The organism is Psychrosphaera sp. (genome assembly GCF_982872775.1).
The window spans coordinates 1-57671 of sequence record NZ_CEYNSH010000011.1 but is presented as its reverse complement, the minus strand read 5'-3'; the positions used below and the strand labels follow the sequence as shown (position 1 = coordinate 57671).

42 protein-coding genes (1 of these 42 running past the window's edge) are annotated in these 57671 nt (G+C 41.2%); 10 read left to right on the top strand and 32 right to left on the bottom strand.

What is annotated here, in order from left to right; all coding sequences use genetic code 11:
- From AC4E96_RS05110 to AC4E96_RS05075, 8 genes are all read right to left on the bottom strand, one after another.
- Positions 1 to 164, bottom strand: the 5' end (the start) of a protein-coding gene (locus tag AC4E96_RS05110; RefSeq protein WP_490255085.1) for an alkaline phosphatase PhoX. It extends 1789 nt beyond the left edge of the window; 164 of the gene's 1953 nt are visible here — the first part of the coding sequence; its start codon is at positions 162 to 164; the stop codon falls past the left edge of the window.
- A 239-nt stretch (positions 165 to 403) separates the two neighbouring features.
- A complete protein-coding gene (locus AC4E96_RS05105; protein WP_490255084.1) occupies positions 404 to 2599 on the bottom strand; it encodes a putative bifunctional diguanylate cyclase/phosphodiesterase in 2196 nt (731 codons plus the stop codon).
- A 69-nt stretch (positions 2600 to 2668) separates the two neighbouring features.
- The gene (locus AC4E96_RS05100) at positions 2669 to 4888 is read right to left on the bottom strand and encodes a S9 family peptidase (protein ID WP_490255083.1); all 2220 of its coding nucleotides are present in this window, start codon (positions 4886 to 4888) and stop codon (positions 2669 to 2671) included.
- Between the two features lie 78 nt (positions 4889 to 4966).
- Positions 4967 to 5374 carry a hypothetical protein gene (locus AC4E96_RS05095; RefSeq protein WP_490255082.1) on the bottom strand — a complete coding sequence of 136 codons (408 nt, stop codon included), beginning with the start codon at positions 5372 to 5374 and terminating at the stop codon, positions 4967 to 4969.
- A gap of 248 nt (positions 5375 to 5622) precedes the next feature.
- Entirely contained in the window at positions 5623 to 6273 is a 651-nt protein-coding gene (locus AC4E96_RS05090; protein ID WP_488032360.1) for a response regulator, read from the bottom strand.
- 19 nt (positions 6274 to 6292) lie between these two features.
- A complete protein-coding gene (locus AC4E96_RS05085) occupies positions 6293 to 8311 on the bottom strand; it encodes a PAS domain-containing sensor histidine kinase (RefSeq protein WP_490255081.1) in 2019 nt (672 codons plus the stop codon).
- An 89-nt stretch (positions 8312 to 8400) separates the two neighbouring features.
- On the bottom strand, positions 8401 to 9315 hold the full coding sequence (locus tag AC4E96_RS05080; RefSeq protein WP_488032362.1) for a GGDEF domain-containing response regulator: 915 nt from the start codon (positions 9313 to 9315) through the stop codon (positions 8401 to 8403).
- Positions 9315 to 13295 (bottom strand): response regulator, encoded by a 3981-nt coding sequence (locus AC4E96_RS05075; protein ID WP_490255080.1) that lies wholly within the window; start codon positions 13293 to 13295, stop codon positions 9315 to 9317. The genes AC4E96_RS05080 and AC4E96_RS05075 overlap by 1 nt, the downstream gene beginning before the upstream one ends.
- A 323-nt stretch (positions 13296 to 13618) precedes the next feature.
- Between AC4E96_RS05075 and AC4E96_RS05070 the strand changes: the two genes are divergently transcribed.
- Genes AC4E96_RS05070 through AC4E96_RS05060 form a run of 3 tightly spaced genes read left to right on the top strand, consistent with a single transcriptional unit; the run spans position 13619 to position 17715 of the window.
- Positions 13619 to 16303 (top strand): PAS domain-containing protein, encoded by a 2685-nt coding sequence (locus AC4E96_RS05070; RefSeq protein WP_490255079.1) that lies wholly within the window; start codon positions 13619 to 13621, stop codon positions 16301 to 16303.
- 45 nt (positions 16304 to 16348) lie between these two features.
- The gene (locus tag AC4E96_RS05065; RefSeq protein WP_490255078.1) at positions 16349 to 16765 is read left to right on the top strand and encodes a response regulator; all 417 of its coding nucleotides are present in this window, start codon (positions 16349 to 16351) and stop codon (positions 16763 to 16765) included.
- Complete coding sequence (locus AC4E96_RS05060; RefSeq protein ID WP_490255077.1) at positions 16762 to 17715, top strand: GGDEF domain-containing response regulator; 954 nt, start codon at positions 16762 to 16764, stop codon at positions 17713 to 17715. Before AC4E96_RS05065 ends, AC4E96_RS05060 begins: the two co-directional genes overlap by 4 nt.
- Positions 17716 to 17848: 133 nt before the next feature.
- Here AC4E96_RS05060 and AC4E96_RS05055 read toward each other — a convergent pair whose 3' ends face one another.
- From AC4E96_RS05055 to AC4E96_RS05015, 9 genes are all read right to left on the bottom strand, one after another.
- Complete coding sequence (locus AC4E96_RS05055; RefSeq protein ID WP_490255076.1) at positions 17849 to 19114, bottom strand: ammonium transporter; 1266 nt, start codon at positions 19112 to 19114, stop codon at positions 17849 to 17851.
- A gap of 9 nt (positions 19115 to 19123) precedes the next feature.
- Positions 19124 to 19462 carry a P-II family nitrogen regulator gene (gene glnK / locus AC4E96_RS05050; RefSeq protein ID WP_488032368.1) on the bottom strand — a complete coding sequence of 113 codons (339 nt, stop codon included), beginning with the start codon at positions 19460 to 19462 and terminating at the stop codon, positions 19124 to 19126.
- 216 nt (positions 19463 to 19678) lie between these two features.
- Positions 19679 to 20716, bottom strand: coding sequence for an ABC transporter ATP-binding protein (locus tag AC4E96_RS05045; protein WP_488032369.1), 1038 nt, complete (start codon positions 20714 to 20716; stop codon positions 19679 to 19681).
- 28 nt (positions 20717 to 20744) lie between these two features.
- Positions 20745 to 22394 (bottom strand): ABC transporter permease, encoded by a 1650-nt coding sequence (locus AC4E96_RS05040; RefSeq protein ID WP_490255075.1) that lies wholly within the window; start codon positions 22392 to 22394, stop codon positions 20745 to 20747.
- Positions 22395 to 22411: 17 nt separating this feature from the next.
- Complete coding sequence (locus AC4E96_RS05035; RefSeq protein ID WP_490255074.1) at positions 22412 to 23425, bottom strand: extracellular solute-binding protein; 1014 nt, start codon at positions 23423 to 23425, stop codon at positions 22412 to 22414.
- Positions 23426 to 23628: 203 nt separating this feature from the next.
- On the bottom strand, positions 23629 to 23904 hold the full coding sequence (locus AC4E96_RS05030) for an HU family DNA-binding protein (protein WP_488032372.1): 276 nt from the start codon (positions 23902 to 23904) through the stop codon (positions 23629 to 23631).
- A 133-nt stretch (positions 23905 to 24037) separates the two neighbouring features.
- Positions 24038 to 25399 (bottom strand): NADP-specific glutamate dehydrogenase, encoded by a 1362-nt coding sequence (gdhA, locus tag AC4E96_RS05025; protein WP_490255073.1) that lies wholly within the window; start codon positions 25397 to 25399, stop codon positions 24038 to 24040.
- Positions 25383 to 26792 carry a Na+/H+ antiporter NhaA gene (gene nhaA, locus AC4E96_RS05020; protein WP_490255072.1) on the bottom strand — a complete coding sequence of 470 codons (1410 nt, stop codon included), beginning with the start codon at positions 26790 to 26792 and terminating at the stop codon, positions 25383 to 25385. The genes gdhA and nhaA overlap by 17 nt, the downstream gene beginning before the upstream one ends.
- Positions 26782 to 27225, bottom strand: a complete 444-nt coding sequence (locus AC4E96_RS05015; protein ID WP_490255071.1) for a hypothetical protein — start codon at positions 27223 to 27225, stop codon at positions 26782 to 26784. Before AC4E96_RS05015 ends, nhaA begins: the two co-directional genes overlap by 11 nt.
- 325 nt (positions 27226 to 27550) lie before the next feature.
- Between AC4E96_RS05015 and AC4E96_RS05010 the strand changes: the two genes are divergently transcribed.
- Genes AC4E96_RS05010 through AC4E96_RS05000 form a run of 3 tightly spaced genes read left to right on the top strand, consistent with a single transcriptional unit; the run spans position 27551 to position 30870 of the window.
- Positions 27551 to 29182 (top strand): diacylglycerol kinase family protein, encoded by a 1632-nt coding sequence (locus AC4E96_RS05010; RefSeq protein ID WP_490255070.1) that lies wholly within the window; start codon positions 27551 to 27553, stop codon positions 29180 to 29182.
- A gap of 33 nt (positions 29183 to 29215) precedes the next feature.
- Complete coding sequence (locus AC4E96_RS05005) at positions 29216 to 30109, top strand: phospholipase A (RefSeq protein ID WP_490255069.1); 894 nt, start codon at positions 29216 to 29218, stop codon at positions 30107 to 30109.
- Between the two features lie 14 nt (positions 30110 to 30123).
- Entirely contained in the window at positions 30124 to 30870 is a 747-nt protein-coding gene (locus AC4E96_RS05000) for a PRC-barrel domain-containing protein (protein ID WP_488032378.1), read from the top strand.
- A gap of 19 nt (positions 30871 to 30889) precedes the next feature.
- Here AC4E96_RS05000 and AC4E96_RS04995 read toward each other — a convergent pair whose 3' ends face one another.
- The 5 genes from AC4E96_RS04995 to AC4E96_RS04975 form a co-directional block, all read right to left on the bottom strand.
- Positions 30890 to 32230 (bottom strand): sigma-54 interaction domain-containing protein, encoded by a 1341-nt coding sequence (locus AC4E96_RS04995; protein ID WP_488032379.1) that lies wholly within the window; start codon positions 32228 to 32230, stop codon positions 30890 to 30892.
- Positions 32231 to 32361: 131 nt separating this feature from the next.
- Positions 32362 to 34653: an ABC transporter substrate-binding protein gene (locus AC4E96_RS04990; protein WP_490255068.1), complete on the bottom strand. Its 2292-nt coding sequence runs from the start codon at positions 34651 to 34653 to the stop codon at positions 32362 to 32364.
- 122 nt (positions 34654 to 34775) lie between these two features.
- Positions 34776 to 36935, bottom strand: a complete 2160-nt coding sequence (locus AC4E96_RS04985; protein WP_488032382.1) for a GumC family protein — start codon at positions 36933 to 36935, stop codon at positions 34776 to 34778.
- A gap of 2 nt (positions 36936 to 36937) precedes the next feature.
- Positions 36938 to 37504, bottom strand: a complete 567-nt coding sequence (locus AC4E96_RS04980) for a polysaccharide biosynthesis/export family protein (RefSeq protein ID WP_490255067.1) — start codon at positions 37502 to 37504, stop codon at positions 36938 to 36940.
- Positions 37504 to 38640, bottom strand: a complete 1137-nt coding sequence (locus tag AC4E96_RS04975; protein WP_488032384.1) for a hypothetical protein — start codon at positions 38638 to 38640, stop codon at positions 37504 to 37506. Before AC4E96_RS04975 ends, AC4E96_RS04980 begins: the two co-directional genes overlap by 1 nt.
- A 271-nt stretch (positions 38641 to 38911) precedes the next feature.
- Between AC4E96_RS04975 and AC4E96_RS04970 the strand changes: the two genes are divergently transcribed.
- Positions 38912 to 39841: a serine/threonine protein kinase gene (locus tag AC4E96_RS04970; protein WP_490255066.1), complete on the top strand. Its 930-nt coding sequence runs from the start codon at positions 38912 to 38914 to the stop codon at positions 39839 to 39841.
- 61 nt (positions 39842 to 39902) lie between these two features.
- Here AC4E96_RS04970 and AC4E96_RS04965 read toward each other — a convergent pair whose 3' ends face one another.
- Entirely contained in the window at positions 39903 to 41276 is a 1374-nt protein-coding gene (locus tag AC4E96_RS04965) for a Na+/H+ antiporter family protein (RefSeq protein ID WP_490255065.1), read from the bottom strand.
- A 217-nt stretch (positions 41277 to 41493) separates the two neighbouring features.
- Here AC4E96_RS04965 and AC4E96_RS04960 point away from each other — a divergent pair, with 217 nt between their 5' ends.
- Positions 41494 to 43764, top strand: coding sequence for a CHRD domain-containing protein (locus AC4E96_RS04960; protein WP_488032387.1), 2271 nt, complete (start codon positions 41494 to 41496; stop codon positions 43762 to 43764).
- Positions 43765 to 43971: 207 nt separating this feature from the next.
- Here the strand turns inward: AC4E96_RS04960 and AC4E96_RS04955 are convergent, their stop codons facing one another.
- The 9 genes from AC4E96_RS04955 to AC4E96_RS04915 all read right to left on the bottom strand — a co-directional run bounded on the left by AC4E96_RS04955 (position 43972) and on the right by AC4E96_RS04915 (position 56109).
- Complete coding sequence (locus AC4E96_RS04955) at positions 43972 to 45411, bottom strand: sugar porter family MFS transporter (RefSeq protein ID WP_488032388.1); 1440 nt, start codon at positions 45409 to 45411, stop codon at positions 43972 to 43974.
- A gap of 56 nt (positions 45412 to 45467) precedes the next feature.
- Complete coding sequence (locus tag AC4E96_RS04950) at positions 45468 to 46565, bottom strand: FecR family protein (RefSeq protein WP_490255064.1); 1098 nt, start codon at positions 46563 to 46565, stop codon at positions 45468 to 45470.
- 1 nt (position 46566) lies between these two features.
- The gene (locus AC4E96_RS04945; RefSeq protein ID WP_490255063.1) at positions 46567 to 47115 is read right to left on the bottom strand and encodes an RNA polymerase sigma factor; all 549 of its coding nucleotides are present in this window, start codon (positions 47113 to 47115) and stop codon (positions 46567 to 46569) included.
- 184 nt (positions 47116 to 47299) lie between these two features.
- Positions 47300 to 48334 (bottom strand): oxidoreductase, encoded by a 1035-nt coding sequence (locus tag AC4E96_RS04940; protein ID WP_490255062.1) that lies wholly within the window; start codon positions 48332 to 48334, stop codon positions 47300 to 47302.
- A 9-nt stretch (positions 48335 to 48343) separates the two neighbouring features.
- Entirely contained in the window at positions 48344 to 49156 is an 813-nt protein-coding gene (locus AC4E96_RS04935) for a DUF6445 family protein (RefSeq protein ID WP_490255061.1), read from the bottom strand.
- Positions 49157 to 49194: 38 nt separating this feature from the next.
- Positions 49195 to 49953 (bottom strand): SapC family protein, encoded by a 759-nt coding sequence (locus AC4E96_RS04930; RefSeq protein WP_490255060.1) that lies wholly within the window; start codon positions 49951 to 49953, stop codon positions 49195 to 49197.
- 10 nt (positions 49954 to 49963) lie between these two features.
- Positions 49964 to 51562 (bottom strand): tryptophan halogenase family protein, encoded by a 1599-nt coding sequence (locus AC4E96_RS04925; RefSeq protein ID WP_490255059.1) that lies wholly within the window; start codon positions 51560 to 51562, stop codon positions 49964 to 49966.
- Between the two features lie 180 nt (positions 51563 to 51742).
- Positions 51743 to 54586 (bottom strand): TonB-dependent receptor, encoded by a 2844-nt coding sequence (locus AC4E96_RS04920; RefSeq protein ID WP_490255101.1) that lies wholly within the window; start codon positions 54584 to 54586, stop codon positions 51743 to 51745.
- Positions 54587 to 55203: 617 nt separating this feature from the next.
- Positions 55204 to 56109, bottom strand: coding sequence for a LysR family transcriptional regulator (locus AC4E96_RS04915; protein WP_488032396.1), 906 nt, complete (start codon positions 56107 to 56109; stop codon positions 55204 to 55206).
- 277 nt (positions 56110 to 56386) lie between these two features.
- On the opposite strand from AC4E96_RS04915, the gene AC4E96_RS04910 reads away from it, so the two are divergent.
- Together AC4E96_RS04910 and AC4E96_RS04905 are read left to right on the top strand one after the other, a co-directional pair.
- Positions 56387 to 57424 (top strand): NADP-dependent oxidoreductase, encoded by a 1038-nt coding sequence (locus AC4E96_RS04910; protein WP_490255058.1) that lies wholly within the window; start codon positions 56387 to 56389, stop codon positions 57422 to 57424.
- A gap of 15 nt (positions 57425 to 57439) precedes the next feature.
- On the top strand, positions 57440 to 57671 hold a 232-nt coding region (locus AC4E96_RS04905), incomplete at its 3' end, for a hypothetical protein (protein ID WP_490255057.1).

Here is a 57671-nt window from a genome sequence, read left to right as displayed (position 1 = left end):
TGGCCATCAGTTCCATTCTGTCCATCAGCACCAGCAACACCTTGCTGTCCTTGAGGACCTTGAGCACCGTCTTCTCCGTCTAAGTCGCAGCCTGCTAATGCTAAAGTCAGAGTGACCGCTATTACTGAAAGTTTAAACTGTGGTTTTAAAGTCGACATATTCATCCCTTATAAAGTTTGTTGGTTTGGCTAATCACAGTATCTGACTACAGGGGGACCTCAGATATTCAGCACTAGTGTTAACGCTAAACATGACAAAAATATGGACTACAAATGAACGAACTATGACGTTTTTGATGCACAAAAAAAGCGATTGTCACAATGCTAAATTTTGTCACCTCTAGTTCATAATCAAGCACTAAAGGATAACAGTGCTTTTATAGGCAAACGTGAAACATTTAAAGCTAGTGCCAAGGTTCAGGTTTGTGGAAGTAGTAACCTTGACAGTAATCAATACCTAAGTTCATCAATATTTCGTGCTCTTCTTTTGTTTCTACAAACTCAGCAACCGTTTGCATATCCATTGACTTGGCAAGTTCTACCATGGTTTTTACAAAGGTCTGGTTACGCGGGGAATTAGCGATATCACGAATAAATACACCATCAATTTTTAATTTTTGGACTGGTAACTTTTGAAGGTAACTAAACGAAGATAAGCCACTGCCAAAATCATCCAGCGCAAATTGGCAACCTAGTTTTGTTAATTCACCAATAAAAGAAATCGCCGCTTCTAAGTGCGTAATCGCATAGGTTTCTGTGATTTCTAATGTAATCTGGGCCGGGTTTATTGCTTTGGCTTCCAGTGCGGACTTAACAAAATCCGCCATCGACTCATCGGCAAGGGATAACCCCGACAAGTTAATACAATAATTATCTTTACTATTCTCTGAGTTAATATATTTGAAAGTCTGAGTAATGACCCATTTATCTATTTCCACTGCCAAACTATGCTCTTCCGCAACAGGGATAAACAATCCAGGACTTACCATTTTGCCTTCGCTGTCCGTCATCCGTAACAATACTTCAAAGGTGTCGGATTGTGTTGAAGGTTGTTCAGACTCATTGTTTTGGTGAAGACTTGGGACCAAGCGTTGACGATAAATTTCAAATTTACTTTCTGTTAATGCCCCTCTAACCGCTTTAAAAACTTCCATTTCATTGGCATGTTTTATTAAGGCTGGATCGGCTGACTGGTATTGCTGAACACGATTTCGGCCTTTTTCTTTGGCGAGTTTAATGCTCAGCATTAACGCATTCATAACGTGATCACCATCAATAAAACTATTGTCTAATTCAATCACACCGATACTAGCGGTTAATGAAAACTGTGCTTCGACTCGGCTTAAGTCTAAATTTGCAATTTCTTTTCTCAGCCTTTCAGCAAACTTTGGTACGTCAGCATGTTCAATGAGTGGTGAAAAAACGGCGAACTGATCATTACTAATCCTCGACACTAAACTTTTGCTAGGTGCGATTTCTTTTATCAATTCAGTGGCTAACTTAAGAGTCTCATCCCCCTTACCAAAACCAAGTGCATTGTTAAAAACCTGAAAGCGATCGATATCAACCAAAAATGCACCGCCTGTTTTAGGCTCGAGCAGCGATACAGACTCATCTAGCTGTCGAACAAAGCTCGCTCTATTCATCAAACCAGTTAAAGAGTCATGGGACTCATTAAACTGAATTTTTTTCATCATTTTATATTGTGAAATTAGACGCTGCCGCTTTGAAAAATAACTGACTAACAACACCACTGTAATCGCCAGCCAAATTAGTAGCGAACGTGAATACGTATCGAACAATAATTCATCTGAATACTCTTTGTCCAAACGCACCGCTACTTGCCAACGAGTATCAGGGATAGGCGTTACCACACTAAATTCTGCCACTTCAAGTTCGGACATCTGTAAATTAGTAACAACTTGCTCTTGTAATGCTTTAACAGAAGAAAGTTCTACCTTTCCTACTAAGTCCTGTCTCAGTAGGAAAAGCTCTTGTTGAGGTAATCGATAGTCGCTGAGTAATTCGATAAGTTTGGTTGGCTTAAATGCGACGAAAATATAATTTTCTGAGCCTTCAAGGGGCTCTAATAAGTCGTAATGAATCGACGTGGCACTGCGATGTAAAAACAAGTGCTCCTGAGATTGATGCTCTAAAGTGGAGTTTATTTCTTCTTTACAGTCTTGGAGAAAGTCCCCCGTAATGTGTTTGAAAACTCCGTGACCTTTTTCATCGATAACAGAGAAAAGTCGAACATCCGGAATATCCAATCTCAATTGCTCTAATAAGTTTAGGTACTCTTCTGTCTTACTCGAGGGTCCTTGAGCAACAAGCTCGTTTAACTCATTTTGATAAACCCAAGCAAAATGGCGGATATCTTGTCTCAAACTGTCAATGTGACTTTGATACTCTCGAACCACCTGAAGAGAGACCGACTCCATTAAAGAGGCTTGGTACTCTTTGTGAACTTTTACCGTTAAATAGCTGTGCCAAACAAACACAATTAACAATAAAAAAATACCGAAGATCAATAACCGCCTCGATACTAAAAGTTCTTTGTATAGAAATAATTTTGGCGTAGTAAATGCCGACTCGGCCACAGACTAATCCTTTTAAAGAAAAAAGGGCCGAAAAAGGCCCTAACTTACTGTCATATATAAAAGTTTAGTTTATTTTTTTTGATGTGCCAGAATTTCAAACGCCATTTCCTCGGCACGGTCCATCAAACGTCCATAACGCCCACTGTTTGCAAAGTGTCCCGCACCCATATTCATTCTCATGATTAACAGGTTGTCATCGGTTTTCATCGCACGCATTTTGGCTGTCCACTTTGCTGGCTCCCAATAAGTCACACGAGGATCGTTAAGCCCTCCCGTTACCATCATTGGTGGATATTCGCGCTTTTCAATATTGTCATATGGCGAGTATGAGCGAATTAACTCAAAATACTTTTTGCTCTCGATTGGGTTACCCCACTCTTTCCACTCAGGTGGTGTTAGCGGTAATGATGCATCTAGCATAGTATTGAGAACATCAACAAATGGGACCATTAGCGTTACAGAACGCCACATTTCTGGAGCTTGAAGTGTCACAGCACCCATCATCTCGCCACCAGCACTGCCACCTGCAATAGAAATATTACCGCTGTTTACATAGCCCTCTTTGACCAAGTATTTTGCAACATCAACAAAATCGTTGAATGCGTTATTACGGTTGTCCATTTTGCCATCTAGATACCAGCTGTAACCCATTTCATCGCCGCCACGAGTGTGCGCTATTGCATAGGCAAAACCACGATCTAAGAGGCTAAGTCGTGTCGTAGAAAACGAAGGTGACATTCCAGCTCCATATGCGCCATAAGCATATAAAGAAAGCGGGTGGCTACCATCTTTCTTAAAACCCTTTTTGTAGACAATAGAAATAGGAATCTCTGCTCCATCTCTAGCTGGTGCCATTAAACGAACCGTTTCATATTGGCTCTTGTCGTATCCTGATGGGATCTTTTGTTGCTTGCGCTCTTCTAATTTCTTACTTTTAAAATCAAAATCATAAACAGTTCTAGGCGTTATCATTGACGTGTAACTCACACGAACGTGATCTTGCTCGTAACTAGGATTAGCGCCTAAACCTACGCTATAAACTGATTCTGGGAACGTTATATCAAAACTTTCACCAGATTTTGGAATAACATGCATTGCCTGAAGGCCACGGCGGCTTAACTCTACAACGGTATGGTTAGCAAAAAGTTCATAACCTTGTATGTAAAGGTCTTCGTCGCCTTCTATTACACTTGTCCATTTTGGCGACAACAGGTCGGTCTCAGACATTTTGACCAAGCGGAAATTAACATGTTTATCATTGACTAACGCATAAACTTCGCCATTTGCGTGATCAACATCCGGCTGTAAATTTTGCTCTCTGGCAAATAATTTTGTGCCAGATTTGTTCAGGTCATTGGCATCGAACAACCATACTTCTCTTGCATCAAAATTGCCTGTTTCAACAATTAAGAATTTTTCACTTGTGGACAGATCTGCCGACAAGAAGAAGCCGGTGTCAGATTCGGCAAAAAGTACTTGTTCAGACTCTGAGTTGTCTAACTTCGCTTTGTTTATTGATTCGGTACGCCACGCATTTTTCGCTAACTTACCATAAACTAACGTATTGTTGTCGCCAACAAAGGAGACAGACCCGTTTGAGTCTGAAATTTTTGCCGCTAACTTTTTAGCCGCTTTAATGTCTCTGACAAAAATGTCGTAACGTTCGTCACCTGAGGTATCAACACTGTATGCGACTAACTGGTTATCCGGGCTGATTGAGATATCACCAATAACAAAATAGTCATTGCCCTCTGACAAGGCTTGCTCATCTAAATAAACTTCTGTAGTTCCGCTTTCAAGGTTTTTACGATAATGAGTGCGATAATTATTACCTTCTTTATACTCCCACCAGTACTCATAACCTTTTTTGACATATGGTACAGATGTATCCGTTTCATCTACACGGCCTTTGAACTCTTCAAATAAAGTATTTATTAATTCTCTATTTGGCTCCAAAAACGACTGGTAATAGTTGTTTTCAGCATTGAGATAATCCAGTACCTCTTTGTCGTCAGTATTTGGATAACTTTCATCACGTAGCCAGTTATACGGATCTGAGACCTCAATACCATGATGGGAAAAGGTATGAGGTATTTGCTTTGCCACAGGTGCAGCAATGGGAAGTGCTTTCAGTCTAGGATATTGCATGGACTCTTCTTGTTGGGCTACTGACGATTCGGTTGAATCTTTAGCTAATTGAGTAGTTTGTTGATTTTTTGTCGGTGCGTCGCCACAGGCGGCCAGTGTGAGTACTGATGCACCCACTAACGCAGCATAATTCCATTTCATAGTCATCACCTTTGTAGTTATCCATAAAATATAAGGGTTTAGCACCGAGATGACCACTTAAATTTGTAAAAAGCTATTTCAGTTTCGTTGAATACCCTTCAGCAAATAGCTTAAGTTTTTTATCGCTTCCATTGCAAATTCACTGACCACATCACCGTTTTCGATGAGATCATTAAGGTGACATATTATCTGAGATTTTAGGGTGTCACTCTTCGCCAAATACAATAACGAAATCTCTACTTGCTCGATAACAGACTTGTCGTTTTCTGAACTTAACAAATCCAATAAGACCACAATATGTTCTGGGTAGTACTTTAGGTTACTCGCTGCTAACTTACGCATCGCAGGAGAGTACGCGTTACTCAAAGAAATTAAATTACTTTCGTTGTGTTGCTGATGAGAAGTGTTTACACCTTTATCGACTGTGTCATGTTGTTCTAATCGAACTTCATTTGTGGTCGTACTCTTTAGATCTTTTACGCCCATAGTAAAGCTCCCCGATTGGATTCTTTAATGTTAGGACCAGAGTATACTTTTATAAATACGATTTTTCGGAAGACGAGATAAGGAAAGACCTGAGTACCTTTTAGCTACATATTAGTCGCATAAAAAAAGCCCCTACAAGGTGTAGGGGCCACTACAGGTTGGAGAGTATCTGATTAACTAGCTAACAGTTTAGCGCACAGATAACAAATTAAAATCAGGGGTTTCCCGATAATAAGAGAGAGGATCCCTTAGAGATCAGTAATACCATTTTTGATCGCAAAACGAACCAAAGACGCCAAGTCCCTAATTTGTAGTCGCTCCATAATTTGTGAACGGTGAGACTCTATTGTTTTAACGCTTAGACCAAGATCGTAAGCTATCTGTTTGGTACTTTGACCTTCGGCTAGCATTTTTAGGATTTCTGTTTGCCGTGGGGTCAATACGTTTTTAACGTTAACTTCTTCTTCATCGCCTTGCTTAAGTGTCTCTAATAATTGCTCTGATAGCTTTGGACTTATATAAATTTGACCATCTAAAACCGCTTTCAATGCCAACTCAAGCTCTACTTCAGCAGAGTCTTTTAATAAATAAGCATTGGCACCACGTTCTATGGCGGTTTGTAAGTAATCCGAGGTATTGTGCATCGTTAATAAAATTACCGGCAAACCAGGATAAAGCTTTTTGACTTCAGGTAAAATATCTAGTCCTGAGACGTTTTTCATTGCCACATCCGTCACCAAAACGTCTGGGGTCACCGTATCTATTAATTCAATGACTTCGGAGCCATCGGCTGCTTCACCAACCACATCATACCCAGACAAGTCCTCTAATAAAGCACGCAGGCCTGCACGGACCAAATGATGGTCATCAACCAGTGCGACTCGCTTTATTTCCTGCATAACGTTTACTCCCTATTTCCTAAAATGAGTCTAGCCCAGCTTCAGAATTCCGCAACGGGATTTCTACTTTAATATCAGTACCTAAAAGAGGTTTTGAGAAAATTTTAAATTCTCCACCCGCCAATTCGACTCGCTCTTTCATATTGATCAAACCGACGCTATCACTTTGTGCATGAACATCAAATCCGACCCCGTCATCACTTATTTGGATAATCAGCACATTTTCATCACTGAACAAACTTACTTTGACGTTCTTAGCACGTGCGTGTTTCACAATATTAGTCAAAGATTCTTGAACCACTCTAAACCCGACAATTTCAGCTTGTTTGTCTTGAATTTCGCTAAAATGACTGTCATCTATTTCGTATTGAATATCATCTATTGAAAACAACTTATCCATTTGCCATTTAATAGCCGGCGAGAAACCCAAAGAATCAAGTTGAGCGGGCCTGAGTAACAATGATAGGTTTCGAACTGTATCTAGACTTTGACTGGTGATTTGATGGATATCTGAAATCTTACTTTGAATTTTTTCATCTTCTATTCGCCTAGAAATCCATTTTGTTGCCAGTAATACTGCCGTCAATGATTGGCCAACGTCATCGTGAAGCTCGCCCGCTATTTGCTTTCGCTCAGCTTCAATAAGGTGTAGGGTCTTAGAAGACAGTGCACTTAAACGATAGTTGGCCCGGGCAAGGGCATTTTTAACTCTGAGTACATCGGTCAAATCTCGAATAACAAATTGAACCGACTCTTCACCTTCGTAAATAATTAGGTTTACCGCGATTTCTGCATCAAAATATTCGCCATCGCTTTTTCGAAGCGTAAACGACGTAAAACCATAACTGCTCTTTTTTCCCGAGAGCATATAGCGAATTCTATCTCTTAGTAGGGTCTTATCGTGATCTGAAACAAAGTCAGCTAGTAACATGTCGCTTCTATCTACAGCAACGTCTAATTCAAATAGTTTTTGTGCCGCTCGGTTTAAATATACAACTCGGTTTTTCTTCAATACCATAATGCCCTCAGGTATCGAGTCTACTAACTGATTGGTTTGGTGCTCTTTTTGTCTCAGTTTTATTTCAAGTTTTTTAATGGCCGTGATGTCAAAGAAGTTTCCTGTAACTATTCCTTCCGCTTCAAAATATTCTGCTTGAAGATAAACAAAGTGTTGATTACCAGAGCGGTCTATGATCATTTTTTGAGTTTTTAACGGGTTGGTTCGAAAACCCATTTTTACCGCTTTAAGAACATAATTAAAAACCGCGACGTCCGCTCGTTGTTTTAATTCATCTAGGCTAATAGGAGAGGTAAAGGCTTCATCTAGCCCCAATAAATTGGCGACATTTTCACAAAAGTATAACGTTCGTTGAACGACATCTAGCTCCCAGTAAGCCATACCACTGGCGTGCCGAGTAATTGAAAGGCGGGTATCAGACTCTTGTTGTAATAAATCTTCATTGAGTAAAATAGATTTAGCAACGATTCTTAAAAGGCCCAATGTTTTAGTCCGCTCGGGCAACGGAACAAAAATAAGAGTGCACAGCTTGGCTAAATAAAGGCCGTGTGTTTGCCTCAACCTAACCTTACAAACATACGAACTGTATTGGGGATTCTTACTCAATTTCTCTAGCCACTTTTGAGGCACATCCTCCATATTGTCAGCCCAAAGGTCATGCAAGTGAAGTAACTCTTGATCGCCAACGGGTTGAATACTTAAAGACGCTGCTTTATTGAACTCTTTGATACTGAAGTCGGTTACCGATATCAATAAACACGGGGAAGGGTTGTTGTGGAAGATTTCAGCTTGAATGGCATCAAGCAACTTCGTCGACTCTAGGTCGGCATCTTGATTCTCATATCCAGCGTTCTCAATTACTTTTTCAGCTAAAAAATAAACTCCCGCGCCAACTAGAGCCGTTATAATCCACTGCCCCCATTTTGAACCAGTTGCAAAGTAGAAGGACAAAATCCCAACTGACAATAAAACAGTGATAAGCACCTTCAGTACACGCAGGTTCTGCTCTTTTTGACTCACACAACTTTCCTTATCACCACACCATGATTTGTTTTTATAGTTAATTGACGTGCAATACTACTGATTATTGGAGCTCATACCTCTGAATGTTATAACTGAGGAGGAGTATCGTCATTGTCCCCAAACCAACAGACCACTTGGTTCCGGCCTTCGCTCTTTGCAAAATACAATGCACTATCCGCTTTTCCTATCAGTTCTTGAACACTTTTATCTGAAGCCTCTTGCTGGGCAACACCAATACTCACCGTAATATGAAACGTACAGTCCTTTTTAATATGAATCAACATGGACTCTACAGAAGTCCTTATTCGCTCCGCAATTCTCTTCGCCTCTTCGATACTGGTGTTTGGCAGCATGACAACAAACTCTTCACCTCCAAAACGCCCCACTAAGTCATATGGTCTGACACTTTCTTTTAATATAGAACTAAATAACCTTAAAGCTTGATCGCCACCAGCATGGCCATAGGTGTCATTAACTATTTTGAAGTGGTCAATGTCTAACATTAAAATAGAACACTGCTTTTCTTCGCGATTTTGTCTTATCCATTCTTTGCGCATTTGCTCTACGAGCATGCGCCGATTCCAGATATCAGTCAGCTCATCATAATTTGCCAAAAAACGTAGTTTTTGTGTTTGTTCGACGATTCTACTACCTGCTCTCAGGCGAACACGTAACTCTCCAGGATTAAATGGTTTAGTGAGGTAATCATCGATGCCAGAATCCATAGCTTTAACAAGATCTTCATCCAAGCTCTTATTTGTAAGCATTACTATATAAATCGCTTCGTCAAATCGACTGCGTATTTCTTGGGCCATATCGATACCCGACATATTGGGTAATGACCAATCGGTTAAAACAATAAAATAATCTTGGTGCTGGCTAAGGAAAGACAGGGCCTGTTCGGCAGATTCCACCTCCGAAACTTCATAGCCCCACTGTTTGACTGAGTTACTGATCAACATTCGTGTCACAGGCTCGTCTTCTACCACCAATATATTCATTATTTGTTATGATCCTCAAAGTCCTCAAGCTCGAGCATGAACGCTTTTAGTTTCATTTCTAATGACATCCAAAGTCTATTAAACAAGGAAGCATCAGCATCTTTTGCTACTTTCTCCAACTCCACAAACTCAGGCTGCAGCCGACTGCCAGTTAAGTTCCCTAACATCCCTTTCATGCGGTGCAATTGTTTTGCTATAGCGGCCCAATCACCTTCTGATTGCAAATCCGCTATGTCTTTCATTTCTTGTGGCAAAATATTCATAGTCATGCTCACCATTGCGTGCACCGTTTCCATTTGCCCCGAAGTGACTTTGAGAACATCGTCTAAATCAAACCATCGATAATTATCGGGAGACAGCCTTATATGAGACTTAGTATGTCCTTTGGCTTTCACTGAGACGGTTTGACGTTGGTTGGGTTTCTTATCTTGCAACGGCTTTTTAAAATATGACTCTATGGTTAATAATAGCTTATTTGAATCAATTGGCTTAGTTAGATAATCATCCATCCCAGCCTCTATACAGACTTCACGGTCACCTGTTAAAGCATGAGCCGTTAAACCTATTATTTTTACTCTTTCTTGTTTTTTGTGGCCTTCAAATTTCCTTATAAGTCGAGTTGCTTCGAGTCCATCCATTTCAGGCATTTGCACGTCCATCAACACCACGTCATATTCAGAATTCTTTAGCTCTTCTAATGCTTGTTTACCATTAAAGACCAAAGAGGAGTTATGACCCCTATAGGTTAAAATATCATGAACTAAGCGGCTATTTATTGGATTGTCCTCGGCAACCAATATGTTTAACAAACGTTCTGGCGGCGCCAAATCTACTCCACCAGAATGTTGCAAATCGGGCCGTTCCATCTGAAGTACATTCGTCAGCATATTAAAAACTTCGGACTGCTTGACGGGTTTTAGCAAATAATTATCAATGCCCAATTCATTTAGTTCATGGAGGTCTTCAGAGATATCTGAACTATTGAGCATAAAAATAGTGTGCGGAACTTCTTTGTATTGGCTTTTTAGTTCTCTCATCAAGTCAAACCCAGAAATATTTGGCATGTCTTTGTCTACGATAAGCACATCGATATTGTTTTGTTTCATCTTGGATGATTGATACAACGCAATCGCTTGCTCTGCACTACCTGCAATAATGGCTGTGCATCCCCACGAAGTGATCATATTGTGTAGCCATTTGCGATTTATTGCGTTGTCATCTACTGCCAGTACGGTGATTCCAGAAAAATCTAAGTCGCTGATGATGTGGGCATGCCCTTCTTCTACCTTTAATTTGTTAATATCACCGACCTTAACGGGTATCTCAACAATCATTGTAGTACCGATAGATTCTTCACTTTCAATATTAAGTCGGCCGCCCATTAGGTGTGCTAACTGTTTTACGATTGGCAAGCCGAGCCCCGTTCCACCGAATCGCCTGGTCGTTGAACTATCCGCCTGGCCGAACGGCTCAAATATGGATTCTAATTTAGACTTAGGAATGCCAATTCCTGTATCTTTTATGGTGATTTGTAGAACAAATTCATCTCCTTCCTCTAAGTGATGAAGTGACTGATTAGAGCTCAGTTCAACGATCACTTCACCCGTTTGAGTAAACTTAACTGAATTGCCAACCAGATTAAAAATAATTTGTCCCAAACGCATCGAATCAGCCAAAATACAAGCTGGTAAATTAACGTCTATATTGTATTCCAGCTCAATCATTTTTTGGTGAGCTGTAGGCGCAAACCCTTTTAAAACGTCGCCAACTTTGTTGTCCAGAGAAAAGTGTTCTTCGACTAACTCCAACATACCAGCTTCAATTTTTGAGTGATCGAGAATGTCATTTAATATTCTCAGTAATGACGATGCAGACGTTTTGATAAGCTCTAAATATTCTTGCTGGAGTGGCGTGAGGCTGGTTTGTTGTAACAGGTCTGTGATCCCTAAAACACCATTCATCGGCGTTCTAATTTCATGGCTCATGTTGGCCAAGAACTGGCTTTTTGCCAAACTATTGCGATCCGCTTGCTCTTTCAAAATCTCCATTCTGTCTTGTGCTTCTTGAAGCTCTGTAATGTCAAGATTACCGCCAATCATAGAAATAGGGATACCGTCTTCATCAACCAGCACCGTCCCCGCAGCTTTGATGTATTTAATTTTATTGTTTTTTACAACTAACCTAAATTCATGATACCAGTCTTGCTTTTCTCTAATGGCTTGTAACAGGCTGCGCTCCGCTTCTTCTCTGTCCTCGGGGTGCAATGCTTGTTGCCAATTTTCATATAAGAGTTGGTTGTCAACTAAAGTAAGAGGGACTTTATACATGCGATACATGTTTTCGTCCCAAGTGAGCTGATTGGTTCTCAAATCCCATGTCCAAATCCCAAGACCTGATACCTTGCTAGCCAACTCAAGCACTAACTTCGTTTCCTGGACTTTTCGATGCGCTTCCTTCCTTTTGTTTATTTCAGAAGACAAGTTTTGTGCTTTTAATTTGGTAGACAGAAACATTTGTCCGATACCGGCAATAGCGGCGGTAAACAATAAACCAAATAACAGTAAAATATTTGCGACACTTCCTTCGGACAGTGCACCTATGTAGGTCGAGGTGGTGAGTGTCCACGGACCAGCTACCAACTTTCTATCTCTGGAAATCTGGTCACTTTTGTGGCGTACATTTGGTTGGGTATTCAAAATGTAAAAATCATCGTCGCCACTTTTAACGGACAGCCGCAATGGAATAGTTTGATAGTCGAACGATACATCAGATATTAATTGTTTAACATTTATCAAAGAAGCTAAATAACCCGACCTAAATTTATCGGTCGTATTCTCAGACATACCATCAACAATATTTGTTGTTTCAGAAGTCAAAGTGTAGGGGACGTACAAAATAAAATAGTGCCCTAAATCTCCGACACTTTGTATTTTTGTGATTCCGAATAAGGTTTTGTCTTCTGCCAAGATTGCATTTGTCGATAATTCACTACCATTCACATCAAATTTTTCGAAGATGTATTTATAAGAGTTATCAGGATAAGAGCTAAACTCATCCCAACGCTTATTTCCAAGTGCAATGGCCACCATACTTTTCTGGTTGATTAAATGGTTGCGTATCACTTCTGCGTCTAGTGACTCTAAGCCTTGTTCTTCAATGTTATTTTTTATTTGATTTAAAGAGGCGACATGGCTATGTAATTCGCTATTTAGTTCCCTTGTCAATGATGCCGAAATGAGATCTAGTTGGCGTGTCATTTGTTTGTAGTCATGCTGTGTCATCGCTTGCCAAAGGCTAAAGGTAACAGCCAAAATAAAGATTGCGACGAACGACGAAATAGTCATTGAAGTGATCAAATCACGCCATTGATTTATTACGAACGCAGCAAGACCTAAACTTAGGGCGACAAAGCCAATGCTCGTATGCATGGCCATTTGGGTGTACCGCCCCCAACCATAGCTTGACTCTACACCATTTATGTAGCCAACAATGGCGACTAATGAAAGTGCTAAGGTCACTGCTACTGAAAAAGAATAATAAAATAATAACCTAGGGTGCTTCCTTAATTTGTCACTGACAAAAAGTAGGCTACTTGTAATGATGAAGCAAATGGCAGTATTTGGCGCCATTCGGCCCGGGCTAGAAGTATTCAGATCGATATAATGTTCCATAAACAATTGATCAATATGAAAATTCATACCGAACAAATATTGCAACAACGTAACAAAAGACAAAATAAAGATAGAAGCACCACAGACTTTAGCTAATCCGTATTGCTTTTCTGTTATCGCCCAAACTCCTATTCCGCACCCCAAAAAACCCAAAGCAGTATTAAATTGCATTGGTACAAATTGCTCACTAATTTGAATAATGGCTTCGTTTTTTATCACCCACCCCACCATGACAAGTGTACCGAGCAACATAATAGAAAAAGCCATTGCTGGCGGGAGTAAACGAGAAAGCGACTGGAACTTTTGCATTGTCTTAGAATTATCTCCATTAGAGACGAAAAAGCACTCGTCTCATCGTACTACCTTGTAACTTAAGTTATTAATATAACTTAACTTACATCTGGTAACTTTCAAGAAAATAGGTAAATTTTTTTTCAAAATTACACTCATAAGTGTAGTTCAAAAGTTGTCTTTATATTTTTTTGTCAGTGAGGTTGAGAATCACAATGAAGTCGTTACGCTTTTAAAGGAAATTAAATAGACTAAACCTAAATATTACGCTAAACCTTTATTATTGATAATTTATTTCAATTAGTACTTAGGCAAATCACTTACAAAACGAGTAAACTTGGATGACCCCAAATTCCCTTGCGAGCTTTTTTACAAACCAATACATGCCACACGGCCACTGTTATATGTGGCAACCTCATATTCTTTGGACAAATGTCATCTCGGATTTGCTAATAGCGGCTGCCTATTTTTCCATTCCCTTAGCACTCGTTATCTTTAGCAAGCGAAGACCAGACATTGGTTATAGCCGTGTATTTGCGCTTTTTTCAATGTTTATACTAATGTGCGGTATCACACATGTCTTCGGTATCGTCACTATTTGGCATGGTATTTATGGTTGGCACGGCATCACTAAAGCAATTACAGCTGTCGTATCTATGATGACCGCCTTATATTTGTATCGAATATTGCCAGAATTGGTCTCAATTCCGACGCCAAAGCAAGTAGAAGGAATAAAGCAAGAACTGCAAAGTGTTTCCGAAGAGCGCAATTTATTGAACCTGCAAATCGAGGAGCAAAGACTTGTTCAGTTTATGTTAGACACTATGCCAATTGGCGCCTGCTTGCTTAACAAAAATTTTGAAATTGTCTTATTTAACGAAACCTTTATAAAAGAAACTGGCATCGATAAAAATTTTTTAGTCGAGACTGAATTGAGCGATTTACTCGAGCCTAATAATTTATCAAATGAAACTTTTCTCAATAATATTCAGCACCGAATAAAGTCAGACAAGGGCCAATTCAAATTGCAGTTTGTCGTTTCATTGTTAAACAAAGGAGAAACAAGTTTTCCAGCTGAAGTGACATTAGTGCGAGAGGAGTTTGGTGGTGAACCACACTACGTTCTGACATTTAGCAATTTATCTGAAATAGAAAGTGTTAAAAGGCAACTCCTAGAATCTCACGCAAAATTAGAGCGGGCAATAAATGCTACAGAAGATGGCGTTTGGGAATGGTATTTAAAAGACAATAGTATGACCTGGTCTGAAACCTTTGAAGAACTTATTGGTGTAACAGGTTTGGATCCACAACATATAGATACTTGGAAAGCGCATATTCATCCTGACCATTACAATATGGTTATGGAAGCACTAAATCAGCACTTCCAGTCTAAAGAAAAACTTAGCATCGAGTATTTAGGAAAAAACAAAAAAGGGCAATATGGTTGGTTTAGCATGATAGGCAATACCCTATTTGATATAAAAAACCAACCGATAACGATGTCAGGCTCATTGCGCTATATTCAAGACAGTAAAATTCTAGAGAAAAAGGTGGCTGAAAAAACCGAGCTTCTCAATACCATTTACGAGGGCGCAAACAACGCAATTTGGGTTGTAGCTGTAGAGGACAACCAAGAGTTTAGATTCACCACATTTAACCGCACAGCTGCCGACCGTTTGTCTATGAAAGTGGATGATATCGTCGGTCGTACATTGACTGACTTAAAAAGTGTTATGTCAGAGGAACAGGTATACGAGTTTAGAGAGAATTACCAATCATGCGTAGATATGGGCGATGTGAAAGAGTACGTAGAGTGCCATCCATACAACGGTAAAATGCGTTGGTATCAAACAAACCTCTACCCTATCAAAGATGAAAATGACAAGGTCATCAAAATTGTTGGATCGGCTCTAGATATTACGGCCATTAAGAAAATTGAACTTGAACTTGCCGAAAACAAACAGTTTCTCGAACATATAATCGATGCAAATGTTTCTGCAATCTCTCTTTTTGATCTTACTTCACAGTCTATATTTAGAATTAACCAACGATATACCGATATTCTTGGCTACAAATTAAGTGATATTCAAAGACTGTCCGATCCATTATCGCTTTATCATCCTGATGATGTCGTTGATATTAGTAAACATATCGAATTAGTTATCGAATCGGATACAGGGACACTATTCCCAATTCAGTATAGGATGAAACATAAAGATGGTCATTGGATTTGGTGCCATACCGTAAATACGATTATTAAAAAGGACGAGAATAATATACCTCAGGTCATGTTAACGACCTTTATCGATGTCACTGAACAAATTGAGTTGCTCAATCGGTTACAAGAGTCTAATTCTTACTTAGAGCGCTTTGCTATGGTTGCCTCACATGATTTACAAGAGCCTCTCAGAAAAATCAGTGCATTCTCTGATGCGCTAAGTGAGAGACTTTCAGACACCTTAGAAAAGGACGAAGAAAGCGCTTTTCAATTTGAACGGATCCAAGATGCCGCGAGTCGTATGCGAACCATGATCAAGGATATTATGGGATTATCCCAAATCAACAGTGCGGCACTTCACAAACAAAAAGTGACATTACAAGAGCTTGTCAACTACGCCCAAGAGCAACTTCAACTTTCTATTGAAGAAAACAAAGTTCAGTTTGTTGTTACTGCTGGTGAAACCGAGTTTGTTGTTGATAAATCATTGATTGGTCAGCTTTTACAGAATTTGTTTAACAATGCCATAAAGTTCCGTTCGGACAATCGCCCAGTCATTGAAGTATCCGCACAAAAATCAGCAAATTCTACTACCCTAATAGTGAAGGATAATGGCATTGGTATCGAAGAAAAATACTGTAAACAAATTTTTGAGCCATTTAGGCGATTACACTCAAAAGATAAGTTCTCTGGTAGTGGTATAGGTCTCGCCATATGTAAACAAATTTGTAAAGTGCATGGTGGGACCATTACATGTAAAAGTAAGCTTGAACATGGCAGTACTTTTATTGTCACACTACCTAAATAGCGTGAATAAGTTGAGTAAAGTGAGCACAGTGAGTATCGACAAATAATGAATCACGTAATACTAGTCGAAGATGACCCAGATGATATTTACTTCTTCAGGGAAGTTATAAAAAAGTCTAACTTAGAGGTTCGCCTCACCGTCTTTGAGGACGGTGCGACTCTTTTTGATTACCTAATTAAAAAGCCGAACGAGCAGTACTTGATCCTTTTAGATCTTAATATGCCAAGAATGGGCGGCCTAGAAACACTCAAGAAGTTAAATTCATTTCTTTTTCATCAAAAAAACATCATTATTGTCTACACGACTTCTACCTATGAAAAAAACATTGAAGAAGCTTATGATATGGGTGCTTCGTCTTATGTAATTAAGCCTGATAACCAAAAAGATTTATCGGAACTTTTAAACAACCTTTTACAATACTGGTTAAAGTGGAATCAGATGCCAAGGAACAGCTCACAATGAATGAACAACTCATATATTTACTTGAAGACAGTAAAGACGATGTGTACTTAGTTAAGTCCATGCTATCAGGTAATACCAATATTAGTTATAAGCTCTCCGACTTTGAAACGCTACGAGAGCTAGAAGTTGGTATGCAGAGTATGACACCCGACCTCATCATAGTTGACCTTAATGTGCCCGACTGTGTTGGATTAGAAACCCTAGTCAAAGTGAAGCAATTTGCTCGAAACTTCCCTATTATCGTCCTGACGGGTTATGACGACGAGCTTACAGGTGAACGTGCAATTCAGCTCGGTGCTCAGGATTACATCCCTAAGTCCGACCTAAATAGAAACTTACTCACTAGGTCCCTCCGTTTTTCAAAAGAGCGATTTTTACTTTTAAAAACACTCGAAGAAAATGTTTATCGAGACAGTCTTACTTTACTGAACAACCGTGATTCATTTAATGTAAAGCTCGACGAAATGATTAATGAGTGTCATAGATACAATAGAAATTTTGCATTGTTATTCATTGACCTTGATAACTTTAAGCAAATAAACGATGAATATGGTCATTTAGTTGGCGATCAGATATTAAAGTCAGTTGGCTCACGCTTAAACGTGTTTAATCGCGGCTCGGATTTTGTAGCCCGATACGGTGGTGATGAGTTCGTCTTGATTGCCCCCAATGTAGTTGAAACCGAGCAACTTCTTCAACTTGCCAAAATCAAATTTGATGTAATTTGTGGCGCTTATGCGGTTGAAACCAATCAGCAAGCTGTCAAAAATATTATTGTAGAGGCCAGCGTTGGAGCGGCTATTTTCGATTTGCACGGTAAAACCTCTGAAGAAATCATTAAAGCGGCTGATACTGCTATGTACCACGCCAAAACAATCCAGTCTGGTGTGGCAATCGCGAATAATGGTGAGCCATTGCTTCATCAAAGTGATTCCGAAGCGCTTAAATAATGAAAGTACTGTAAAAATAAAAAAGAGCACTTTTGAAACCCAAAGTGCTCTTTTTATGAATGACCTCTTAAAAGCAGGAGTGCCGAAGGTCAAATAAAGTCATCCAATTACTATTATCTAAATTAATTCGGAATTAGTTTTTCACGAACTCAGGATAAGCTTCAATACCGCACTCAGAGCGGTCAACACCTTCATACTCTTGCTCTTCTGTTACTCTCAAACCAACAACCGCTTTCAGTACTAGCCAAACAATGCCACTGGTCACAAAGACCCAAACAAAGATTGTAGCTGCACCAACGATTTGGCCTAGGAAAGTAGAACCACTGTTTGTTAGAGGAACTAATAATAAACCAAGCAAGCCAACGACACCGTGAACAGAGATAGCACCAACCGGATCGTCAATTTTAAGTTTGTCCAAGCCAATAATGGATAACACTACTAAGATACCACCAGCGGCACCAAACAACGTTGCTTGCAGTGCAGACGGAGTAGATGGTTCTGCGGTAATTGCAACTAGTCCTGCTAGTGCACCGTTTAACGCCATAGTTAAATCAGCTTTTTTGAACAATATTGCACTAAATAATAAGGCTGCAATTGCGCCACCTGCGGCTGCGGCATTAGTATTCAAGAACACCATGGCAACAGCATTCGCGTTAGCGACATCACCTAATTTCAATACTGAACCGCCGTTAAAGCCAAACCAGCCCATCCACAAGATGAATGTACCTAGTGTCGCAAGAGGCATATTGGCACCAGGGAACGCATTCACTTTGCCGTCTTTCCCGTACTTGCCTGCTCTTGGACCCAACAACAAAACACCTGCTAACGCAGCCGCTGCACCGGCCATGTGAACAATGCCAGAACCAGCAAAATCAGAGAAGCCTAAGTCACCAAGGTTATACAAGCCAAAAACATCCGCGCCGTTCCACGTCCATGCGCCTTCCATTGGGTAGATAAAGCCCGTCATGACAACCGCAAAAGCCAAGAAAGTCCATAGCTTCATACGCTCGGCAACCGCACCACTGACAATAGACATTGCTGTTGCGACAAATACAACCTGGAAGAAGAAGTCAGATGCTGAGCTGTATATAGCACCTCCAGTAAAGCCATCTTCACGCTCACCAAACTCATTGATCGTCGCTTCTACGTCGACTGATTCAATACCTGACAAGAATAAACTACCGTCGTACATAATGGCGTAACCGCACACTAAATACATGACACAAGAAATCGCAAACAAAGCGACATTTTTGGTTAATATTTCAGTGGTATTTTTGGAGCGAACCATGCCAGCTTCTAACATGGCAAAACCCGCAGCCATCCACATGACTAAGGCACCACACACTAAAAAATAAAAGGTATCTAACGCATACTGTAAATGAAAAACATTCTGTTCCATGATCAATCCTTAAATGGCTTCGCCGTCAGTTTCACCAGTACGAATACGTACGGCCTGTAAAAGCTCAACAACAAATATCTTGCCGTCGCCAATTTTTCCTGTGTTCGCTGCATCTGCAATGACTTCAACCACACGGTCTACTTTGTCGTCTGAAGTAGCGACTTCTAGTTTTACTTTAGGAAGAAAATCCACTTGATATTCGGCCCCACGATATAACTCCGTGTGCCCTTTTTGACGGCCAAACCCTTTGACCTCGGTGACCGTTAGACCTTCAATACCCACTTCGCTTATCGCTTCGCGGACATCATCAAGCTTAAACGGCTTTATGATTGCGGTGACTAGTTTCATGTTTATTCCCATTCGTTATTATTTTTGATTTTAAAAACGAATGATCTATTGAAAAAACAATACCAGTTAGTCAAGTTGTTGAATTTTATATACTAATTGAAAACGAAGAAGTTATTTAGATTGGGAGTGCACCAAGAGTGTGCACTATAGTGCGTTAGCTTGGTGCGGATGAAGTCGTTCGCACCAAGCTCGTTTATGTCTTTTTAGTTTTCGTCTTTAACTAACTTCAAAAACATTTAAAACCGGTTGTTTTACGCGGATATTGACGCGTTTACCAAGATAAGAACTGTGCGTTCTGATCTTCAATGATTGATTACGCCACTCAAGTTCAATCTCATAAAACTCACCGACGAATCGCTCGTGTGCAACTTCAAAAGGACCATTTTCGTCCACTTTAAGACCAATTTGATGCGGCCGTAAATAGACTTCAGCCGCCCTTCCTACCCAACTTGATATGTCTTTTTCACCTGCATATGGCAAGGTCCCCCATTCACTATTGAGGGTACTACTTGATGTCACAGATGCCCCTAGCCAAACACCAGAACCCAAAAACTCAGCAACGAACCTATTTTTAGGGTAACTAAACAAGTGTTCAGGAGTATCAATTTGAACGACTTGCCCTTGCTGCAATACGGCGATTCGATCACAAAAAGCAAACGCTTCGTCTTGGTTATGCGTCACAAAAACAGCGGTAATTCCGCGAGACTTAAGAATGTCACGCATTTCTTCAATTAGCTCGAATCTAAACTGGGGATCAAGGTTAGAAAATGCTTCATCAAAAAGAAGTAACTCTGGTTTAGTCGCCAATGCTCTAACTATCGCGACGCGCTGTTGCTGTCCCCCTGAGAGCTGATGTGGATAAACATCACGGTACTGCGACATTTTGACTAAGCTCAGCAGCTCAGTCACTATTTGTTCCTGCTCTTCTTTCGTTTCTTTCAAAAGTCCAAAACAAATGTTCTCAGCGACCGTCAAATGCGGAAATAACGCATAATCTTGGAAAATTAGGCCAATGCGACGCTTTTCAGTCGGCACATTACTCGAAGCTGACAACAACGTGCGCCCAGCTAACTCAATCGTGCCAGTTGCATTACTTAACAGCCCTGCAATCGCTTTTAATGCTGTGCTTTTACCACTGCCTGACGGACCAAACAAAGCCACTATTTCACCCGGCTCTACGTTCAAACTGAGCTGTTTAATGACTTCAGAATTTCCATAACCAACGGTCAAATTGTCAATTGATAGCAAGGACACAAATACTTTCCTATTCGAGGTTTAGAGTTTAGTTCGATGACTGATTAATCGAGCGGTTGATGTAAATTAGCGGAATTAGGCCTACTATTACAATGAGTATTGCACCTAGCGCCGCCTGTTCTAATTGTTCATCACTTGCATATTGAAAGACAAAGGTCGGCAACGTCTGAAAATCAATTGGTCTCAATAATAACGCCGCCGGTAATTCCTTCATACTTTCGACAAAAATAAGTAATGCCGCAACAAAGGCACTGCGCTTTATCATAGGCCAATGCAATGAGAAAAACTGACGCAACGGACCATGCCCTAATGTCGCAGCTGCCGCATCATAATGTCGGTTGACCTGGGCAAAACTCGCTTTTATACCATTGTTGGCAATCGCAACAAAACGAACAATATGAGCACTGGCGATGGCAATCACAGTGCCTGTTAAAAATAGCCCAGGCTGCCCCCAACCAAGCTCAACAAAAACATCATTCACAAAATGCTCTGCAACAGTGAATGGAATAATAACCGCAATCGCTAACACAGTGCCTGGTACCGCATAACCCAAACTCGATAGTGGAATCATGCTGTGACTGGTTTTGTTCAACATGTTGGACGCGTGTGCGGCCCAACGCAAGTTAACGTTTAATACTAAGGCTATGGAGATACTTATTAGGGCGACGATAAAAGCAATTTTAGTGCTGTTGAATGCATATTCAAACACGTCTTGATTCCAAACTTCTTGCCAATATTCGATGGCATAACCTAGTAATGTATAAGCAGGAATAACAAAGCCAAGGACCAATACGAGTAAACAAAAACCAAATGCTAGCCAGTTTTGTTTACCGGTTAGTTGATAAGTCAGTGGTGAGGTACTCATCTTAACATCGTTCGCGCTGCTCGATTGACGTTTAGTGTAATGTTCCAGTGCCAACAACGTCAGCACACCAACAATCATAAAGGAGGATAACTTAGCGGCACTAGCCAAGTCATAATAACCTAGCCAAGTATCATAAACTGCTGTCGTTAATGTATTGACCGCAAAATAATGAACCGTCGCAAAATCAGCCATGGTTTCCATCAGCACCAATGCAACACTCGCAGCTATGGCTTTTCTGGCAATAGGAAGCGACACTTTGAAAAAACTACTCAAACTAGAGTGTCCCAGACTTCTGGCGGCCATCGTCAAAGAGCTGTTTTGGTTCATAAAATTGGCTTTAACCATTAAATACACATATGGAAAAAGAACCAAAGCCAACATCACTGCAGCTCCGCCGATACTTCGAATATCAAAGAACCAATAATCATGAGGGCTTTGCCAATCAAACCATTGACGAAGAGTAGACTGCACGGGACCCGCATAATCTAACAGGTCTGTGTAAGTGTAAGCGATTAAGTAGCCTGGCATAGCTAAAGGCAGAACCAGTGCCCAGTTAAAAAATCGTTTGCCCGTGAATTCACAACACGCAATTAACCATGCCAGTGGAATACCCACCGCACTCACCAATAAGCCGACAAATACCATTAATGTCACGGTATTCGCCACGTAGTCGGCCAAGACGGTTTGTTTAATATGCTCAAAACTCGCCGCTGATTCACCAGAGGCTGTGTAAACTAGCCCGACTACAGGAAGTACACACATTAAAGCAAGAAAGGCCGACCCAAAGGTCAGCCATTTATTTTTTAACTGCATTTAGTCTTTTGGTTCAGTTAGAGATCAAACTTCACTTTATCGACCAGTTGCAATGCTTTTTCTCTAAAGCTTGCAACGGTAGTTAATGAAATTGAATCTTCGTTAAATTTACCCCAGCTCGCGACCATTTTAGATGGGCTTACCGCTGGGTTAATTGGGTATTCCATATTAACTGACGCATATTGTTGTTGAGCGTCTTCTTTTACTAAGTACGACAATAATTTTTCTGCATTGTCTTTGTTTGGTGCGTACTTAGTGATCACAGCACCAGAAACATTGATATGAGCACCGCGGTTGTTTTGATTAGGAAAAACGATATTAACAGCATCGGCCCATGGCTTCTGGTTTTCATCGGTCAGCATTTTACCAAAATAGTAGCTATTTCCTAATGAAACTTCACACAATCCTTCTTTAATCGCTTTGACTTGTGCTCTATCATTTCCTTGTGGCTTACGAGCTAGGTTTGCTTTTACGCCACGTAGCCATTGTTCAGTTTGTGCTTCACCGTGATGAGCGATCATAGATGCGATTAGACCTAAGTTGTATGGGTGTTTACCACTTCTTGTGCAGATTTTACCGGCTAATTCTTTAGACGCTAAGTCTTCATAGTTAATTGAGTCGATGTCTAGTGACGATGACTTCGCAACGTACAGGCCACGAGCTCGTTTTGTCAACGCAACCCAGTGCGACTCTTCATCACGATATTGACTAGGAACAATGTTAGTCACCGCTTTAGAATTGATTGTTTGAGTCAAATTCTCAGATTTTAATTGTAAAAGCTTGGCAAAGTTTGACGTCAAAACCACATCAGCAGGGCTTAGTTTACCTTCGCGCTTTAAACGCTCTACTAAACCACTTTTTGAAAATATGACTTTAGTTTTTATGCCGGTTTCAGCGGTAAACTTTTCTAAGATAGGCTCGATTAAAAATGGCTGACGAAACGAATAAATATTGACAGACTCGGCGCTGACGGCCGCAGTTGAAGCAATCGACATTGCAAATGCACTCGCAAGAACTAATAGCTTTTTCATTTTTCACCTATGGCTTTTCATGGTTGGGTAGCTCACTTTTATTCAAAACAAATAAACCTGGGAGCGCGCCAACAATCTAACTGAGAATAATTCTCATTTATTTTAATGAAGCAATTGAGAATGTACAGAGAAAAGTTTCAATTTGGCAAAAAAAAAAGCCTCTTTTCAGAGGCTTCTTTATGTCAACTTATCGAGATAGCTGATTATGCGTTAACCGCATCTTTAATTGCTTTACCAGCTTTAAATGCAGGTACTTTAGCAGCAGCGATTTGAATAGTTTCGCCAGTTTGAGGGTTACGACCTGTACGTGCCGCACGCTCATTTACTTTGAAAGTTCCGAAACCAACTAGAGAAACGTCACCGCCGTTTGCTAGCTCATCAGTAACTGTTGCAACTAAGCTGTTAAGCGCACGCTCTGCATCTGCTTTAGTCATATCAGCACTTTGTGCCATTTTTTCGATTAGTTCACTTTTGTTCATTATTTTATCCTTTGGTTGAGACAAGAGTTATCCTATGGAACCTATTTAGAAAATTCAATACCTGTTGAGGCAATTCGCTAAAAAACTCTTTATTTTTCTTATTATTCGCCGCAAAACCATACAAATAGCGGGTTTATACGCCTTGAGCAAGCATGGCTTTCGCTAAAATATGAAATCCAGCAATGTTTGCTCCTTTCACATAATCAACCTGTTTTGAGCCATTTTGACCGCATTCAACACATTGACTGTGAATATGTTTCATTATGGCTTGGAGTTTTTCATCGACATGCTCAAAGCTAAAACTCTCAAACCCAGCGTTTTGTGACATTTCAATGCCAGACACCGCAACCCCACCAGCATTCGATGCTTTTCCAGGAACATATGTACATTGTTCACTGTTATTTAACAACTTTAATGCGTCAGAGGTACAAGGCATATTGGCACCACAAATGACTATTTTGCAACCATTTTCTAGTAATTTCGTCGCATCGTCGCCGTTCAATTCATTTTGAGTAGCACAAGGTACGGCAATATCACATTGCTGCTGCCAAGGTTTTTCTCCTGGTTTCCATTCGCAATCACCAGAACCGTCACGCTCTTCTGTAAACGCCTTTAATGTATTGTCTTTTACATTATCATATTTAATTAGCCACGCAACATCCTCAGTATTAAAGCCACTAGGTTTAACTAATGCGCCCCGAGAGTTGGACAAAGTAATTACTGTTGCGCCCTTCTCAATTGCTTTATGAGCCGCATTAAGCGCGACATTACCTGCTCCAGATATGGCTAATGTTTTGTCTTCTAAATCTAAGTCTTTATTGGCTAACACATGTTCGAGAAAATAAATAACACCGTAACCGGTCGCTTCTGTGCGCGCTAACGAGCCACCCATGCCTACGGCTTTACCAGTTAGAACACCTGAAAATTCATTTTTTATCTTTCTATACTGACCGTACAAATAACCAATTTCACGTGCACCAACATTGATATCACCAGCTGGAACATCCGTCGATGGACCAATATGCCTGTATAGTGCGGTCATAAATGCCTGACAAAAACTCATAATTTCATGGTCGCTTTTGCCTTTAGGATTAAAGTCTGAACCACCTTTACCACCGCCAAGGGGTAATCCGGTTAATGCATTTTTAAAGCACTGCTCAAAAGCCAAAAACTTTATCACCGACTCATTAACAGTGGGATGGAACCTTAGTCCACCTTTGTAAGGTCCAATTAAATTTGATTGTTGTACTCGCCAACCCCGATTTAATTGAGCTTCGCCGTTATCATCGAGCCACTCAATCTTAAAGCTGACAATTCGGTCAGGCTCAGTAAGACGCTCAAAAATACGATATCGCTGAAACTCTTCATTTTCTATCAGCTCATCCGCGACGTTTTCAAGGATCTCCATCACAGCTTGAATAAACTCCTGCTGATTAGGGTTACGCTGTTCAATTTGTTCTTTTAGCGATTGTATGTACTCATGCTTTGTCTTCAATGGACACTCCTTCTGGACAGTCAGCTTTGGGTGTTGAAAATCTGAACAACAAATAACCTATCACACCCGAAAGGAGTGAGGTAAATAATATTGCGGATTTAGAAATTGCTTGAGCTTCAAAGTTGTTCTCAAAGCCCAATCCTGTAATAAAAATAGACATGGTAAAGCCAATGGCTCCCAGCATTCCCAAGCCAAACATGTGTCTCATCGTTAAACCCTCAGGCAATACACCCAATTTGCTTTTAACTACTACCCACGAGAGTAATGGAATACCGAGCCCTTTACCGACAATTAACCCAAGGCATATTCCCCACGCTAAAGGACTTTCTAACGTTTGCTCAAAACGCTCAGCATTGAACTCAACGCCAGAATTAGCGAAGGCAAAAATGGGTAACACCATTAGCCCTACTGGGACATGCAGGTAACGCTCCCATCGTCTAAGCGGTGTCGTTGCTTGGTTGGCTGTACGTTTGAGTTCGTCTGCTAACTCATGCTGAGTTTTAGAGGCAAGCACAGGTTTGTCGTCTGCTCGATTTTGAATCACATTTTGGAAGCGCTGGGACAAGTGGGAGAGTCGCTCTGATAGGATCACTGGTTGGGTTTTGGGTCTAGCAGGAATGGTTAGCGCTATTAAAATACCTGCAATCGTCGCGTGAATACCCGAACTCAATACGGCCAACCACAAACAAATCCCGACCAAAAAATAAAGAAACGGTCGTCTAATACCTAATATGTTCAATAACAACATCAAGCCGGTAAATAACGCGGTAAAGCCCAGTGCGTAAAAGTTTAAGGTTTCGGTGTAAAAGAAGGCGATAACTAAAATAGCACCGATATCGTCAATAATCGCCAATCCAGTAAGAAATGAAAATGCCGCAATAGGTACACGGCCACCGAGAAGAGCAAGAACACCAACAGCAAATGCGGTATCTGTCGCCATGGGTATTCCCCAACCTGCTTCAAATGGTGTCCCTGCATTAAAGGCGTAAAAAATCAGTGCTGGAAATACCATTCCTGCACCAGCGGCTGCCAATACAGGTGTCAGATTTCCCGGCTTACTGAGCTCGCCGACTAATACCTCTCTTTTAATCTCCATACCCAATAACAAGAAAAACAAAGCCATTAAACCATCGTTTATCCAGTGAAGAAGGCTCATCTGATAAAGAGTGTCATTAATGGCAAAACCAACATAAGTATGAAAGAAATCTACCAGCGTATTTGAACCTCCTAAGTTGGCAATCAACAAAGCTAAAATAGTGAACAAAAATAGCATCTTACTACTGGTTGTTTGATCGTGAATAAATCGTTGAAAAGGATGAAGAACCTTTTCAACCTTTCTTTCTATATCAGGAACATCGGCAGTATTGTTTTCATTTAATGGATTATTGTTCATTACAACTCAGTTCCTTTTTTTGTGAGCATGACGTCAATGTATCAAGAGCGTCGATATAAATTGCAGTGATGTCAGCCAACCAGCGCTTTACTTCCTTTTGTTCAGCTTGACCTGATGCTTGCTGTAACAGCTGCATATTGCGCTTTTCAATTTGGAGGCGTTGCTCTAGTAACGACAAGTGTGGTTGCGCGGGATTCCCCGCTTGTAACTGTTCAAATTTACTATCCCACTCGAAGGATAGTTCACTAATCCAGCTTTGCCCCTCTGAAGATACCGGAACTTGGTTAGCTCTATTGCGTAGAGTTTTAAAAACATCTGCAACTTTTAATAAGGCATGTTTTACTGTCAGGTCACTCACAAACGTGGCGAGCTGGTAATAAAATTCGCTTGCCTCATTGAATTGAAGAGACAATGAATTTTTCAAACTATTCATTGTATGCACCTCGGCTTTACTACTTTGACTTACTTACTCTTTTATTTAGATATGACTAAGCCAACTCTGTGCCAACCTATTTATCGATATAAAAGATCAAACAAGTCATTAACTTATAAAATCTAAGTCTTATTTTTGATACACAGACCGGCTCCCATTATGAAGTAATAACACCCTTGTCCTGTAAAAATTACAGCCTAAATAGATTTCACTTCAAAAAATTCGCTTTTCTACAAAGCTAATCCATACTTATCAGTAACTTATCAGTCCGGCACAGTTTTGGCTTAGTTAAGTAGGTCCAAACGAGAATCATCAAGGAGAAACTATGTACGTAGAGTACATTTATGGGTTAGTTAGCTTGTTATTAATCGCATTAGCAACCATGGTAAACAGTGTTGTTGCTGCTGTTTTGTTGTGCTGGATTGGACTGTCTTTGTTTTTAGTCTTTATCGCATACCTCACCAAACAGCCCAAAATATTCAGAAAGCGCTCCGATGGTTCTATCCCCTCTATTATCAGGGTTTTGTTCTTCCCTTTTATGTTTGGCGTTCAGTTGTACAACAAAATTGAAAAGGCGAAAGACTCAAAATCAAACCGACATTTTGTCCATCATATTAAAGATGATATTTATTTGGCGAGTCGATTAAGTGCCGATGAAGCACTCACTCTGGACGATCAAAATATAGGAGCAGTATTAGATGTTACTTGTGAGTTTGATGCTTTAGATTGGAGTAGTCATTTCATGGACATTGATTATCTCAATATTCCGATTTTGGATCACCAAAGCCCAACCAAAACCCAATTGCGACAAGCACTAAATTGGATGGACTCTAAACGTTCTCAGGGCAAACCAGTGCTGGTGCATTGCGCGTTGGGACGGGGTCGTTCATTGTTCTGTGTTGCGGCATACTTATTAGCAAAACATCCGGATCTAAGTCCAAGAGAGGTGCTCGAAAGTATAACCGATATTCGAAGTCAAGCTGGTTTAAACAAGAGCCAGTTAAAGCGACTAATAAAATATCGAGAAGAGGGAATCATTAAACTATTCAGCCCAGCTTGGGTAATTGGAAACCCAGTTTCTGGTAAAGGAAAATGGCCAAAACACCGAGCGGAAGTTGAAAATCGCTTAGGTGAACAGTTTAATCTTCAAGTCGTTGAGACCACACCTGAAACAAATGCCCAAGAATTAGCAGAACAAGCCAAAAACGCCGGGGCAAGCGTCGTTATTGCGGCTGGAGGTGATGGTACATTGGCTGAAGTCGCCTCTGTCCTCGTTGGGACGGACATAAAGTTTGGTATTTTACCCATGGGCACAGCCAACGCGCTAGCTCACAGTCTATATGGAGTAGAAAGCAAGCTTATTCCGGTTGATACCGCCCTTGAGCACATTTTAGAGGGTAAAGTAACACCAATCGATACCGCTGTTTGTAACAACAAGACAATGTTACTTGTAGCAGCATTAGGAATAGAAGAGCAAATGATAAAAAAAGCAGACCGCAGTGCCAAAAATAAACTCGGCCAATTTGCTTATTTACATGGGTTTTGGCAAGCCTTACATGAAAACGCCCCCATGACATTAATGGTCCAGTTTGACGACGAGCCTGCTCAGTCTATACATACATCGAGTATGGCCATTGCCAATGCTGCACCTTTAACGACCCTTCTAGCCCAGGGAGAAGGTGAACCAGACTATACCGATGGGCTCCTTAATATTACCTGGTTAGAACCAACGGAAAACCCGATAGAAAAAGTCGTTGATGTGGCCAGTTTATTAGCGGCCGGATTTTCTAGTGATGTAAACGAAGCAATAAAAACCAGAACAGCCCAAAAGATTCATATTCAAGCGGAGTCTGAAGTGGGTTATGTTATTGACGGTGAAACTTATGCTTGTGATTCCGTTAAGGTTTCTATCAAACCATCATCTTTAAATGTATTGTTGTCATCAGTAATTCATTAATTCACATTACGCAACACAAGGAGAAGTATTATCGTGTTTAAAAAAATGGCCTGTTGGTTACCGTTGGTTTTTAGCCTTTGTTTTGATCAAACTGCCTATGCAGAAGCACTGACAAATGGCAAAACTCCTGTGCTCGCTCAAAAAGACAAACTAGAAACTCGTGTTATCAGTAACCCTTTCACCTTATTGCAACACAACAGAAACTACCTATTGCCAGTCACCTATGTCACTAACCCAAGTGTGACCAATGTGAATGGTTTAACGGAAGAAAACGTTGATAACTTTGAAGCAAAATTTCAATTAAGTATCAAAATGCCGATCTTTAGTGATGAGCAAGGTACTGGACTATACGCGGCTTTAACGACGGTTTCTTTCTGGCAAGTATACAATTCTGATGCGTCCAAACCATTTCGTGAAACAGATTATGAACCTGAGGTTTTCTATAGCATCCGGGATGAAATTAATTTATGGAGCTTTCAAGTAAACGAGCTTCGCTTTGGTTTTAATCATCAATCTAATGGTCAAGATATGTTTAATTCGAGGAGCTGGAATCGTTTATTTGCGCAAGCTATTCTTAATGATGAAACCAGTTACTATTCACTAAAGGTTTGGGCGCGAATTCCTGAAAATGAGAAAGACAGTGAGCTTGATCCAACCGGCGACGACAACCCAGACATTACCGATTATTTGGGTAATTTTGAGTTTGAATACGGCTATGAGCACAAAGAATTTAAGTGGTATGCAGTGTGGCGAAATAATTTAGATTTTGATCAAAACCGCGGGGCAATAGAACTAAACTTAAATTATCAGTTTTCTAAAAAGTACGGTGTTTTGGTTCAATACTTTAATGGTTATGGAGATTCACTAATCGAATACAACCAGCATCAACAGCGCCTTGGACTTGGCGTACAGTTGAGCTTTATCTAAACAAAGGAGCAAATATGTTTATCAGTTTAAAAAGCATAATTGGCCATAAAGTCGTGGCTATAGACGGTGAGTTGGGCATCGTCAGTGACTTATTATTCTCTGAGAAAAACGGTGCAATCCGCTACTTTGTTATCGATCCACAAAGGTGGAACCCATTGAGCCAACGGGTATTGATCTCGCCCGTGTCAGTTTACTACATTAATGTTGAGAACAAGCAAGTGTTCTTATCCATCACTCAGGAGCAGGTAAAATCTAGCCCTGGCGTCGAAGAACACGAAACCGTTTCAAGGCATTTCGAAGCCAAACTGTACCAACACTATGGTTATGGATACTACTGGATGGGCACTGATCTTTGGGGGATAAGCTCAGATCCAATGATGTTAAAAGGCTCAATCAATGACGACCAGCAAACAGATAGTGAAACAATAGAGGCAGACATTGATTTGCGCTCAGTAAATGAGGTTACACGATATTCATGTACTGCAGCAGATGAATCTCAGCATGGTTTCGCAGATATTATTACCAACACCCGACGGTGGTCTATTCCTTATTTTGTCGTTGATATCGAAGCTGAACTGCTACACAACAATCTAGCCGTTGTTAAGTGGCAGGCCATTGACAAGATAAGTTGGAAGTCACAGTCCGTCAGTATTAAATTGAACAAACATCAACTGTCGGCCAACCCTCACTTTGACCCTTATGCAATCAATAGTGATGAGTTTTTGGCTATGATGAATGTCTCACCTACCGACCTTGAGTAGTGCTAGGTGAGTATTTTTATTATTCTTCGGTATACTTATCGAGCTTGTTATACAAGGTTTTAACACTAATACCGAGTTTTTCTGCAGTTTCAGACTTATTGCCTTGATTGTTCTCTAGGTTTTTCTCAATAACAATTTGCTCAATGGTTTCGAGCGGAACATCAACGGGGATACCTTCTGCGTGAGCGTCCTCTTCTGAGCTCGTCACATCATCAAAAACAATATGCTCTGGAGATATTTCATCTTCCGCTAAAATGAACGCCCTTTCTATAACGTGCTTTAGTTCTCGTACATTACCAGGCCAATTGTGATTTTTTAGGGCATCAAGTGTTTCATTGCTAAAATGTTTCGCGCTCTTGTTTTCCATGTTTCTATACGCCAAAAAATGTTGCGCTAACCCAATGATGTCATCACCTCGTTGGTGTAAGGGTGGCAGGTTGATAGGAAATTGAGCAAGTCGGTAATACAAGTCTTCTCTTATGTGGGTTTCGATTGCTTCATCAACACTTCGATTTGTTGCAGCCACAACTCTCACATCACATCGTACACTCTTATCGGAACCTACTGCGCGATACTCACCGGTTTCTAATACTCTTAATAACTTGACTTGATGCTCGAGTGGCATTTCAGTGATTTCATCTAAAAACAGGGTTCCACCGCTCGCTTGTTCGAATACACCACGATGGTCTCGAGTCGCTCCAGTGAACGCCCCTTTTATATGGCCGAATAATTCGCTTTCGACAAGCTCTGGACTTAGCGCACCGCAGTTTACCGCGATAAAAGGCTTTTCGCTGCGCTCGCTAACTAAATGGATAGTGTTGGCCACCAGCTCTTTACCAGTGCCGCTTTCACCTACTACAAATACATTTGCGTCTGTCGCCGCCACCTTTCTGATTGTTCGGTAAAGGTGTCTCATAGGCTTAGAGGAACCAAGTAACAAACCAAATTGGTCAAGGCTTGAGGACTTTGATGGAGCTTTCTTTTCTCTTTCTGACGTTAATTCATCCACTAATTCAAGTAACGTGTCATTAATAACACTAAAGTCAAATGGTGAACGAAAGTGATAAGAAACCCCATTCATCATCGCTTGATCGATATGAGCACTTGGTTTACCGTCACTCAAGAAGATGATTTCAGTGTCGCTATTTTGGTTAGCCTCTTTTAGTCTAGCTAAATCCGCAGCGCTAAACTGGGCAGTTTCTATTAATGCGATATCAGCGTGAGTTTCTTGAAGATATAGTAAGCCGTCTATCCCTTCAGGCGCATATTCTACATTTACGTCAGACGAGCTAAAAATGGGGTTGAGCGACTTTAGAATAGACGCCTTTTTTATATCTAAAAATACCTTAACCTTCGTCATAAATCCCTCTTCCCGTATTTTTTTTGACCGGCACGTTACCAGTGACATATTAGAGTGTTCTTATGGGCTATTGACAGGCTTTTCAAGGCCAAGGCGCTTGTTGTCTGATAAATTCCCGAATAGCGTTACTTTTAAGTAAATTTGATTAGGGTATCGTATAAGGCTTTTAGGTCGATAGGCTTGGCGATATGAGCATCGAAGCCAACTTCTTTATACTTTTCAACATCATGCTCCATCACATTTGCAGTTAGTGCAATTATCGGCAGCTTGGCCATTTGTTCTTTCAGTATACTACATGCTTCTACACCATCTAGCGTTGGCATTTGGATATCCATCAGCACCAAGTCTGGCGAGCGCTTCAGCACGATATCTATTGCCTCTTGACCATTCTCTACTAAATCATAACAACACCCCGTCTTATCCAGTATGGCTTTAATCAATATTTGGTTCACTTTATTGTCTTCCGCAACAACAATATATTTACCGTCTAGAGCTGGGTGCAAATCTTCTTCATTCATGTAATTGGCTGACTTTTCACAACTTACTTGATCTGAAGTGTGTAATGGTAATTCCACATAAAAAGTTGATCCAATACCAGATGTACTTTGCATTCTGATATCACCTTTCATTAGTTTAATTAGACTGTAACAAATGGATAGCCCTAACCCTGTTCCTCCATACTGTCGAGTAGATGTACTATCGGCCTGTTCAAACCGCTCGTATAACTTATCGTGCATCTCATTGGACATACCAATACCTGTGTCCTTAACACTAAAACACAGCTTCTTTTCGTCACTATCAATTGACCAAAACTTGACCTCGACAACCCCCTTTTCGGTAAACTTAATTCCATTCGAAACAAGGTTTAATAAAATCTGTTTGATTCTAACCGGATCACCTTTCCAATACTCCTGGGCAATGTCGTCAGTTTTGATAATCAATTCAATACTTTTCTCAGTAGCCTGTGGTTTAAATTCTCGATACAGCTCGTTAGCAAGCTCATGAATTGAAAATGAAATAGGCTCTATATTCAGCTTGCCCGCTTCGATTTTAGAAAAATCCAATATATCGTTAAGGATCACCATCAGTTTTTCACTTGACGACAGCGCGTGCTGAACAAGGTCACTAGCCTTTTCCTGATCTTTTTCTACCGCTAGTAGTTGTAACATCCCAATGACACCATTCATTGGCGTTCGGATTTCATGGCTCATGTTTGCTAAAAACTCTGACTTAGCTTCATTGGCTACGTCCGCCTGTTGTTTGGCTAACATCAGTTGTTCATTTTGTTCTTCTAATATTTCGACGTTGTGAACCAAAAAGTCATTTGCTTCCTTAATTGCCTCGGTCTTTTTGGCGACTAAACCCTTTAGTTTGCGATTAAAAACAACTTGGTTAACCAAATAAACCACCATCACAAAAAATGCGACGGCGATGAAAACAAGGGTATGTTTGGAAATAGGAAACTTTGTCAGTTCGTAATCGTGTAAAAACAAGCCCTCTATATTTCGTGAGTTATTTGCCATTCCAAGGCTTTTGTAAGTCTCAGCAATTCGGTTAAAGCGTTGGGGTAAAATACTGCCTATCGCTACGTAGTTGCTTTTTATGGCCCTCGCGGTACTTGCCGCTTCCTTCTTTAATTGGCTTGCTAACAATTTACTATTATATTTTTCGATAATAACTTTTATGGCACGATCAGGATCGGACAGTGCATCTTTCCAACCTTGATGAACAGCCTTAACAAATCGTCGAACCAAGGCAGGGCTCGTTTCTGCCAAATGCTGCGTAGTAAAAAGCAAATCGCCATAAAAATCGATGCCATAATTACCAGGGTCCAGAATCGTATAGTCGTAGCCTTGGTCATCATACAAATGTGGTTGATTTGTCAAATAAGCAGACATTGCGTCTGTGTCACCCTTTGCAAGGGCCCAATTATCGAAATTATGCGGTATAAAAGTATAACTATAAGGATCAATATCAAAAAGTTGTAGCATGGCTTGAATGGCAGCATCATCAACGTTGCGTTGAAACATAATACGCTTATCTCTTAGATCATAGGGGCTCTCAATACCACTACTTGCCAAACTCATCAGGACTAAAGGGCTACTTTGAAAAATAGTTGATGCAATAACGACGGGTTTACCACGTAAGCGTTGCAGAACTATACTGGAATCAGCGACACCAAATTCAGCTCGTCCGGCTAAGACATCCTCAACAGGAGACGTTGAAGGGTCGCGTTCAAGGATCTCGACATCAAAACCAGCGTTAGCAAAATGACCATTTTCCAGCGCCATATAGTAGCCGGCAAATTGAAATTGGTGCTTCCACTTCAGTTGCAATCGGACTTTCTGATTTGCCGCTACATTGGTTGATAAAATACCTAGAATAAGAAAAGCGAAGGTATTTAAGAAAAACGTTTTGACCACTCATACTCCTATTTAAGATACCGATAGAACCTTACTCGACAATTTAAGCATAGTCGGTATCTGGCAAATAGAAATTCATTCAATACAATTCTAACAACTTGTTTTCACTGTATTAGATTAGCTTAGTGGGGGCCCTCTGAATAAACAGTAGAGCTGTGATGGAAGTTAGGCTTGAGGTACTGAGAATATGCGCCACCATAATACTTCTCTGTCTTTTTCACTTTATTGAGAATCAAACCGCCCACCTTGATGTTAGCTTGGGCAATCTCTTCTAAAGCATTCGCGAGTTCGCCTTTACTGGTCTTTTCTACATCGACAACTAAATAAATACTGTCGACGTGTTTTGAAATAACAAATGCATCACTAACCGACATTATTGGCGGACATTCGACGACAACTCGGCTGTAGTTATTTTTAAGTGTTTCAATGATCTTCTTGAGGCGTGGTTGCGACAAGAACAAGAGTGGATTTTTAGATTGGAAGCCCGCCGTTAATACATGGAACTTATTTTCTTTGCTCTTAAAAATAGTCTCACTGAGTTTGTTTTGTCTCGAAATTAAATTAGTTAAACCAGGAATGTTTTTATTAATTTCCAACGCATCGCCAATGGAAGGGAAACGCAAGTCGGCATCCACCAAAATAGTTTTTTCTAGTTCACCAAAACTTCGGGCTATTTGAATGGATAAACTCGACTTACCATCATTTGGACTAATTGAAGTAACCGCTATCACTTTTTGTCGGCTGAGCTTAGGATCTAATAAAATATTTGTGCGGGCTGAGCGAATAGCCTCTAAAAAGTTCATGTGTTTTTTACTATCGACCGACGTAAGAGGCTTCTTTTTGCCCCTTCGGATTTTTATTTTTGGCACAACGCCAACAATTTTAGTTCCGTATATTTTAGCCACTTTTCTAAATTGAATGACCTTACTTGCCAACAGCGCTTCGATGAGAATGATCAGTGCCGCAAGTAAACCACTGCCCATCATGGCTAAACCGTATATTAGTATTTCTTTTTTGCTATTAGGCGATGAAGGCACTTCGGCTTTTTCAAGTACTAAAATATTTGAGGCATTGGCCAAGTCCCTCATCATTTCAGACTCTTTTAGGCGCTTCATTAAGTTTTCGTATAGTTCTAAATTCGCTTCAAACTCACGTCGCAACTTTTGATACTCGAATTCGATTACCCCTAAGTCTTGAAGTCGTTTATTCGCATCAGCCATGCCTTTTGTAATAGCCGTCAAATTAGACTTTTCCAATTGCATTTTTTTATCAACTAGCTTGAGGTGACTTTCAAGTTCATTGGTCACTTCTGAACGCGAATCTTCAAAAAGTAATTGAGCTTTTTTATAGGCCGGGTGCTTGTAGCCATAACGCAATTTAATTTGATTGAAGGCTTCGACACTGGCTTGCAGTTTGTTTTTACTGCGACTTAGAGCCTGTGAGGCTGCCACGTCTGGGATACTGAAAAGCTCTTCGGGCGAAGATTTATATTTTATGATTTGTGCTTTAAGAACTTTTTGCTGCTCAACTAAACGCTCTTTGTCGTACTTTTCTTTAGTTAACTTTGCCAGTTTGGCTTCTTCCACGGCGATCGCACTTTTTATATCCAAAAAACCATGTTCATTTTGGTGTGCGGTAATTTTTCTTTCTGCATCAACTAAGTTAGCTTTAACGCCTGATAGTTTTGATTCGAGAAAAGCAGCCTTGTCTTTATTTTTGTGCTCCATCAATTCTTCTTTAAAATTGATAAAGGTATTGGCGATTTCATTTGCCACCGTTGCAGAATGACTCGCTGAGTGCGACTCATAGCTGACTTTCACCAAATTAGTTCCGGCTTTTTTCACAACCTTGATATGTTTGGTCAACTTATCGATAGCAAATGAGCGGTTTTTTACCAGTAATTGTTCGGAGTGAATATATGGCTCGTACCCCGACTGTAATTGGTAATGAACATTGTGAATAAGGTTTAGGTTATCAACGATCTGGCCAGCAAACCGGCGGCTTTTTAAAAGTTCTAGTTCGGTCTCAGTGTTTTCAACTGACGTTAATCCACCACTTAGAATATTCTGTAATGTGTCGTTACTATTTTTGGTTTCCTTGATCATAATCATGGTCGAAGCCGTGTAACGATCAGGGACCTTCAGTAGATAATTGTATGTTAATGCAATTGATAGCAATACAAACAGCGCAATAAACCACTTTCGGCCCCAAATAATAGAGGCCATTTCGCCAATGTCGATGGCGTCATCGTGATGAATAATGTGCCTGTTATGATCTTCCATAATCAAAAAAAGCTCTTTTCTATTTTAATAACATCACCTGGCATGACGATGGTCGATTTGTTCGCCGTAAAAGACTTTTGCGGGTAACCACGCCACACTATCCAGTTTGACTTTGAGGCCCTATCCTTTAGACCTCCTGATAACGCAATTGCTTGCTCAATGGTGAGTTCGGCTTGGTATTTGTAACTACCAGGACTTTTGACTTCACCGTGAATAAAAAACGGTCGGTACTGTCGTACAGTTAAAGTGACGTATGGGTTGACCAAATAACCGTCTTTATACAGCGTCTCTACTTTTTGTTTGGCTTCATCAGAGTTCAAGCCTTCCAGATTAACTTGACCAATAAGCGGTAAATTAATGTTACCTGCTTGGCTAATTTTGGCTTTTACGTTGAGCTCGGGTTCTTGAAAGACAAAAATTTCTATTTCATCGCCTGGCCCTAGTTGATACTCAGGGCTGGTTGCCAAAGCACTTGAGGTAAAGACAAAGCAAAGGCTTACCAAAGCTAATACAGCACCGAGAATTAAGGAGCTTGGTAATTTTACACCGTTATTCGATAGCAATTTCATTACAGTAACTCCCAAAAAACACTCAAACCAACATTATTGCCCGAATGATTAAACGCTTGTTTGTCACCCTCGTAATCTTGAATTAAAACAAAACCCGATACTGATAAATAATCATTAAATCGCCAATTTACAGAGTTGAGTAGGTCTAGACTCTGTGCAGAAGTACCGTTTGAAAACTCTAATTTAGATGCCGTCAACTGACTGTTCCAACGCCAGTTTTCACTTAACTGCCAAGTCATCAGTGCGCTAAAATCAGATAGGGTCGCATCGGTAAACTCTGGATCAGGAGAACCAGTTAACTCTCGTTTTGTCGATAATTCAAAATTACTGTTATCCGTCAGATCAATTTGGTTATTGATTTGCCATGAAAGGACATCAGCACCGTCATCGTTATCAAAAGCCTTGCGGTTACTAACACCAATTAATACTTCCAGTGCACTGTTACCAAAGTAGTTAGTATAAAAACCCAATAATGCCCCGGTAATTTGCGGAGTTGATTGAGATGCGGCAAAAACAATCTCATTGTCGGTATGATTAACGCTAGCTACAAAGCTCGTGTCTTCTGAAACTCTATTAGTAAATTTGCCTGATATGCTCGCTCGCTTATCATTTCTAAAGAGTGATGTTGAATTCAATTCGTACTGCGCCTCATCTGAATATGAAACACCGATTCGCAAACTTCTGAGCTTTTCGACTGAACCCAATTGCCAGGACAGCGCTGCATTTGATTTTTCAATTTCCATCAACGGTGAGGAAGAGTTCTGGAATCGTGCGTCTTTAATTCCAAGTACATCGGCGGTTTTTGACTTAGCTAAAGAAAAATCAACGTTAGAAATGTCAGATAAGAACAGTCTTGATTCAAGACTGCCGCCAAAACTAGTAAACGACTCTCTATCTGAATCAAAGTCAGTATTAAAAATTTGATGTTTGAGGTCGATATTTGCTCGTAAGCCCATCCCTTCAAACAATTGAACCGTATCTAAATGAGACCCTAAAACAGTGCTTTTTATGGATGATTGGTAGAAATCTGTGGAATTTTGAGCGAGAGAAGCCTCAACAGAAAATTCCTGTTGTTGCCAGTCAGTAGCATAGGTAAAACTACTAATAAGATAGAGCACTAATAGAAAGGATCGCACAGCTTTTTTAATTCTTATTTTTCCAACGTCCTTGTTCGATCACATGTTAATCGAAAAGATGGTTAAATTTAACTAAATTTACGCCATTTTCCTACAACTAATTGTCATTTTTATGTAACTTTTTGGTACAGTTTCGTACAAAAATTAACGTCAATGTCTGTATTCTCAAAAAACATTTTGATTTTGTAACGAAAATCGCGTTTTCCTGATAGACTAATGGGTCTTTTTTCAGCACACAATTTAAGACTTAACAAGAGTAACTTTCATCAATATGGACTCTAATCAGCCATCATCAGCACACGGGTTTTCTGCGCTAGATTCGAACACGACTCTCAATGGAGGCTATGTAATTGATAGCCTACAAGGTCAAGGGCGGTTTGGTTTGGTGTATTTGGCCAAACGACTTAGTGATGACTTATCTGTAGCCATAAAAGAAATTTCCATTGATTTTATAAATGAAAAATCGAGTATTGATGAAATCAGTGTGGCATTGGAAAAAGCGAAAACACTCAAGCATCGCTCAATCATCAAAACTATTGATTTTTTCATTTTAAATGAGCGGTTATATGTCGTGATGGAGTGGATCGACGGTGACAGCCTCGAAAATGCCATTCGTTATCAAGCTTTGTCATCTGCGAAAAAACATTGGTTTGTCCAACAACTTATCGATGCTATTGGTTACGCCTCAGAACAAGGCGTATTTCATGGCGCGGTGTCGCTTGAAAATGTGATGATTGATAAGTTTGGTCGAGCCGTCATTGCCGACTTTGGTCTCAACGCGTTGGAGCCTAACGAAGTAACGCCGAATAACATTTCTGGGTTAGTTTATTTTCCACCAGAAAAAATAAAACAGCGCCTGTCGTGCCAAGATCACGATTGGTACTCGCTGGGCGTAGTCATCTATGCACTGTTTAATAATCGAATGCCATTCAAACTCTCATCATTAAATGGCCTTTATGAGAGTAAGCTGCAATTGCGCTTAGTTAAAAAGTACAATAAAGCCGTCCACTTGACGCCTTTAATTAAAGGGTTACTCAACGCCAATTACAAACAAAGATTAAAGTCGAAAGATGCAGTTCAAGAAGTCTTCGATAAAGCATTAGGCTCAAGTTTGGAGATCATCAAGGCGCATGCTCAACGCACCTTGATTGTCACAATATCCCTAGTTATCGCTGTTGCGATATCAAGCCAATTTATTTAGGTATTGTAGTTAGTTAACAGCTCTTCAATACCTTAGTGCGATAAAATCAATCTTACCCCAATTACAATACTTGTGACGCTAAAATACCAAAGGCAATTAGTGGTAAATTAAAGTGCATAAATGTTGGCACGACTGTGTCCCAAATATGATCGTGTTGACCGTCGACATTTAAGCCAGAAGTTGGCCCAAGAGTAGAATCAGACGCAGGTGAACCTGCATCCCCCAATGCCGCTGCCGTTCCCACAAGTGCAGCGGTTGCCAAAGGCGAGAAACCAAACCCCAACGCGAGTGGCACATAAATTGAGGCAATGATTGGAATCGTTGAGAAAGACGAGCCAATTCCCATCGTGATCAGCAATCCTGTCGTTAACATTAATGCCGCAGCCAAGATTTTGTTTTCACCTATTACACCAACTGTCGAATTCACCAAGCCCTCAATAGCATTGGTTGCTTTGAGTACTTCTGCAAAACCGGCCGCTGAAATCATAATAAAACCAAAGACACCCATTATGACTACGCCTCTAGAAAATACATCTTGGCTTTCTTTCGCTTTAATGACTCCGCTAGCAACAAAAACAATTAAACCGATAAGTGAACCAACTATGACGGAGTTTGTGTAAAGCTGAGTCGCCAGAGCGGCAACCACTGCCACGGCCGCAACCCAAAGATGAAATGCATTGACATGAATCGCTTCTGACTCCGCTTCCAAGATTTTTTGTAAAGAATAGTCTCGGCCTTTTCGATACGTGACAAACAAGGCAAAAAGAAGACCTAAGAACATCCCAAATACCGGAATTGCCATAACGAGTGGCAGAGAAGAAACCGTCACATCTAATCCGTTATCCACTAGGTTTTGATGCAAAATTGTATTCAAAAATATCTTGCCAAAGCCAACCGGCAGTAACATGTAGGTCGCCGTTAATCCAAAGGTAATTAAACAGGCGACAGCTCGGCGATCTAAGCGCAACGACGCCATAACATGTAATAAAGGTGGAATTAGAATAGGAATAAAAGCTATGTGAACGGGTACGACATTTTGTGAAGCGACGGCTGCGAGTAGCATTGTACTGAGTAAAATTGCTTTTACCCAGATTAATTGGAGTCGAGAGCCTCCTCTCGCTAGCGATTCGTCTTCATTAGCGACATTATTCAAGCCGTCTTGAACCTGAGTGATTTTAGCAATTACCTTTTTAGCTAAAACGTCAGTGATACCAGATTTAGAAATTGTGACTGCAAATGCACCTAACATAGCGTAGTTAAGTGCAATTTCTGCACCGCCACCTAAACCGCTGGTAAATACCTCAACTGACTCTTGCACTGATAATCCACCCATCAAACCACCAGCTAACGCACTGATAATTAATGCAATAACTATATTCACTCTGACTAGGCTCAATACCACCATCAACAAAACAGCAAAAACAACGGCGTTCATTTCTATCCCCAATTATAAAATTAGTTAAATTATCCAGAATCATTACTGGTAAAACCAGAAGTTTTTCTAATGACTTTCAGCAAGTTAACTAAGTATTTGTATAGCAATGAAAAACTGACGCCCCAAAAAGCGATCTATTATCCTACCCTTTTCGTAGAACACTTTTACGGATAGTTGGGCTGTATATCCTGTTGTCTAACCAAAAAGGAAACACGCTATGATTAAACGAATACTGTTATTAGCGTCACTGATTATGCTCACTGCCTGCGGCAGTAGTAGCGATGACGATGACACAACCCCTCCCCCACAAGTTACTTTCCAAGCTTCCGAATCCTTTGATGTCATGATAAATGGCAAACAAGAAGTTCCAATGAGTGGCTCCGAACAAATGGCCACAGCGACGGTAGAGGTCGACGAAACCCTTATGCAAATTCGTGCAACACTTGATGTAAGTGAAGTCGAAGGTTTTACCGCAGCTCATATTCATCAAGGTCCAATTGGCAAAAATGGTGACGTCGCATTTGCCTTTACGGAAGCATCTGATGGTTCGTATGAAATTGTAGAAACCGATGTTACCGATGCACAAATAGCCGATTTATTCGCCGGCCAATGGTACATCAACGTTCATACTGAAGCGTTTGAAGCTGGCGAACTTCGCGGTCAAATCGTAAACGACAATACCAGCATCATCACGTTCAAGCTATCAGGTTCTCAAGAAGTACCAGCGGTTAGTACAGATGCCATGGGATATGGCTATGCAACTTACAACAGCGCTTCAAGTGAATTAGTGTTGCGCGCAGTCACCATGAATGTCGAGAATGCTACGGCAGCTCACATTCACACGGGGCGTATCGGAACGAACGGCGACGTTTTTGTTGGCCTAGTTCAAGACACCGAAGACATGAATACTTGGATGACGCCAGAAGATACAATGGTTGATAGCGAAACGCTTGAAGTTCTGCTGTCGGGTGGCCATTACGTCAACGTCCACACACCTGATGTTGAAAGCGGTGAGCTTCGAGGTCAAATATTGACTGATAACTACGTTTTAGCCACCTTTAAGTTACAGGGTGAGCAAGAAGTTCCAGCTGTCACAACATCAGCGATGGGTGATGGGTATGCATTAATTAACACTGATGATTACAGTGTCGAAATGAAAGTTGTTACTTCTGGTGTTGAAGACGCCACAGCTGCGCACATTCACACTGGCGACATTGGCATGAACGGTGACGTATTAGTTGCGCTAGAGCAGTCAACAATGGACGAAAATGTTTGGATGACTCCTGCCGATACAGCAATTGATGCAGATATCTTCGCTGTACTTGCAGGTGGTGGTCACTACGTCAACGTTCATACACCGGAATTTGAGTCTGGTGAATTAAGAGGGCAGATTGTTACAGATAACTATGTTGTAGCAACCTTTGATTTATCAGGTGATCAAGAAGTTCCTGCGGTTACAACGGCAGCTTCAGGTGATGGTTATGCATTAGTTAATATGAATGACTATTCTGTTGACCTGAAAGTACTAACAGAAGGAGTCGCTGATGCCACGATGGCACACATCCACACCGGTCGAATCGGATTTAACGGCGATGTGTTAGTCGCGCTTGAGCAATCAACTGATAACGAAAACATGTGGATGACACCAAGTGACTTAATGATTGATGCTGAAACATTCTCGGTGCTAGCGTCAGGCGGCCATTATGTAAATGTTCACACTCCAGCTGTTGAAAGCGGTGAGTTGAGAGGCCAAATCTTAACAGATGGTAACGTTCTTGTGACGTTCGATTTAGATGGTGAACAAGAAGTGCCTGCAGTCGTAACGACAGGCATGGGCGATGGTTATGCCATTGTTAATACCATGGACTACTCAGTTGAAATGACCGTTGTCACGAAAAACGTTGAAACAGCGACTGCAGCACACATCCACACAGGGCGTATCGGTGAGAATGGCGATGTTTTAGCTGGCCTTGTTCAAAATGAAACTGACGTCAATGTATGGCAAAGCCCTGCTGACCTGATGATTGATGCTGAAACATTTGCAGTCTTAGCGTCTGGTGGTCATTACGTGAATGTTCATACACCAGCGGTTGAAAGCGGAGAAATTCGCGGTCAAATCCTTACCGACAATTACGTGTTAGTGACCTTTAATTTAAGTGGTGACCAAGAAGTGCCAGCTGTCGTTACTTCGGCAGATGGTGATGGTTATGCACTTGTTAACACAGACGACTATGCCGTAGAAATGAAGGTACATACTCGTGGAGTTAGTGATGCGACAGCAGCACATATTCATACAGGTATGGCTGGAGAAAACGGCCCTGTCCTTGCCGCATTAGTTCAATCAACAGCTGATGTCGACCTATGGATGAGTCCAACGGACTTAATGATAGATGCTGATATCTTTGCTGTACTTGCAGCGGGCGGACATTATGTAAATGTTCACACGCCAGCGTTTGCAAGCGGAGAAATTCGAGGTCAAATCGAATAACTGAGTTAAATGGCCGAGTTAACTGGCTGAGTTAAGTAGCTAGGCTAAATGACAGAGCTAAGCTAGATCAGGTTATATCTGAGTTAACTTTCAGTCCAACAAGCTTCTCAAGTAAATGCTAATAAAAAGGCTCCATCAGGAGCCTTTTTCTTGCCTAAAAATTGAATCGAGTCAGTCGCTACTTGAGCATTGTTAACATTTAGGTTGTTAACCCTTCATCTGCTCAAGTTCAACGCCTTTGGTCTCATGAACAAACTTAATTACAAACCAAACTGATATCGCTGCACAGACGGCATAGAAGCCATACGCACCAGCTAAACCGATTGTCGTTAACATGATTGGGAATAACATAGTAATCGCAAAGTTTGCACTCCATTGAGCCAAGCCACTGACAGCCAAACCTGAGCCGCGAATTTGATTAGGGAACATTTCGCCTAACATCACCCACATCACAGGCCCCCATGACATATTAAAGAAGAACACATATGCATTTGCCGCAATTAAAGCCAATAACCCCATAGAGTCAGACAATTCTAAATTGCCATTACTGTCAATTTCACCTGAAGTAAATGCGACAACCATCAACAATAAGTTAATAGCCATACCTGCTGAACCCAAAACCAAAAATGGCTTTCTACCCACTTTATCAATAAGGAAAATAGTAATTAAACATGCCGCAATGCTTAGGCCAGCACTTAGAATGTTGATTAATAAAGCATCTGCTTCTGAGAAGCCTACGGCTTGCCATAAAACCGCGCCGTAATAAAACACCACGTTAATACCAACTAACTGCTGAAATACCGCCAGGCCAATACCAACCCAAACAATAGGACGTACTTTATTTGCTGACTTATCAATCAGGTCTTTTAAACTAGGTTTGTGATCTGTCGCCAAAGAATCTACAATTGCTTTTCTTTTAGTTATTGCGATTTCGGTGCCATAAAGCTTGTCGAGCACTTCATCTGCTTTTTCAAACTTTTCTTTGATTACCAAAAATCGAGGGCTTTCTGGGATAAAAAACAAAGCAATAAAAAACACAGTGGCAGGAATGAGTTCTACCCAGAACATCCAGCGCCATGCTTCCATTCCTGCCCACAATGGTTCGATAGAACTCCCGGCTGAAATAGCCAACAAATAATTACTGATAAAAGCCGCAAACAACCCCAGAATAATAGCTACTTGCTGTGCGGTTGCTAATGCACCGCGATAACGTGCAGGAGCTACTTCACTGATGTAAGCGGGTGCCATCACCGATGCTGCACCAACCGCCAAACCACCAATGACTCTGAATATAATAAAAGACATTGAGCTTTCAGCGGCACCAGAGCCCCACGCTGAGACGATAAAACAAACCGCAGCAGTCATTAACAACGTTCGACGTCCATAAGCATCAGCCAAGCGTCCAGCAAAAAAGGCACCAACCGCACAACCTAACAACATTGACGCGACATTAAAGCCTGTACCAATGTCATCAGCGTTAAAGGCCAACTTTAAGCCATCGACCGTGCCGTTTATTACGCCACTATCAAAGCCAAATAAAAAACCACCAATCGTCGCCACGATACTAATTAATATGATAAACCCTAAGTTTTCAGAGGTTTGAGCCTCTAGCTCAGGCCCTTCTGCCGTCGCCGATAATTCTGACATGTTTGTTCCTTTTTAAATTTTTGTTTTTATTATATTTATTATTCGAGCTCGTTGATTTAGTGTGTCGATACTCTTGGATACGACTTTTTACGCAGCAAAACAAGCTGATGGTTAATTCGGGTAGCCTCAATATTAAAGTTATTGTTTAGTACTTGAACCAAACCGTCGACATCACCTGTTTTGAATCGACCTGCAATTTTTATATCTTTTAGAGAGCGCTCTGCAAATTTAAATTTAACCTTGGTATAACGACTCACTTCACCCATCGCTTGTTCGAGTGTTTCACCTTTGAAAATCAAATTTCCGGTTCGCCAAGACAGGTCTTTTTTAATGTCCACCAGACCTAATATTTCAACTTTAGGTCTTGGCTGTGTTTGGCTTAGTGAGACTTTCTGGCCTTTTTCTACCGCCGTATCCTGAACATTAAATGTACTCAGTGTTTGCGCTTTTTTATTGTTATCAGAAATATCGACAACTGCTACCTTGCCATCTGTAACTATCAGTTCGACCTCGCCCTTATCAACCTGAACATTAAACGCCGTGCCAAGTGCCTGAAATACTTTGTCATTCACGACGACGTTCAACGGTCGGTTTACATCGTGTGCAACATCGATGTACAACTCACCTTTTTTCAGCTCTAACAAGCGATAAGAATCCGTGAAAGTCACATTCAGGACACTGTCCGTGTTTAAAGATGCTTTTGAATTGTCTTCTAGCACTATCGTACTGCTCTCACCCACTTCCGTTTGATAGGTAAGCACAGTCTCGTTTGGCGACAGCCAGTCGAGTTGGTTTTGACCAAACCAACCAACGACCATCAACAATAGCGCCGATGCCGCCGTTGCTAAATAACCTACGCGTTGCGGTGGTCGTTTCTGTGATTGTTTGGCAGCACGATGCGCATTCGGTTTTTGGGTAGGAAATAAATCGGCCAATAAGTTTAAGGCGTCCATATTATCCCATAGTGAAGCCATCGTAGAAAATACACTGACATGTTGTGGGTCGGCGGCTAACCACTCACTGAATTCACGTTGCTCTGCTTCAGTTAATTCGCGGTCGATTTTGGCTATCCATAAGCTCGCTTGATCATAAATGGCCTCTTCTTGCCGCTGGTGCTCATCCGCTATCGAATACACATTACTTTTGTTTGTCATTTTATCTCACTCCCCGAGCTCTCGAATGCTCATTGGGGTGCTCTTGGTTTTTGTTCATCATAAACTTAGTACAGCGTTTTATGCCTAATGCAATGTGCTTTTCCACTGTACTTTCACTCAAATCGAGCTGCTGACATATTTCTTTCTGTGAATAACCGTAAACCTTTTTGAGTACAAATACCTTACGACATTGTACTGGTAATAACCTAACGGCTTCACAAAACTGACCAAACTCTTCATCGCTAGCGACTTTTTGAAACGTCGCATCCCAATCCCAGTCAGAGCCAAACAGTTCATGCTCTTCTGTGGCCGAGTCTACTAATTTTGACTCAGCGCGTTTGACGTGATCTAACGCCAAGTTACGGGCTGTTTTATACAAAAACGACCTCGGTTGTTTGATCTTGTCTTTGTTTTCAACTTGACAGATCCGCACGTAAGTCTCTTGCACTATATCTTCAATTTCCTTTGGAGGAACGATGCGTGAAACTATACGCGTAATACTATTCAGTGCAGATACATACACTTTATGTAACGCGTCATCTTTTTTCATATTTTAATTATTATTTTTTTATTTTATGCACCGAAAATCGCTATGTTTCCAGTGTCATTTTTTATAAGTTGATATTTGTCATAGATTAAGACGACTAGCGAACACTTTTCCGCTATAAAAATTTACACTTTGTTGCTCTGTTTTTTTAACTATCTGCTTTTGTTACCCTTTCTTACCTATTTTGTTACTCAAAAGAGAGCTTGCGCCCTTCATCACTGCTTTGTTGTGCTAATGATAAGACACGCATTACATCGACAATTTCTCGAGGTGGCACAGGGACAGGCGTATCATTAGAAATGGCTGATGCTAACTCACGGTAAAACGCGGCGTAATCGCCCACTGAGGTTGTTACCGGCTCTGGTGTTAAGTCATTGACCTGGCAGGTTAATACGCCGTAATCAGACTCGTTTTCACGACCAAACTGAGGACCGTTGACTTCGACTCCATCCTTGAGCTGTTGTTCTTGTGGATCAAGACCATACTTTATATAAGCGCCTGATTCGCCTTGCAATTGAAAACGAATGTTACGACCAGCTTGAAAAGGGCTTGAGCACAAAATAACTTGTTTATCGTCGTAGCCTAAAGTGACGTGAAAGTAATCACAGACTTGAGAACCAGCTCTTGTCGCTAGACACTGACCAACCACCGCTTTCGGCAAACCAAACAGCTGCAGAGCCTGATCCACTAAATGCGGACCTAAGTCATACCAAATTCCTGTGCCTTCACCAGGTTGTTCTCGCCAGCGGTTTCTCACTTCTGGTCTGAAGCGATCAAAATGCGATTCAAATACCTTAACCTTTCCGACTTTATTTTCATCGATAAGTGATTTAATCGTGAGGAAATCGCCATCCCAGCGACGGTTGTGAAATACAGTGAGTTTTAACTTCTTGCGCTCGGCCAACTCGATGAGGGCCATTGCCTCTTCTGTTGTGGTGGTCATCGGTTTTTCTATAACAACGTGTTTGTTGTTCTCGAGTGCCAATTTGGCCAATGAAAAGTGAACATCATTTGGCGCTGTGATAACAACAAGATCTACGCTCGACTCGACGATCAATTGTTCTGCATTAGCAAAAACCTCGACGTCAGATAAAACTTCGAAGACCTTTTTTTCATTGCTCGAACTGACCGCAGTTATCGCTAAGTCTTGATTTGCCAATATAAGTGGTAAATGAAAGGTTTGAGCTGCGAAGCCAAACCCGATTAAGCCAATATTTATCATCCAGTGATCCTATTGATTAATGGAAATGAAACTACTTATGGTGAAACGACCTGAATTCGGTGCCTCACTCAGTCCTAATGCAGGGTTAATATCACCCGAGTGCAAAAGATTACTCGGATACAAAACTGCTTTATTAAATTTAGCGCTAATACTATGTATCGACTCAAACAGGCGGTGTTCAACTTGATTGTCAGCTCGGATGTACTTAGGGTTTAGGTGTAGCTGTTCAGCCATTGCCTCTTTCTTTAACGTTTGTCCGTACAAAGATAAACGACTTTCAGATATGCGTTCAAACCCAGTAGATTTGTGTCGATAGAATGACGTTCCGCCGTGTTCTTCACTACATAAATAATGCACCACTGCCCATTGATTCTGTTGAGTGCTGTCAAAGTGCGGCAGCATTTGAATCGGTTTTAAATCTTGCTCGGCAACATTATTAATAGAGAGTGCTGATAGAGTAACATTTATATCAGGAACAGGAGATTTTGTACCTTGCAATTCCTGTTGCCCACCTAATCCTGCAAAAAATTCTTCATCATCGAACTGTTGAAATACTTGGCCTACGATTTCGGCTAATCGATTTTTGTAGGAATTGGGTGCTGACGCTCTTATCCCGGGGTAAAAGTCGTTTGGGTTAGCGACAAATCGCTGTTCTAACGCATATTCAATAAGCTCACTGGCGTCAGGCATAAAGTCTTGAAAAACAATTAAAGGTGTTTGTTCGTTACCGATCCGCAGCAAAGAAACATTGTCAGTCAAAGACACTTTTTTAGTCTTAACAATCGCGTGAGCACCCGCCGCATTCTCCAACACTTTATCCATAGTTGAGCCCCATTTATGTTTTCAAGTATTGCTCGGGTTTAGGAACTCGGCGCTGACGCCAAACGCTTATTCTTCAAATCCACCAAACGGTATATTTGCCCTAGTGAAGTTGAAAGCGTGTGAATAGCTTCTAAAAAGCCACTTGAATGAAGCGACCATACCGACTCTTGACTCAAGCTCATTAGCTTATTCTTATTTATGGTATACAAGCCCTTAACACTATGAGTAGAGCTATCTTCAAAAGTAATTTCAAGACTCAACGTTTGTAACAGGTCTAGCTCTAATAACTGCTTAATAAATGCGTCCGTTTCCTTTTCACCTTGAAGTAATTGGGCCAGGCTTGCTTTAGACTGATGAAAAAACTCAGTCTCTTGGCCATCTTCAGTAAATAGTCGTTTTTGTTGAGTGACTTGACCTGACTCTGAGCCTTCCTCTACAACAGCAGGACTATCAGTGTTCATACATACCACCGATTTTACCTCACCTGCTTCTTCAACAGCACCAAGAAAAAACGGTTGGCGTTGTATTTGAAGTGGCAAGTACAAGCCAGTCCATTGCTCCTGTACTTTATCCCAGAACAAGTTTTCACCTTGATTGAAACCTAACATTGCAACGGGGACAAATTGGCCAGTTTCTTCATTTTTAGTGATGACAATTGGGTAATGACAAGCCAAGCTGGCAAACTCACCAACCACTGTCGGCACCAAATTTAGATTACTACCGTGTTGCTCAATTTTATTTGTGTCGATGACCGTTTCTTTGTGAAGAGCTTGATCAATGGCTACCATATTATTCATTTTATTATCCTTAAATCGCACTAAAACCGTACGTTCTGATCTTATTGATCAAATCACGGTTAGTCGGCAACTGCTGTGTCGCCTGTTGAATCATCTTTTGGTTCAGTTCAAATTGTTGCTGTGCGAATACTTCGCTGCTTTTTATTTGATGGCTTTGGGTAAAGTCAGTCCTAAATCCCATGCCGTACAAGACATATTGGTAACTGGCCGCGGGAAACACTTCATTGTTGCTGGTAAAGTCTATGTCTGCGGGCGCTCTGTGCTGCCAAAGTGACATTAGCTCAGTTAAACTTTCAGGAATACTTGTAGGGTCACAATTATCTCGCCAAAATGGCTCGGTCCGTTTGGTTAAGATGTAATGTAATTTTAAAAAGTCGATGATCCTATCCCAACGGTAGCTAAATGTGTCGTTGAAACGTTTAGCGACAATATCCATCGTGCTGCGCGTTGCTGGTAATTGTTCTGTGATCATTTGTGCTGACAGTTCGACAAGGACTAATGCCGATGCTTCTAATGGCTCTAAAAATCCAGCTGACAGTCCAACTGCAACACAGTTTTTGTGCCAAAACACTTTGCGATGACCACTTTTAATCGGAATATGACGAACACTTAAATCGTTAATTTGTGGTCCAACATAACGAGCCAAATCATCTTCTGCTTGTTGTTTAGTCGTGTGACGCTCTGAATACACGTGGCCTACACCTCGACGATGTTGTAAGCCAATATCCCAAATCCAACCAGCGCGCTGTCCCGTTGAAATAGTATGAGAGGCTATTGGGGCGTTGTCATCTTGATAAGGGACTTGAACCGCCAGCGCATTATCAATAAACAAAATATCCGAACAGTCTTTAAATTCGATTTGATAATGTTTGTCGATAAGCTTGGAATGAAAGCCCGAACAATCAACAAACAAATCGGCAGCGATGCGCTCGCCACTGTCACTGACTAAAGCGGCGATATCACCGTTGCCCTTTGATTCTATGTGTTCAATATTAGCGAGTTTGTGAATGACACCTAACTTTTCGGTGCAATGGTTTTGCAGGAATACCGTGAACTTTCCCGCATCGAGGTGATAAGCGTAGTTTGCAACATGACCGTACTCTGAGGTTCTGATGTGTTTGGGTGCTAAGTCTTGTTCACAAATTGCCTCTTGAAAACACACTGCATTTGAAAATGACTTCCCCTTTGGAGATTGGTGCCAGTGAGAGCAAAGCTCACCTTTGGTAAATCCTTGCGGTAACATGAGTGGGTGATAATAAAAATCATTCTCTTCACCGGTTACCCACTTGGCAAATTTTGCGCCTTGTTTAAAGCTCGCGTCACATTCTCTAATAAAATCAGTTTCGCTAATGCCCATTTTTAATAGCGTATTACGCATGGTTGGCCACGTCCCCTCACCGACACCTATGGGTGCGATATTTGGCGCTTCAACCAAAATAACTTTTACGCTATGTGGGTCGCTTTGATTAACATGTTGAGCTGCAATCGTCCCGGCTGTTATCCAGCCTGCACTACCGCCACCGAGAATAACGATGGTTTTGACGGAGTTGTCTGCAGCCCCCGACGTATTGTTTGTATTAAGATCTGAGAAGGTGTCAGAAGACTTCATAATTTGACTACTCATTATTTAATAAATGCAATTTTCATTGCTGACTTCCTTGTTTCCAATAAGTGTTGGCGTACTCTGCCCAACCACAAAACACGCCAACACTATTGAAAATAAAGTGACGGTGAAAGATCAAAAACACCGTCACTTATTAAGTCTGACTTATTCAGTCAGATACAGAGCTTACCAGCTCCCTCTTACACCAAATGCCAAACGACGGCCACTGTCTTCGATAAGCAATAAGTGATTATCAAAGCGACCGCGCTTGTGCACGTATTCTTCCGTCAAGTTAATGCCTTCAAAGAATACCGATAAGTTCTCGTCAATATCGTAGCTACCGCTGACATCCCACTGAGCATAATCTTCAACAATCGTTGGGCCATTACCTGCGCCTTGCGTTAAAGATTGAACAAACTCATCACGCCAGTTCCAAGCGACACGCACTTGCAGTGGCCCTTCTTCATAGAATGCCACTAAATTAAGTGAGTCACTCAGACCTGTTAGTGCAAAGGTTTGACTAATGTCATAAGGGTCCAGATCGGCATTACTGTCTGTGAATGTTGCGTTAGCAATCACACCAAAACCGTTCTCAAGCGTATGTTGAGCGGCGAGTTCCCAACCCGTTACTTTGGCAGACTCACCATTGTTTGGCAGTGTGTTTGTAAAGGTAGCAACGGCATCGTCGCTATCTGGCGCACTTGTATCTGAGCCTGTCGACGGGTCAGTCAATAATGAACCATCCGATAACTCAAAGGTTTTTGATTCTTGAGAGTTGATAATGAAGTTGTCGACGTCTTTACTAAAATAACCCGCAGACACATAACTTGCGTGGTCGTAATACCACTCAACAGACAAGTCAAAGTTAGTTGATTCAAACGGATCTAGTGCTGGGTTACCACTGGTCGAGGTCAAATCACCCCCCTGACGTGTTGTAGTAATAACGGTCACCGGTGACATACTATCAAGCGTAGGACGAGTCATGGTTTGAGAGAAACCCAAACGCGCAACAACATCGTCGTTCACATCAAGTTTTAAATTTAGATTTGGTAAGACTTTTGAGTAGTCTGCTTTAGCACTGACAGGCTGTGCCGCACCAAAACTTGCTAACATCTCGGTTTCATCAAGAATAACGAGACCAGTTACGGCCGAGTCAGTACCCATGACTTCTGTGTCAGTACTTTCATATCTAAGACCAGCAGTGGCTGATAACAACATGTCATTTAACTCGTGCTCAAATTCACCTTCTACGTACAAAGACAAGGTATCTTCAGTCACTTCAAATGACTTATCTCTGCGCTTGGCGTCAAAGTCAGCTCCGCTTTGTTGCTCTAGGAATGCAAAGTGCGCTTCACCATCATGCGCTAACCAGCGAGTGGGCATCAATCCAGAACCACTCACTGAGCTTAAGAAGCTGCTACCCGCATCAAAAATGTATTGAGACGAAGCAGGTATAACTGGAACATCTGGGTAACCACAATAAGTACAGTGGATACCAACGCCTTCGTTATCCCAGCGCTCAAGTAATTTTGACTCTTGCGACAACATGGCACCAAATGAAATTGCGACTAGTGAAGAGTTACCATCGTTACTCCAGACACCGTCAAATCTCGCTTGGTCTACTGTGTTTTCAACGGCCCAACCACGACGTAACATAACGTGTGCGCGTGAATTGTCGGTACTAAGATGATTATCAACACCAGCTGGAGTCACTGATGGATCGTAAGCGACACCATCAATTTCTTGCTGACCTGAATAAATATTTGGATTTGCTGAAGCGAACATACTTGCCAATGGCAGAATGTCGTCAGTCACTTGGAATCGAACTCGGTTAGCGTAACCAATTAAAGACAACTGGTTGCCACGACCATTGTTCGCATCGCGTTCTGCTGTCGATGAGCTCAAATCAAATTGCAGGTTTAGGCTTTCAGATACATCCCAATCAACATTGATACCGACAGAAGTTGATTCAGTTAAACGGTCAAACTTCTTAGCGTGCATGTCTGTTGCCAAACCCACTTCTTGGTACAGGTCGATAACGGTGCCGTTTTCATCGACAATCGGGTTAACCGAGTTACCAGCATCGTCTCTGCCTTCAATATTTGGTGCAGTAAACCAGTGACCGTATGAAGTCGCGTTCGTTTCCACATCAAAGTCTGAATAAAGTACATCAGCAGTGATGGTCACATCATCTGACGGTGCATATTGTAAGACTAAATTACTGTTTGTACGGGTTCGTTCTTCAAAAGTAACTTTGTGATCGTAGTTACGCGGTGAGAAAACATTGCCAGTATATGGCGTACCGCTCGTAGTTACAGGGTTTGGTACACCAACGTTTTCTAGCCAACCGTCCATCTGAGCTTGATTAAGTCTGGTGTCACGCGATGAGTGCGAAAGTGCAAACAAAGCACCAAATTTGTTGTTATCCCAAGTGTTGCTGATCAAACCAGAAACTTGAGGAGTCGTCTCTTCGCTGTTTTCGTCGTAAACCGCTTTAATTGAACCGGCGGCTTTAAATCCTCGAATCGCAAACGGTCTTGCGGTATTAATGTCAATGGTAGAGCCAATACCACCTGATTGCTTTGTCGCAGTTGAGGTTTTGTGAACGTCTAAACTACTGACGAGCTCAGCCGCGATAGTGTCAAAACTAAATGCACGGCTTTGGTTCTCTGATGCGATTTGTCGACCATTGACCAATACCGTATTGAACTGTGGACCAAAACCACGAACCGTAATCAATTGTCCTTCACCACCTGATCGGTCAATGGAAACACCTGAGATTCGTTGTAATGATTCGGCTAGGTTTGTATCTGGAAACTTACCGATGTCCTCTGCTGAAATTGAGTCAACAACGCCACCTGAGTCGCGTTTTACGTCCATTGCACGGGCCAAACTACCACGAAGGCCCGTTACTTTAATTGTTTCAATCTCTTTTTGAGCCGCGGCCTGTTCTTCTGCTGCAGCCTGAGTACCTACTGTTGATGCTAAAATAGCTATGACGGCGCTTGAAACTGTGTTTTTCTTAAACATCTTATCTGCCTTTTCAAAGTCCTTATTTTTTATAGAAAGCAGATTTCCGTCACCAACCTTAACTTCTAAAGCGGTCCCTTCGAGTAATTTAGCGATCGCTTCTGTTACCGTGTACTGTCCTTTTAAGGGATTTGTCGTAATGTCCTGTACATCATCGAAAGAGAATAACAACGTCAAATCGGCTTGTTCAGCAAACTCGGTGAGCGAAATATCTGCTCGTTGCTGAGGAATATTGAACGCAATTATTTCATTACTTTGTGCAGCCACTTCAAATGAGCACATTGCCATCGGCAACAAGGTCACCACGGCAGTAGTTTGAAATAACGAGGGTCCATTATCCTCATAGGCAATTTTTTTACTTGCCATCAACAAGGACGAATGAAGAATTTTTTTCCGCCAGTGCATAAGTAAACTTTTATTTTCGTTGTTATTAGTTGCGAGTCTCTTTACTGTCGCTAATTCTCGTAAAGATGTAATAAAAATACATTCGTATGTAAGAAGAAACTAAAATACACCCTATCAAATGAACTACAACTATGCCATTACAAAGTCACTACCGAGGTACAGGGTTGTAAACTTGGTTACGTAAGCTTCTGATTTTAGATAAGTAAATATTATTAGTCGTGAACAAAATGGCTTGTTATTTGATTTAGCCAGCCTGACGCGATGCTTGGCTTGTATACCAACTCTATTTGTTCGGTACAAACAAAATCACAATTAGTCACAGTGACAACCTGCAGATTATGTTGCTCTGCGACAAAGTCAGGTACATATGCCAAAGCCAATCCAGCCTTGACGAGACTCATCATCGAGCCAAAGTCGTTGCTCCGAAAACCGATGGACCTTGGTACCTTGTCATCGCGCCACCCATCAGAGCCAATGCCGCGTTTGATACCACAAAAAGGTGAGACACTCGGACAAGCAAACGCATATGGTTGCAACTCATCAACCGTGACGGTCAAATGTGGAAAAGCACTAACAATCGGGTGCGACTCTGAAGCAACGACCTTAAAACTGGTCTCACCGATTGGCAGACGACCAAAATCACTACTGTGCTGATTCTGCAAAATCGCAACAGATGTCACTAGCGCCAAGTGTGCTTGCCCTGTACTTACCTGATTAATTGCCCTGCCTTCCCACGCTACATCCATGTTAAACTCAAGCTCCATTGTTGCTGGAGTTGCACTTTTCATTGTGTTTACCAACATGGGTAGATAGTGTGCCATCAACACTGAAGGGCCAGCTAACTTTACCAATGTCGTATTTGTTGCACCGCTGAACTCACTGACGGCTTGTTCTGCTTCATGGACAAGGTTGACAGCATATTGCCTAAACTTTTCACCTTGTTGGTTGAGAATAATGTTTCGCCCAGACCGGTCGAACAACTCAGTATTCAATTTGAGCTCGAGCCTTTTGATGACTTTAGATAAAGCACCTGGCGTTTGATTTAATTGACTCGCGGCATGTTGCAAATTATTACAATGTGCAACGACCAAAAACTTGCTTAAATCATCAATATCCATTTTTCCTACCCATAGTTCTTAGCCAAAGTACTGATTAGATTTGCTCATTGTTAAGCCCTGAAACTTATTACCAAATGCAACATTTTTATTCATTTGTGTAAATTTTAAACACGCAATAAAAAAGGGATACCTCGATAATGCTCTTGGCTTAACAAATGTCCACGCTTGTTGATTATACCAACCAATTCCAAAACAGAAACAGTTAGTGACCATTTGTTGCTTATTTGTTAACACCCAATTCTACATAATAACCTCGTATTCATCTGCGAGGTTAACTATGAAGTCTTTAAATGCGTCAACAACTTTTACTCATCAACAGTGGATTTACGCTAAGCGCCCAGAAGGACGTGTTGGTGAAGAACACTACGAATTACGAACATTTGAAGTGACGCCTGTCCTTGCGGCTAACGAAGTTTTTATCGAATCAAAATACATCTCTGTTGATCCCTATATGCGAATTCAGCAATCGGCAAAACCGAGTTGGGAACGCCCTCACCCACTAAATACTGTGCAAGGTGCGGCAGTGGTTGCACAAGTTATTTTATCTAATCACCCTAAGTTTTCTAAAGGAGATTGGGTCGTGGGCTACACAGGCTGGCAAAGTCACGCCCAAGTTCACGGCAGTGAGATTCAAAAACTAGACCCGACAAAAGCGGATGTTCGTACCGCTCTGGGTGTTCTAGGAATGCCAGGTCGCACTGCTTGGTTTGGCTTAACCGAAGCAGGCAAACCTAAAGCTGGAGAAACTGTCGTGGTCTCTGGTGCGGCCGGAGCCGTTGGTTCACTGGTCACACAATTTGCCATCAAACAAGGTTGTCGTGTCATCGCGATTGCGGGCTCCGAAGAAAAGTGCCAATGGTTAGAAAAGCTCGGAGCGAATCACACCTTAAACTATAAAGACTTTGATGATGCGGCTCAGTTGCACCAGACGTTAATAGACCTAGGTGGGGTTGATGTCTACTTTGACAACGTCGGTGGCATGATCACAGATGCCGTCATGAATAGCTTGAATTTGCGTGCGCGTGTGGTGATTTGTGGCCAAATATCTCAATACGACGGCGGCTTAGATAATCCAGAAATGGGACCTCGTTTTTTACACCAAATGCTCTACAAGCGTGCCACTATCCAAGGCATTTTAGCCCGCGATTTTACTCACCGTATGGCTGAAATGGTTGACCACGTCGCTCCGTGGGTTGCCAACAATGAAATCGAATTTAAGACGACTGAATACCAAGGTTTCGAGTCTCTGCCAAACACTTTGGCCGGACTGTTCGATGGTAACAATACGGGCAAAGCGATCGTGAAGATTGCTTAGACGGAGTTCGCCCAAATGAGACATCAAATTAATGATCTTAAAGCGGCACTGTGCCGCTCTTTGCATAATGTATTGCGTTGTACCGTCAGTAATATCGTCATCTATCGAGACGCGATCATCGGCAGTGGTATCATTCTCGTAGCCATTGTTGCGTTGGTATCGGCCGGTGATGTAATCGCAGAAACAGTTCCAAATTCGACATCGGATATAAATTCAAAATCGATATCGAAAACAAGCTCTGAATCAA

What these genes read in the sequence shown, in the direction of transcription:
- AC4E96_RS05100 (WP_490255083.1), bottom strand. Translation starts at nt 4,888, where the DNA reads ATGAAATGGAATTATGCTGCGTTAGTGGGTGCATCAGTACTCACACTG.
- AC4E96_RS05095 (WP_490255082.1), bottom strand. Translation starts at nt 5,374, where the DNA reads ATGGGCGTAAAAGATCTAAAGAGTACGACCACAAATGAAGTTCGATTA.
- AC4E96_RS05090 (WP_488032360.1), bottom strand. Translation starts at nt 6,273, where the DNA reads ATGCAGGAAATAAAGCGAGTCGCACTGGTTGATGACCATCATTTGGTC.
- AC4E96_RS05080 (WP_488032362.1), bottom strand. Translation starts at nt 9,315, where the DNA reads ATGAATATATTGGTGGTAGAAGACGAGCCTGTGACACGAATGTTGATC.
- AC4E96_RS05075 (WP_490255080.1), bottom strand. Translation starts at nt 13,295, where the DNA reads ATGCAAAAGTTCCAGTCGCTTTCTCGTTTACTCCCGCCAGCAATGGCT.
- AC4E96_RS05070 (WP_490255079.1), top strand. Translation starts at nt 13,619, where the DNA reads ATGACCCCAAATTCCCTTGCGAGCTTTTTTACAAACCAATACATGCCA.
- AC4E96_RS05065 (WP_490255078.1), top strand. Translation starts at nt 16,349, where the DNA reads ATGAATCACGTAATACTAGTCGAAGATGACCCAGATGATATTTACTTC.
- AC4E96_RS05060 (WP_490255077.1), top strand. Translation starts at nt 16,762, where the DNA reads ATGAATGAACAACTCATATATTTACTTGAAGACAGTAAAGACGATGTG.
- AC4E96_RS05055 (WP_490255076.1), bottom strand. Translation starts at nt 19,114, where the DNA reads ATGGAACAGAATGTTTTTCATTTACAGTATGCGTTAGATACCTTTTAT.
- glnK (WP_488032368.1), bottom strand. Translation starts at nt 19,462, where the DNA reads ATGAAACTAGTCACCGCAATCATAAAGCCGTTTAAGCTTGATGATGTC.
- AC4E96_RS05040 (WP_490255075.1), bottom strand. Translation starts at nt 22,394, where the DNA reads ATGCAGTTAAAAAATAAATGGCTGACCTTTGGGTCGGCCTTTCTTGCT.
- AC4E96_RS05035 (WP_490255074.1), bottom strand. Translation starts at nt 23,425, where the DNA reads ATGAAAAAGCTATTAGTTCTTGCGAGTGCATTTGCAATGTCGATTGCT.
- AC4E96_RS05030 (WP_488032372.1), bottom strand. Translation starts at nt 23,904, where the DNA reads ATGAACAAAAGTGAACTAATCGAAAAAATGGCACAAAGTGCTGATATG.
- nhaA (WP_490255072.1), bottom strand. Translation starts at nt 26,792, where the DNA reads ATGAACAATAATCCATTAAATGAAAACAATACTGCCGATGTTCCTGAT.
- AC4E96_RS05015 (WP_490255071.1), bottom strand. Translation starts at nt 27,225, where the DNA reads ATGAATAGTTTGAAAAATTCATTGTCTCTTCAATTCAATGAGGCAAGC.
- AC4E96_RS05010 (WP_490255070.1), top strand. Translation starts at nt 27,551, where the DNA reads ATGTACGTAGAGTACATTTATGGGTTAGTTAGCTTGTTATTAATCGCA.
- AC4E96_RS05000 (WP_488032378.1), top strand. Translation starts at nt 30,124, where the DNA reads ATGTTTATCAGTTTAAAAAGCATAATTGGCCATAAAGTCGTGGCTATA.
- AC4E96_RS04995 (WP_488032379.1), bottom strand. Translation starts at nt 32,230, where the DNA reads ATGACGAAGGTTAAGGTATTTTTAGATATAAAAAAGGCGTCTATTCTA.
- AC4E96_RS04985 (WP_488032382.1), bottom strand. Translation starts at nt 36,935, where the DNA reads ATGGAAGATCATAACAGGCACATTATTCATCACGATGACGCCATCGAC.
- AC4E96_RS04980 (WP_490255067.1), bottom strand. Translation starts at nt 37,504, where the DNA reads ATGAAATTGCTATCGAATAACGGTGTAAAATTACCAAGCTCCTTAATT.
- AC4E96_RS04970 (WP_490255066.1), top strand. Translation starts at nt 38,912, where the DNA reads ATGGACTCTAATCAGCCATCATCAGCACACGGGTTTTCTGCGCTAGAT.
- AC4E96_RS04965 (WP_490255065.1), bottom strand. Translation starts at nt 41,276, where the DNA reads ATGAACGCCGTTGTTTTTGCTGTTTTGTTGATGGTGGTATTGAGCCTA.
- AC4E96_RS04960 (WP_488032387.1), top strand. Translation starts at nt 41,494, where the DNA reads ATGATTAAACGAATACTGTTATTAGCGTCACTGATTATGCTCACTGCC.
- AC4E96_RS04955 (WP_488032388.1), bottom strand. Translation starts at nt 45,411, where the DNA reads ATGTCAGAATTATCGGCGACGGCAGAAGGGCCTGAGCTAGAGGCTCAA.
- AC4E96_RS04950 (WP_490255064.1), bottom strand. Translation starts at nt 46,565, where the DNA reads ATGACAAACAAAAGTAATGTGTATTCGATAGCGGATGAGCACCAGCGG.
- AC4E96_RS04945 (WP_490255063.1), bottom strand. Translation starts at nt 47,115, where the DNA reads ATGAAAAAAGATGACGCGTTACATAAAGTGTATGTATCTGCACTGAAT.
- AC4E96_RS04940 (WP_490255062.1), bottom strand. Translation starts at nt 48,334, where the DNA reads ATGATAAATATTGGCTTAATCGGGTTTGGCTTCGCAGCTCAAACCTTT.
- AC4E96_RS04935 (WP_490255061.1), bottom strand. Translation starts at nt 49,156, where the DNA reads ATGGATAAAGTGTTGGAGAATGCGGCGGGTGCTCACGCGATTGTTAAG.
- AC4E96_RS04930 (WP_490255060.1), bottom strand. Translation starts at nt 49,953, where the DNA reads ATGAATAATATGGTAGCCATTGATCAAGCTCTTCACAAAGAAACGGTC.
- AC4E96_RS04925 (WP_490255059.1), bottom strand. Translation starts at nt 51,562, where the DNA reads ATGAAGTCTTCTGACACCTTCTCAGATCTTAATACAAACAATACGTCG.
- AC4E96_RS04920 (WP_490255101.1), bottom strand. Translation starts at nt 54,586, where the DNA reads ATGTTTAAGAAAAACACAGTTTCAAGCGCCGTCATAGCTATTTTAGCA.
- AC4E96_RS04915 (WP_488032396.1), bottom strand. Translation starts at nt 56,109, where the DNA reads ATGGATATTGATGATTTAAGCAAGTTTTTGGTCGTTGCACATTGTAAT.
- AC4E96_RS04910 (WP_490255058.1), top strand. Translation starts at nt 56,387, where the DNA reads ATGAAGTCTTTAAATGCGTCAACAACTTTTACTCATCAACAGTGGATT.